Source organism: Nocardioides sp. P4_G4 (assembly GCF_056401085.1).
Genome location: NZ_JBFUKA010000066.1, coordinates 1 through 43609 on the forward strand (window position 1 = coordinate 1; position 43609 = coordinate 43609).

Genomic DNA, 43609 nt, shown 5'->3' on the forward strand with positions numbered 1-43609 from the left:
GTCCAACGGCACCACCGCGCTCATGAAGACGCTGCCCCACGCGCCGGCCGGCTTCTTCGAGGCCGAGGCGGCCGGGTTGCGCTGGTTGGCCGAGGTCGAGGGCGGCGTCCCGGTCCCGCCCGTCCTGGCCGTCGATGCCGAGTGCCTGATCCTCGCGTGGGTCGAGCCCTCGGCCAAGCAGGGGCTGGAGTCCGCCATCGCGTTCGGCCAGGCCCTGGCGACCACCCACGCCGCCGGCGGGGCGGCGTACGGCGCGGAGCGGGACGGCTTCATCGGCCGGCTGCCGATGCCCAACCGGACCAGCCCCACGTGGCCGGAGTTCTACGCCGTGCGCCGGATCCTGCCCTACCTCAAGCTCGCGCGGGACCGCGACGCCATCACCCCGGAGGACGCCCGGACGGTCGAGTCCGTCGTGGGCCGGCTGCCGGGGCTCGTCCCCGAGGAGCCGCCGTCGCGCCTGCACGGCGACCTGTGGAACGGCAACTGCCTGTGGAGCGCGGACGCCGTCCACGTCATCGACCCCGCGGCCTACGCCGGGCACCGGGAGGTCGACATCGCCATGCTGCACCTCTTCGGGCTGCCGCACCTGCAGCGCGTCGTGCAGTCGTACGACGAGGCCGCGCCGCTGGCCGACGGGTGGGAGGACCGGCTGTCGCTGCACCAGATCTTCCCGCTGCTGGCCCATGCGTGCATGTTCGGTGGCGGGTACGGCGCCCGCGCGGCCACCGCCGCCGCGCGCTACGCCTGACCCACCCGGTCGGGCATCCCCACGGACCCGCGACCGGAGTAGCCTCGGAGGTCCCCTCTCCGGAGGTTCCACGTGGACAAGACCCGACCGAGCCTGGCCGTCGCACTGGCCGAGGCTGCTCGCATGATCGACGGCTCCTCGTCGGTCGAGGACACCCTCGCCGCCATCGCGGCGGCGGCCGCCGTCTCGGTGCCCGACATCGACCAGGTCGGGATCAGCGTCATCCACCGCAACGGCGAGATCGAGACCCGGGCAGCCACCGGACGGCTCGTCTGGGACCTCGACGGCCTCCAGTACGAGCTGCGCGAGGGGCCCTGCGTGAGCGCGATGCGCGACCACCCGGTGGTGGTGGTCGACGACATCCGCCACGACCACCGGTGGCCCCGCTACACGCCACCCGCCGTCGCCGCCGGGCTGCGGGCCCAGATGGCCGTGCGGCTCTACCACGAGGACCACACGATCGGGGCGCTCAACATGTACGCCACCGAGTCGACATCCATCCACCCCGACGCCCTCGAGGCCGCCGAGCTCTTCGCCGCCCACGCCGCCCTGGCCCTCGGACGGGCCCGCCGGGAGGCCCAGCTGCACGAGGCGCTCGACTCGCGCAAGGTCATCGGCCAGGCCATCGGGCTGGTCATGGAGCGCTACGCCGTCGACGAGGACCGGGCCTTCGGATTCCTCGTGCGGGCCTCCTCGACCGGCAACGTCAAGCTGCGTGACGTGGCCCGCGAGGTGGTCGACCGGGCCAACGAGGTCCACGCCCGCGCCTGATCCTCGGCCGTGACGACGGGCGATCACCTCCCTAGGGGTGAGGTCCTGCGCGGGAGGCGGTGCCGATCCGTTGACGGGTCCGGGGCGACGTGACTAGCGTCCCGACAAGTCCTTGCTGGAGACCACGGCAAGTGCCCTTCCTCCCGGAACGAGGCGTGTCACCGTGGTCGCCATCTCGCTCGTCCCCGCCCCGCGCAGCCGCCGCACGCCGCCCGACGAGCTCATCGAGACCCACCTGGGTGTCGCCCGCTCGATCGCCGCCCGCTACCGCCACCGGGGCGTGAGCCGTGAGGACCTCGAGCAGGTGGCCTACCTCGGGCTGGTCAAGGCGGCCGGACGCTTCGATCCCGACGAGGGCCACGACTTCCTCGCCTTCGCGGTCCCGACCATCCGGGGAGAGGTACGCCGGCACTTCCGCGACGCGTGCTGGATGGTGCGGCCCCCGCGCCGCGTCCAGGAGCTGCAGGCGAGGATCGCCACGGCGGAGTCCGAGCTGGCCCTGGCCCTCGGCCGGCTCCCCACCCCGGCCCAGCTGGCCGCGCACCTCGACGAGCCCGAGCCCTCGGTGCTCGAGGCGCTGACCGCGGACGGGTGCTTCGTCGCTGCCTCCCTGGACGCAGCGGTACCGGACGGGACGTCGCCGCTGCTCGACCTGCTGGCGGTCGAGGACGGTTCGCAGGGCCTGGTGGAGGCCCGGCTGGTGCTCGGTCCCCTGCTGCGCTCGCTCGACGCACGCGATCGGCAGGTCCTGCGGATGCGCTTCTTCGAGGACCGCACGCAGGCCGAGATCGCCCAGGTCGTGGGCGTCACCCAGTCCCAGGTCTCGCGCACGCTGACGCGCATCCTGGACGATCTCCGCAGGCTCCTCGCCGATCGCGCACCGGCCGCCTGAGCGCTCAGCCCCTCCGGGCGGCCGCACGGGGCGGCGGTTCCAGAGCCCGGGCCGGGCCGTCGGCACCCCCGTGGTCGTCGACGGCCCGGACCAGGAGTCCGTGCTGCACGCCCCACAACACTGCCTGGGAGCGGGAGGCCACGTCGATCTTCGCGTAGGTGGCCCGGATGTAGGACTTGATGGAGTTGATGCTCAACCGCGTCTCATCGGCGATCTCGCGGTTGGACCGCCCGCTGGTGATGAGACCCAGCACCACGGTCTCCCGAGGGGTCAGGGGCCACTCGGGAGTGGCCGGCGCCTCCTCGAGATGTCCCTCCGCACCGCCGACGTCGATGACCACGCGCCCCGATCCGATGCGGACCAGGTCGCGGACCAACCGGTCGGCCGGCACCCGCTTGCCGACGTAGCCGGCGGCACCGCGGGCCAGCTCGGTGGAGACCGCCGCGCGCGAGCAGTCCCAGCTGTAGGCGACCATGCGCGACCGTCCCGGGGTCGCCGGCGCACTGGGGGTGCCCGTACGCACGCTGCGACGCAGGACGTACGCCGGGTCGTAGAGGGTCAGGTCGGGCGACGCCTCCGGAGTGCCTCCCGAGGAGAAGGGCACCAGCACCACGTCGGCGGAGTGCTCGGCGAGCATCGACGACAACCCGTGCACCACGAGCTCGCTGTCGTCCACGACCGCCACCCGCAGGGGCACCGACGTGCCGTTGGTGAGAGGGAGCATGACCTCGAGTACCCAGGCGGGCGCGTCCGCATGCGCGCGGCGTACCGGACCGAATCAGGTGCGGTGGACGTTGATCAGCACCAGGGCGGCCTGCAGCTCGGTGATGCCTGCTCGCACGGCCGCGTCACGGAGCCGGTCGCGAGCAGCCTCCACGGTGACCCCCTCCCGGGCAGCCAGGATCCCCACCCCGACCTCCACCGCCTGCTGCTCGCGCAGCTGCCGGGGGGCCTGCTCGGCCCGCAGCCGCGTCGCGAAGGGGAGGTCGGCATTGGTGACTGCGCCGGAGGCGGACGCGCCCAGCGCCGAGGCGAGGTCGCCGTGGTGCCCGGCGAAGGCGTCGGACGAGGACGCGTAGAGATTGATGCCTCCCACGACGCGACCGCGCTCTAGCACCGGCAGGGACAGGCTGCTCGCCACCCCGGCGGCCGCGCCCGCTCGCGCGAAGAAGGCCCACCGCTCCTCGTCGAGAAGCTCTCCCACCGTCCCGGCCGGTCCGGCGTCGTCGTGCACCACCGGCACCTGGGGGCCCTCGTCGACATCCTGTCGCGCCTCGAGCTCCGCGTCCGGGAGGTCGGGTGCGACCAGCGTGAAGGTCAGGTCCTCGTCGTAGAGGGTCAGGCTCAGGCCGACGCACTCCGGGACGATCCGAGCCGCCGAGTCACCCATCGTCATGAGGGACATCTCGAGCTCGGGGTCGGCGAGGCTGAGGTACTCGTCCAGCGCCTCCTGGGTGCGGGGCAGGAAATGCATCTGGCCTCCTCGCACTGGTCGGGTGCGTCCCTCCCCATCATCGGGGCCCGGGGCCCGGGAACGCCACACCCGTTGGGACGGGGACCGGACCATTTCCCTAGGCGCCCGGTTGTTCGTCGAGGCCCAGCTGGAACTCTCGGACCACCTCCGCTGCGACGTCGCGCAGCTTGACGTTCCCGTGCGAGGAGGCCCGGACCAGGAAGGCGAAGGCCCGCTCCTCCGACGTCTCGTAGCGGTGCATCAGCAGGCCCACGGCCACGCCGATCCGCTGGCGGCTGCGCATCCCCTCCTGGAGCTGGTCGATCGCGCGCGCCTTGCCCATGGCCAGCGCGGCCTGGGCGGCGAACAGGTCGGCGGCCTGCGCGCTGGCGTCGTCCAGACCGTCCTCCTGCTCGGAGTAGATGTTGAGCGAGGACTGCCCCTGGCGCTCGGCGTACAGGCGCACGCCGATCTGCGAGCGCAGGCCGCGTCGGTGCGCCTCGGCCATGTACGCCGGCCAGCGTCGCTCCGTCCGGACGACGGGCACGTGCACGACGGTGTCGGCCTCGCCGGCGAACACGCACGGCCCCTCGCGGAGGCGGTGCTGGAGGGCGTCGAACTCGCGCACCCGGTCGCTCGTCGCCGCCAGCGTCTCGAGCCTGCCGTCGGGGTGGGCCAGGGACACACCCACGTGGTCGGCGCCCGGCACCGACAGCCGGGCCGTGCGCACGATCTCGGTGAGGGTCTCCTCGAGGGAGGAGACACGGTTCAGGCTGCGGGCGGCGTGGGCAAGGGCTTCTGCCAGCACGTCATCAGGCATGGGAAGGGATCCTTCAGGTGACGGCGCCGAGCACGATCGACGCAGCATCAGAAGGCCGCTTCTGGACCGGGCGCAATCCTAGGTCACCCGCCGCCGATCCCTCAGCCGGTACCGCAGAACCACCGGAGCCCGGGGTCCCGAGGCCACCGCTCGAGGGTGGCGACCATCTCGTGAAGACAGTCCCTCTCGTCGCTCACGCGATGCCCTGGATGGCGTCCCTCAGGGCGGCGGTCTGCTCTCGCCATGCGGGTCCCTGCTCGTCCCACGTGTCGGCGAGCTCCGAGGCACCCAGCACGGAGTCCAGGGCCGCCACCGCGTCCGTCGCCAGGGCGACCACCGCAGCGGTCGGCTGCGCGGCCAGCCACTCCCGCATGGCGTCGGGGAGCACCACCGGCACGCCCCGGGCGGCGGCCACGAGCGCCGCCGCCGCCACGGCGGGCGCCGCTGTCAGCTCGTCGGGTGACGGCGCGACGGCTGCGGCGAGTGCGTCGCGCACGGCTTCGGGACCGGCGCCGTCCTCGAGGGCCCAGGCCCAGTCGCCGGCGTCGTCGTTGTCGAAGGGGTCCAGTCCCCAGCTACCCATGTCTCGTCCTCTCACAGGCGGAGGACGAGTCGGGCGTACTCGACCTGCCTGTCGTCGTCCTCGGCGATGTCGTGCATGTAGGGAAGGTCGTGGATGTCGCCCTTCCACCCGCCAGGCGGGCCGGTCACGAGCCGGAGTCGCGGAAGGTCGTGGAGCGGCCCGAGGTCCTTGTCGCGGACCCGTCCGAGGACCACGAACTCGAGGCTCGGATGCCCGGACAGTGGGTCAAGTGACTCGACGCCCTTGAGCTCGTCGACCTTCAGGAACCGGAGGGCAGGCGCCTGCGCGATCTCGTCCAGCGTCGTGACGTGCCGCGCCCCACCGATGCCGAGCACGGCGAGCCGCTGCATGACGGCCAAGGAGGCCAGGGAGGTCAACGACGGCGTCGAGTGCAGGTCCAGGACCTCCAGACGCTGTGCGTGCTGCTCGAGACCGGTGAGCGACTCCAGCGCGGCCGCCGGGCCGAGGTGCAGATCCACGAGGCGTGGCGCGGTGACGGAGGTGAGGTCGGTGTCTCGGAAGCGGCCCAGCCACAGGCTCCGGACGGCGTCGTGCCCCACCACGGTCTCGAGCCCGCCCCCGTCCTTCGACACCTCGCTGACGCCGAACCATGTCAGCTCCGGCCAGGCCGACGCGTCGATCCGGCCACGCCAGCTGACGGCCGAGAACGAGCGCAGGCGCGAGAGCCCCTGGGCCGGCGACACGTCGCGACAGTCCCCCACTCGGAGGAACTCGAGGTCAGGCAGATCCCGGACGACCCCGATGTCGGGCCCCATGACCGACAAGGCCCGGACGCCTCGCTCACGCACCTCGCGCACCACGTCGGCCGGGTCGGCACCCGGCTCGACGATCCACTCGCCGCCGGCCTCGAGCATCGCTGCCTGCAGCTCGATGTCGGGACGCAGGAAGGGGCGTGGGGTCAGGGCGCTCACGTGCGGCACGATCCCACAGCCCACCCACACGTCACAGGCCGAGCAACGTCTGCAGCGTGTCCTGGAGCGCGTCGCGGCGCGACTTGTTGATGGCGTTGATCTTGTTGGCCAGGACGTTGGCTCCGCCCTTGGCGACGTCACCGCCGTTGCACCCCCTGATCGCCAGCTGCTCGGCCTGGGGCAGCGCATCCTTCGCCAGTCCGGTGAGGACGTGGATGGTCGACTTGTCGGTGATCCGGCCCGCCCTGAGGTGCTCGTTGAGACGCCGCATCAGGTCGACGGAGCGGCCCACGTACGGCTTCTTCGCACCTTCGTCCCAGAAGGCGTACAGGCCCCCGGGGCCCCCACCGACCCCGGCCGCCGCGAGACCGATCTCGAGCGCGGTGTCCATCAGCATCGAGGACCAGAAGCTCCCCTGGGTGCAGATCGTCAGGGCGTTCCGGCTCGAGTTCTGGGTCGTCATGCCGTACTCGGCCATGGCGGTCTGTCCGGACGGATCGTTGACCCGCAGCGGGCTGTTGACGGCGTAGGGGTACAGGTTCTCCGCGGGGAGCGGGTCCTGGGAGAGGAACCGCCCCGTGCCCGGGTCGTAGGTGCGAGCGCGGGCGTCGTACATCCCGGTGGGGTCACGGTCGAAGCCGTGCCAGCCGCCGGCCGCCGAGGTCCCCGAGGCCGGGTTACCGAAGCTGTCGAACGCGTAGGTCTCCGCGACCGTGCCCGATGCGTCCGTCGTGGCGACCACGGAGCCGGACGGATCGGCGATCGGGTACGACGCCGTGCCGTCCGTCACCTGGGCGAGGACGCCGTCCGCGCCGAGTCCGTTGACCGTGCGGCTGACGAGCTCGCCCGCATCGTCGTACCGCAGGACCGGGTTGTCGTCTGCGAAGACCGAGCGGACGTCGTCGGAGCCGACCGAGGTCCGGATCCGGCGACCCAGGGCGTCGTAGGCGTAGGTGACCGGCTGCCCGGCGGCCGGCGTCACTCCGACCAGGTCGCCGACGGCGTTCCAGGTGTAGCGGGTGACGACGCCGGTCCCACGCTCGGTGCGCCGCACCATGCGGCCCTCGTCGTCGTACGTGTACGTGTAGCGCCCGTCCCCGAGAAGCCGGTTGGCCGCGTCGTAGGAGACCGCCGAGGAGGGGTTGCCCGCCCACGAGGTGCGGTTGCCCGCATCGTCGTAGGTGTACGACTCGTCCGGGATGCCGCTTCCGGTCGGGTGGTCGGCCGACGCGAGTCGGCCGAGGGCGTCGTGGTCGTAGGTGTGCACGCCGGTGGCGTCGGTGACCGACTCCGGGAAGCCCGCCGCATCGCGATCGGTGATGATGCTGTGCACGACCTGCTGGCCCGACGACGTGATCTGGGAGTCGATCGTCCCGTCCCCGTGGCCCCAGGTGGTGGTGAGACCGTTGGGCCGGGCGAGCGTGGTGAGCCGGTCGAGACCGTCGTACGCCAAGGTGCTCGTGCCGCCTTGGCTGTCCACGACGGACCGCAGACGTCCCTGGCCGTCGTAGCCGTAGGTCGTGGTGCCCGACGGATCCTGCAGTCGCGAGAGCTGCCCGCCATCGGTCCACCCCCGACTGAGGGTGACCGGAGCGACCCCGGCGGCCGCCAGGGTCTCGGTCAGCGGCCTCGACGCGTCGTCCCAGGTCCAGGAGAGGGTCGAGCCGTTGTTGCGGGCCGACTCCACCCGCCCGAGGGCGTCGTAGGTGAAGGCGGTGAACGTCCCGTCGGTGGCTTCGCGTCGCGCGACCTGGCCGTCTGCCGCGTAGGTGAGGGTGGTCAGGACCCCTGTGCGGTCCCGCGTCGTGCTGAGGCGGCCCGCCGCGTCGTAGGTGTGCCGGGTGACCTTGCCGAGCGCGTCCGTCTCGGTGTCCACCCGCCCGAACGCGTCGTAGGTGAAGCGGACGGTGTGCCCCAGCGGGTCGGTCAGCGAGGCGACACGGCCCCCGTCGTCGTAGGTGTACCGCGTGGTCGCGCCGGCAGGGTCGGTGACGGTCTCGAGCTTGCCGCCGTCGGTCCACGTGGCCCGGGTGGTCCCCATGGCGTCCGTGGTGGTGGCCGGAAGGCCGTCCGGCCCGTAGGTCACCGACTCCGTCCGGCCCCCGATGTCGCGCGACGAGGTCAACCGGCCGCGGGCGTCGTAGTCGAACTCGGCCCAGAGCCCGGAGGTGCCGTAGTCGATCCGGTCGACGTTGCCGGTCAGGGGGTCGTAGGTGAGCGTGTTCTTCAGGGCACCGTCGACGCGGTAGTCCGTCGGCTGCCCGTAGGCGTTGTACCCCATGGTCGTGACGACGCCGTCCCGGTCCTGGAGTCGAACCAGGTTGCCCTTCGCGTCGTAGTCCGCGACGGAGCTGTGCCCCAACGGGTCGGTGCTCTCCTCCACCAGCCCCAGGTCGTCGTAGGTGTACCTGCTGGTCAGCGTGCGGCCCCCGAAGATCTCGTCGATCCGGGTGGTGTTGCCCTGCGGGTCGAAGAACCGGCGCGTGGTCAGGCGAGGGTCGGGTCCCGACACGGTCTCGGTGCGAGCACCGAGGTCGGCCTCGACCGTGACCGTGTTTCCCTCGCCGTCCGTGATCGTCTCGAGGCGCCCGTCGGCGCCGTAGCCCATCGTCCGCAGGGGTGCCTGTCCCGAGGGGGACACCGACTCCAGGTAGTGGTTCCCGCGATACCTGAGCTCGATCGTGGTGCCGTCGCGGTCGATGATCTCGACCAGGTCCCCGGCCGCGTCGTACCGGTAGGTGATGACCTTGCCGTCGGGGTCCGTGACCGTCCTGATCCGGCCGGCGGCATCGCGATCGATGCTCACCACCGGCCCGGAGCTGGAGCTGATGCCGGTCTCGGAGACGGTCACCGAGGCGCCCGTCCGGTCCTCGACCTTGCGCAGCCCCTCGCCCACCACGAGGGAGTACTTCGTGCCGAACCGGTCGGTGAGCACGAAGCGCTGCGGGTCGTAGGTCCCGTCCGTGCCGAAGGCACCTCCGTTGAGGTTCCCGTTGCCGTAGAAGAGGGAGTTGTCGGGGGCCGACAGGGTCGACGTGGTCCCGGTCCCCGACCGGGCGGTGAACTCGGCCGTCGTGAGACCGCTGAAGAAGGTCGAGCCCTTGGCGGGCGTGAGGTCGAAGACCTCGTTGCGCCCGTCGGGCCAGGTCACCGTGACGAAGTGCGCCTTGGCGCTGGTGAAGCACAACGGCACGAAGATCAGTCCSCTGCCGCAGCTCGCCATGCTCCAGCCCCCCGCACCGAGGGGGCCGTTGGCGGCCACCCGGAAGTCGGCCAGGTCGAGGTCCCAGCCCACGCCGAAGTCGCCCGTGCGCTTGTCGAAGCTGTCGTAGGTGCGCTGCACGTCGACGGGCATGCCTGCCACGTCCACCGTCAGGTCGCTGTAGGTGGTCGTGAAGCGGCCCAGCTTGAGCTCGCCGTCGACGACGACGGTCACCCTCTCGGTCGTCACGCCGCCGTTCGACGTCACCACTCGGACGACCAGGTCATAGGCCCCGTTGGGCAGGACGGTCGGGTCGAGCAGCACGTCCACGGGCCCGCTCGTGCCGCTGCCGATCGTGGTGGGTGAGGACTCCCCGGTCGGGACCAGGTCGACCCTCCACGACGTGACCGTGGTGCCGTCGGGCGGAGTGACAGCAGACGTCACCCGCGTCGGGGCGGTGACCATGGCGCCGTCTGTCGGGGAGATCGCCCCGAGCGTGGCGCCCGGGACCTCCGGGTTCGCGCCCGGGTCCCCGATCGGGATGTCGGTGCCGTCGCCCACGGTGACCGTCTGCGGGTCGTCCGTCTGGATCGGGTCGAGCTGGTCGCTCGTCACYGCGCCCACGGTGCGGATCGATGTCGTGCCCGCCGGGAGGGGGGCCGCGACCTTGAGCCGGAAGTCGACGGTCGCCTGCTGGAAGGGTGCCAACGTGCCCAGGTCGACCCCTACCCCGGGACCCGCTGTGAGCGTTCCCTGGCTGGTCCGCACGGAGTCGGCGACCACGCTGGTTCCGGCGGGCGCCGGCACGGCGACGTGGATCCCCGTGACCTGCTGGGTGCCCACCGAGGAGACCGTCAGGTCGTAGGCGAGCGTGTCTCCCGCAGACACCCCGCCCGAGCCGTCGGCGTCGATGACGAGCCGGCCGGTGAGGGAGGCGGTCAGGGCCGGGGTGGGCCGCGTGACGGTGGTGCGTGTCGGGTCGGCCGACCCCGGGAGGGCGGGGTCGTCGGTGGGCACGGTGTCGACGCCGGTGGCGGACACGGTGCCCTGCGCCTCGAGCCGTGCGACTCCCGCCGGGAACGGCTGGGCGACGACGACGTCGAACACGAGCCGACGCGAGGCTGCACCGGCGATGTCGGGCAGCGAGAACGTGGCCTCGCCACCGGCGAGGGAGACCGAGCCGCCGTCCGGCACGGCTCCGGACCCGGCCACCACGGTGGCGTTGGCGGGGACGGGCACACGACCCGAGACCCCGCGGAGGGTGAGGCCGCCACGGTTGGCCACCGTGAGCGTGTAGCGGACGGTGTCGCCGGGCGAGACCGCGCCGTCGCCGGCGACGTCCCCCACGAGCGTGTCCAYCAGGCCGGCGGACAGCACGGCCGGGAGCTGGCGCRCCACGACGAGGTCGGAGCCGGACAGCCCGTAGACGTTGCCGCGGGCGTCCTTCCACGCGGCCGTGCCGCGCAGCACGACGCTGCCCGAGCTGGCGGCCGGAGCGGAGTACGACGTCCGGGCGGTCGCGAGCTCGCCGGCGTCCAGGGCGGTCGGGGCCCCGGTGACGGGGAGCGCCGCGGTGTCGGCGGTGGCCGCCACCGCGAGGGCGGAGGCGTCCGCGGACCCGATGTTGGCCAGCCTGAGGTCGTAGTCGCCGCTGGTGCCGGCGGGCATCGCCGCGGACCCCACGGTGCTGACCCCGACGACCGGCAGCTCGCGGGTCGTGGTGACCCGCATGAGGGGCGCCACCAGGCGACCGACCCCGCCGACGGCCTGGGCGTACGCCGCCCCGTTGAGCTGGGTGCCGTCGAGGGCGGCCAGCCGGCTCAGGTAGCCGGCGTCCGTCTCGGTCGCGACCCGCGCGGCGGGCACCGGGACCGTCCACTCACGGTGCCGCGTGACCGAGGCTCCCGGAGCGATCCTCCAGTCGGGATCGGACTCGGCGGCCGTGATCACGGCGGCGTCACCGTCGGGCAGGATCGCCGTCACGGCGACGCCCGTGGCGTCGGCGCCGAGGGCGCGGAGCTGGGCGGAGAAGTCGCTGCCGTACGTGTACAGGCGACGGGCCTGCACCGCGGACGGGTCGAGCGTGAAGTCGACCCGGGTCCGTACGCCGCTCGTGCGGTTCTCGTCGAGCAGCTCGGAGACCTGGGCCGGGGTGAGGCTCAGCTCGGCCTGCACACCCCACGTGGCCCAGCCGCCCGGCGCCACCGTGGTGCCGACGACGGCGCCCCCGGCGGCGTACTGGACGCCCTCGAAGGGGTTGGGACGCACGTGCACGGCCATCGACGGGTCGCCCAGCGTGGCCACCGGCACCCACTGGCCGGTCGTCGCGACCTGGCGCTCGACGGTGAAGTCGTGGCCGACGACCCGCGCGCCGGTCGTGTCGACGTTCTCCAGGCCGATGAGGGAGGGAACGACCAGGGTGGTGCCGCGGTTGGTGACCGTGACGTCGTAGCCCAGCCGGTCACCGGGCAGCGCCAGCTCGCGGTCCACGGTCATCTCGGCGGTGAGGTCGGGCACCACCACGGGTCCCGACACGGTGCGATCCGGCCGGCCGCAATCGGCACCGCGCACGGTGACGTCGGTCCCGCTGATGGACACGGTGTCCCCGAGGATGCCGCAGTAGAACCGGTTGGCGCCTCCGGAGATGCTGACCTGTCCCGAGCCGGCAAAGAGCACGCCGAGGAACTTCGACGACGACGTGGCGATGTCGATCGCCTTGCTGCCGGTCGCACCGGCGAGCAGCAGCAGCCCGTCGCGGTAGGGCTCGAAGGCCGGCCGCGAGCCCGCGATCTTGATGTGCCCCTCGCTCACCAGGGTGACCCGGCCACCGATCTGGGAGCCGTTGAGCTGGATGTCGCAGCTGGCGTAGTAGACGCCGGAGGGCAGGGTGGACTGCACGTCGTGCCAGCTGCCGCCCGAGCACAGGGCCGACATGTCGTGGTAGGCGCTGCCCACCTCGACGGCGACCGGTCCGCCGGGCCGGAAGTCGGCGACCCGGGGGCTGATCGGGAAGCCCGCCACGGCGGACTTCACCGGCAGCGGCAGGAAGCTGTTGCGGGTGGTGTCGGCGGCCAACGAGCCGGCGTACGTCGTGCCTCCCTTGACCGTCTTGGAGGCGCCGACGAAGCGGAGCTCACCGTTGGTGTGGACGCGGCCCGAAATCTCGCCGGAGCCACCGGCCCAGTCCAGGGACCGGCCGGCGGTCGAGTTGGCCCACACGGCCGTCGGCTCGGTGACCTCGAGGTGGTCGACGCGCCGCACCGCCGTGCCACCGTCGTCGTCGGAGAGCGTGACCACGACGTCGAAGGCCCCGGTCCGCCGGTAGACGTGGGAGGCGAAGAAGGTGCCCCACCCGGCCCCGGCGGTGGTCACGTCGACCTGGGCGGTCGTGCCGTCGCCCCAGTCCACGACCGCACCGTGGGTGTCGAGCCACCCCTCGTCGGTGAGCGTGGAGTTGACCTGGGTGACACCGCCGGCGAAGGAGTCGCCGTGGCTCAGCGTGAGCAGGGGCGCGAGGTTCTCGACCACCACGACCACCTCGTCGGTGGCGGTGCCGCCGGTGCCGTCGATGACGGTGAGCTCGAAGACGTAGGTGCCGTCGTCGGGAGCCACGAAGGTCGGCTTGGCGGCGGTGCGGGAGGACAGGAAGACGGGCGGGCCCTGGCGGGAGTCGAGGCGCCAGGAGTAGGCGACCGCACCCGTGACCGTCACCAGGTCGGAGCACGTCGTCTCCGACGACGAGCCGCCCGAGTCCTCAGCGGTGACGGTGAGGCAGATGCGGTGGCTGCCGGCGGCCAGGCCGGCCGGCAGGTCGAAGGCCACGTCGAGGTCGGCCGGTCCCGCGACCGGGAGGTCGAGCGTGGCGCCGAGGTCGACGGGGTCGCCGCCGTCGACGGTGTAGCTGACACCCGTGAGCTTGCTGCCGACGACCTGCGGGAGGATGTCGGGCAGGTCGGACACGGTGGGGACGTCGGTGCAGGTGCCGCCGCTGAGGGTGGCCATGTCGATGAGCCGGCTGCCGACCGCCGACCCGCTGTTGCAGCGGCTGCCGCTGCCGACGGCGAAGGCGTGGAAGGTGACGGGCGGGTTGCACGGCAGGACCGTCTTCAAGGACCCGGAGCCCTGGCCGTCGGACATGAAGGCGGTGACCAGGTTGGGTGATCCGGTGGTCGCGAGGAGCTGGCAGCTCACCTGGACCGGCGGGATGAAGTTGGTACCGCCGGCACCACCGACGCGCTTGATGGCCTGGACGACGTCGGTGACGCCGTTACCGTCCTTGTCGGCCGCCGGCGACACCAGCGTCGCGGTCGCCGACGTGGGGTCGAGGTCCAGGGCCGAGGCCCCGGAGCTGAAGGTGATGACGGCGACCTTGTCGACCGTGCCGGCCGCCTCGACCTCCTCCTGGAGCTTCAGCGCTGCCGCGAGCTCACAGTCGAGGATGGTGTTCGAGCGCCGGTCCGCGTTCACGTCGCCGCACGGCCCGCCCGCGCTGMCGGCGCTGCCCGAGACGTCGATGACGTAGGCGATGGAGGTGTTCTGGGCGGCCGGGCCCTGGCCGATGGAGACCGAGCCGTCGACGCGGATGCCGGTCGCGTCGTCGTCGAGCCCGTCGAGAGCGGCGCCGACCGAGGTGCCGCCGGGCAGCGTGCCCTGCTGCTCGGAGGCCTGCAGGGCGGGGCGGGTGCTGGCCCGGGAGCCACTGGCGTCGAGGGTGACGGTGGAGCCCTCGTCGACCTGCTGGTCGGTCCCGGCGTTGGCCACGGGAGGACCGACCGGGTCGGGCGTCGGCGGCTCCTCGGGATCTTCGGGGACCTCGGGGGCGATGCCCCCGCAGAACTTGAACTTGTTGTCGTCGTAGTCACGGTCGCCGCCACCGAAGAGGTCCTCGAAGCCCACGACGGCGCAGCCGTCGGCCCCGAAGTCGACGACGGCGTGCGGGATGCCGTCGGGGTTGCGGCCGCCGGGTCCGAGGCGGAACTCCTGCCCGCCGACCCGGATGCCGAAGACGAGCTCGGTGCCCACGCCGTACGGACCGACGGTCCTCGTCGTCCCGACGTCGCGGTTCGTCGCGATCTGCACCTCCTCGGGGTCGAGGAGGAAGAGCGTGGAGGTCAGGCCGGCCGACGCCGGGAGCACCTCGACGGTCACGGCCGTGCCCGTCGAGTAGAGCTGGCCGCCCAGCAGGGGCTCCGGATCGCTCGCCTCGGCGGCCTGCGCCAGGGTGGGTGCGGTGACCACCAGGACCCCCGCGAGCAGGGTGATGGCGGTGCGCCGGACGCGACGCATGAACTGACCGTGTGGACCCATGACTCCCCCGAGCGTTCGGTGATGACGGTGTGCTGGGAGCGAAGCAGCCAGGGTCGGCGGCGTACATAGCTGCGAGGCCGATCAGCCCGTTCGGCCTGGTCTGTACTGACCCGTTGGGACTACGCCGCATGGTCAGGACGACCCACCGTGTGACGGGAGTGGTTTTCCGCTCAACGAGCTGGGGTCACTGGTTCAGACAACCTGGTCGCCACCAGGGTCCGCATCCGCGCCGATCTCAGCGCAGCCTCAGGCTCGACTGGCAAGGTAGGACCGTGCCCGACACACCCAAGCCCCGCGTGCTCGTCGTCGACGACGACCGGGCCGTGCGCGACTCCCTGCGCCGCTCCCTGGAGTTCAACGGGTACGACGTCGCGCTCGCCGCCGACGGGGCCGAGGCCCTGGCCGTGCTCGGCTCCAGCCACCCCGACGTGGTGGTGATGGACGTGATGATGCCGCGCCTGGACGGGATCGAGACCACCCGCGCGCTCCGCGCCGCGGGCCACGACGTCCCTGTGCTGGTCCTGACCGCACGCGACGCGGTCGGCGACCGGGTCGAGGGCCTGGACGCCGGAGCCGACGACTACCTCACCAAGCCCTTCGCCCTGCAGGAGCTGCTGGCCCGGCTGCGTGCGCTGCTGCGCCGCGTCGTACCCGTCGACGACGCCGCGGAGGAGACGCTGTCCTTCGCCGACCTGTCCATGGAGGTCGGGTCGCGCGACGTACGCCGCGGGGACCGGTCCATCGAGCTGACCCGCACCGAGTTCACCCTGCTGGAGATGTTCCTGCGGCGGCCCCGGCGAGTCCTCGAGCGCTCCTTCATCCTCGAGGAGGTGTGGGGCTACGACTTCCCGACCAGCGCCAATTCGCTGGAGGTGTACGTCGGCTACCTGCGCCGCAAGACCGAGGCCGAGGGCGAGCCGCGCCTGATCCAGACCGTGCGCGGAGTGGGCTACGTGCTCAAGGAAGCATGAGCAGCCTCGACGGCTGGGACGACAAGCGCTGGCACTACCGCCGCTCGCTGGCCTCCCGGGTCGCCGTGCTCACCACCCTGGCGGTCGCGGTCTCGATCGCGGCGATGTCGCTGGGCGCCTTCATGGTGATGCGGATGCAGCTGCAGAGCAGCCTCGACGAGTCGCTCATCGACCGGGCCGAGAAGGCCGCCAAGTACACCGCGCTGTCGGAGATGACGCGCCGGGACGTGCCCTCGTGGATGCTCGGCGCCGCCGACGTCCGCATCATCTTCATCACCGCCGGCAAGGACGTGCTCACCGCCGACGACGGTCCGGAGATCACCCTGGGACGGCCCGAGCTCGACGTTGCCGCCGGCCGCGCGCCCGACTCGGTGCGCACCATCGTGGCCGCCGGCCAGGTCGAGTACCGCGTCGCCACCGTGCCGGCCGGCAGCGGCCAGGCCCTGGTGCTGGCGCAGCCGCTGTCGTCGCAGCACCGGACGCTGGCCAAGCTGGGCACCGTCATGCTGGTGGCCGGTGGGCTCGGCGTGCTCGCCGCCGCCCTCGCCGGGTGGGCGGTCGCCGCCAGCGGCCTGCGCCCCGTACGCCGCCTCACCCGCTCGGTGGAGCGGATCGCCGTCACCGAGGACCTCGCCCCGCTGGCTGTCGAGGGGGACGACGAGATCGCCCGGTTGGCCGGCGCCTTCAACCAGATGCTGACCTCGTTGGCCGCCTCGCGGGACCGGCAGCGACGCCTCGTCGCCGACGCCGGCCACGAGCTGCGGACGCCGCTCACCTCGCTGCGCACCAACCTCGACCTGCTCGCCCAGGCCGACGCGGACGGCGGACTCCCGGAGGATGCGCGCCGCGAGCTGCTGGACGACGTACGCGCCCAGATCGAGGAGCTGACCACCCTGGTCGGGGACCTCGTCGTCCTCGCCCGCGAGGACCAGCCCGCCGCGATCATCGAGCCCGTCGACCTCGCCGAGGTGACCGAGCGGGCCCTGGCTCGCGTGCGCCGCCGCGCTCCGGGCGTCGGCTTCGACGTGCACCTCGACCACTGGCGGGTCACCGGCGACGCCAACGGGCTCGAGCGGGCGATCCTCAACCTCCTCGACAACGCCGCCAAGTGGAGTCCCACCGGGGGCACCATCACGGTGCGGCTCGAGTCGGGCGTGCTCACCATCGACGACGAGGGCCCGGGCATCCCGGTCGACGACCAGCCGTATGTCTTCGAGCGCTTCTGGCGCGCCGAGGAGTCGCGGTCGATGCCCGGCTCCGGACTCGGGCTCGCCATCGTGCGGCAGGTCGTGGACCGTCACGGGGGCCGGGTGGCCGTGGCCGACGCCCCCGGAGGCGGCACCCGGCTGACACTGTCGCTGCCCGCCGAGCAGCCCTCGCTGACCACCTAGCTCGGGGCTCCCGGGGGTAGTCCGTGACGTTCGGACCCCGGATCGACGCCGCGAAGTCGAGGGCCCGCAGCAGCCGCTCGGCCTTCCAGCGCGACTCGAGCCACTCGTCGTCGACCTCGGAGCGCACGGTGATCCCGCCGCCGGTGCCCAGGGTCCAGCGGCCGTCGCCGGAGGTCGTCAGCGAGCGGATGACGACCCCCAGGTCCGCGGGCCCGTCGCCGCTGATCCACCCGAACGCACCGGCGTACACGCCCCGCGGCGTCTCCTCGACCTCCTCGATGACCTCCATCGTGCGGCGCTTGGGTGCCCCGGTCATGGAGCCGGGAGGGAAGAGCGCGCGCAGCGCCCCGACCGTGGAGACGTCGTCGCGGAGCCGGCCGCGGACGGTGGAGACGAGCTGGTGCACGGACTCGTAGGACTCGACGTCCATCAGCACCGGCACCTCGACCGAGCCCACCTCGCTGACCATGCCGATGTCGTTGCGGAGCAGGTCGACGATCATCAGGTTCTCGGCGCGGTTCTTGGGGTCGGCGGCGAGCCCGGCGCGCAGCGCCTCGTCCTCCTCGGCGGTGTCCCCGCGCGGTGCGGTGCCCTTGATCGGCTTGGTCTCGATGGTGCGGTCGGCCCCGACCAGGGCGTAGCGCTCCGGGCTCGAGCTCAGCAGCCAGGCGCGGTGGCCCTCGACGTCGTGCTGCAGGCACCCGGCGTACGGCGCGGGGTTGAGGTCGCGCAGGCGAAGGTAGGTGGCAACCGGGCCGAGGTCGGCCTCCGCGCTCACCCGGTAGGTCAGGTTGACCTCGTAGGAGTTGCCCGCCCGCAGGTGCTCCTGGACGCGCGCGAACGCGGCGACGTACGCCTCGGGGGGCCCACTTCGTCCGCGAGTCTCGCTCTTTGTGACGGTTGCAACCCCCTCCCAGCGCGGGAGTCCCCGGCCGGGCGGGGACTTCTCCACCGGGGTCGGGGCGTGCTCGAACGAGCGCACGCGCGACGGCCGCATCCACACCGCGTCGGGCAGGTCGGGGTCCGGCCGGGCGGGGAGGTCGGGGCGGCAGGCGGCGCCGAGGTAGCCGAACCACTGCTCCCCCGGGGCCATCGAGGCCTCGAGCACCGTCCAGATGTCGTCGCCGACCACCACCGACGCCCCGCCCGCGTGCCGGCGGACCTCGCGGCGCGCGGCGTCGTACGTCAGCGACACGTCGTCGGCCTCGAGCCAGCCGACGATCGAGCGCCGCCCCGACCACTCGCGCGCGCCCCCACCGTCGAGCCAGAAGCAGCGCGGGTGCTCGGCCGCGACCGTGCGGAAGGCGTCTGCCGGGTCGGTCACGACGTCCCCAGGAAGGTGGCGACGATGCTGTGGCCGTGCTCCGACAGGATCGACTCGGGGTGGAACTGCACGCCCTCGAGCGGCAGGGTCCGGTGCCGGACCCCCATCACCACGCCGTCCTCGCTCCAGGCCGTCGCCGTCAGCACGTCCGCCGGCAGCGCGGTCACGCCGAGCGAGTGGTAGCGCACCGCGGCGAATCCCTGACCGACGCCGCGGAACACGCCGCGCCCGTCGTGGGTGATCCGTGCGACGTCGCCGTGGGCCGGGTGGATGCGCTCCACCGTCCCGCCGTACGCCGTGACCAGTCCCTGCATCCCGAGGCAGACGCCCAGCACCGGGCGGGTGCCGGCGAGGAGCACCTCGCGGCCCACCGCGAAGTCGACCGGGTCGGCCGGGTGGCCCGGGCCGGGCGAGAGGACGACGTGGTCGTGGGAGAGCACCTCGGCCGCGCTCACCTCGTCGTGCTGCACCACGTGGGGCAGCACGCCGGTCACCGAGGCGACCAGGTGGACGAGGTTCCACGTGTAGGAGTCGTGGTGGTCGACCACGACGACGTCCGCGGGTGGGGGCACGGCAGCACGCTAGTGCGTGGCTACTGCGTGAGGGTCCGGCACTCGGGCGCGACCGGCTGTCCGCCGGTGGGGCCGGAGCACTGGTCCCACTGCGCCAGCTTGGCGAGCAGGCCCTGCACCTCGGCGGCGTGCCCGGGCTGGGCGAAGGCGTTCGTCTTCTCCCAGCGACGGTTCTTGTAGGTGTAGAACTCGTAGGCGAACGCGTCGCGGCGCACGTCGGTGTCCATGTCGTAGCGGATCAGCAGCCCGGTACGACTGCGCACGGCGACGTACGACGGGATCCGGTCGAGCTCGTCGCCGTTGAGCGCGGAGTCCGGGTCGAGCTTCGTCAGCGCCTGGGCCGTGTGCTCGATGAAGACGCGGTTGCGACGCACCAGCGCCGGGTCGGCGAAGGTCGGCACGAGCGACTGGCCGGAGCGGTACTCCGGGGACACGACGCCGGCGAGCTCCTCGAAGGTGGGCCCGAGATCGAGGTTGGACGTCAGCTCGGCGCGGGCGCCCGGCACGACGCCGGGGCCCACGACGTACAGCGGGACGTGCACGTCGGTGTCGTAGGCGGTCCCCTTGCCCCGGCCGAGGCCGTTCTGGCCGAGGTGGAATCCGTTGTCGGAGGTCAGCACGACGTAGGTGTTGTCGTCGACGAGGCGCAGGATCCGGCGCACGGTGCGGTCGACCGACTGGGCCATCATGGCGCGGTTGCGCAGGTCGGCAACGCTCTGCGCCGGGCGGAACGGGTTGGCCCGGGTGTTCCACGCCCGGGCCCGCTTGCCGTTGGCCTTCCGCGGCCGGTTGTCCGCGCGGTCGTCACCGAAGCCGGGGAGGTCGCGCGTGGTCAGCGACGTGCACGCCACCGGCCCGCAGTTGCCCTTGCGGCCGGGCCCCGGACGGTCGCGGAACGCCGGCGGGAAGACCGGGTCGCCGGGGTAGTACGGCTTGGGCTGCGTCCGGTTGTGCGGCGCGTAGGGCGCGACCTCGAGGAAGTACGGCGCGTCGTCGTCGCGGTGCGCCTTGATGAATTTCGTGGCGTAGGACTCGACCACGCTGCCGGCGTAGGCCCTGTCGCGCTCCTTCTCGGGTGCGGCCAGCGGCGGTGCCGCGTGGTGCCGGGCGCGCAGGCGGCCCTGCCGGACGTAGGTGCTGTCGAAGTCCCAGCCGTCGTAGGCCGAGCCGAAGACCACGTTGAACTGCGACCAGCCCGGCGGCATGGGCGGCAGGGCACGGCCCTTCACGTACTCGTACTCGTTGAGGTACTTGCCCACGAAGCCGGTCGTGTAGCCGGAGCCCTGGAGCGTGACGTTGAACGACCGCTCCGGGTTGCCGTAGCCCTCGAACGCGGCGTAGCCGCCCAGCGGCATCGCGTCGAGCTGGCCCGAGGTGTTGGTGCGCACGCCGGTCTGGTGGGGGTACTGGCCGGTGAAGAGGCTCGAGCGCGAGACGCAGCACAGCGAGTCGACGACGAACGCCTGGGAGTACGACGCCCCGGCGCGCTTCATCTTCCTGGCCGAGCGCATCGTCTGCACCAGGTCCAGGGAGAAGTCGTCCATCAGGACCATGACGATGTTGGGCCGCTGCGCGCGCTTGGCGGCGGGCAGGTCGGCCTGCCTGACCCCCGAGGCGGCCGCCGGGCGCGGGCTCCCGGACGCCGCGGTCCCCTGGGTGCCGCCGGTGGCACCGCAGGCGGTCAGGGTGGCGGCGGCGAGGCACACGGCCGCGGCCACCGAACGTCGTACGAACAGCAAGGACTCCCCCGTCCATGGTCATGGGTCACTGATGGTGACGCGCCCGGGGAGGGATTCGTTGCCTGCCACGCCCGAGAGAGCAAATGTCTACCAGACTTATCGACTATCGGCGAGCAACCCGCTCACGAGGTCGTGGATGAGGTCGTAGCCGTTCTCGGTGAGGATCGACTCGGCGTGGAACTGGATGCCCCGGAAGTGCGGCCCGGCGACCTGGTGCACGTCGCCGGTCGCCTCGTCGCGCTCGACCGTGACCCCCTCCGGCAGGACATCGGGGTCGGCGACCCGACCGACGAAGGTGTTGTAGAAGCCCACCCGCTCGGTGCGTCCCTCCAGCCGGATCGGCGACTGGGTTCCCTGGAAGACGATGTCCTTGAAGTCGAGCGGGATCCCGAGGCGCTCGCACAGCGTCTGGTGGCCCAGGCACACGGCGAGGAACGGCTGGCCGGCGGCGAGCACGTCGTCGACGGCCCGACGGAACGCCGCGATCTTGGGGTGGTCGCCGTCGCGCGGGTCGCCGGGCCCCGGACCGATCACGACGAGGTCGGCCCCCTCGAAGGCGCCGGTCGCGTAGTCCTCGTGGCGGACGACGGTCGAGGTCATCCCGAAGACACCGAGCACGTGGCGCAGCATGTTCACGAAATCGTCCTCGCCGTGCAGGATCACGGCGCACCGGCCGGCCAGCGACGGGTCGGGCGGCGCGCCCTCCTGGTCGGTGAGCCAGAAGCGGCTCAGCCGCTGGTTGCGGGTGCCCAGGGCGAGCAGGACGTCCTCGTCACGCGTCAGGGCGGCGATCTCCTCCGCCGGCGCGGTCGCCCGCGGCACCAGGCCGAAGGCGCCCAGGATGCCGCCCGCCTTGGCGTGCGTCTCCGCCACCTCGTAGGCGGCGTCGGAGTCGCGCACGAGGGTGGCGCCGGCGGTCACCTTGAGGCGCCCGTCGAGGTCGACGTCGGCGGTGCGGATCAGGATCGGGCTGTCCATCGTGTGGCGGCCCTCGGCGTCCCGGCCGAACAGGGCGAGCGCGGCGGCGTAGTAGCCGCGACCCTCCGACTCGTAGTCGGCGATCAGCCGGCAGGCGTTCTCGACGGGGGCACCGGTGACCGTGGCGGCGTACATCGTGTCGCGCAGGATCTCCCGCGGGTCGCGCTCGCTGCGGCCGGCGAGAAGGTACTCGGTGTGCACGAGGTGGGTCATCGGCTTGAGGAACGGGCCGAGCACCTGCCCGCCCTCGTGGCAGACCTCGCACATCATCTTGAGCTCCTCGTCGACCACCATGAAGAGCTCGAAGACCTCCTTCTCGTCGGCGAGGAAGTCCAGCAGCCGGGGCTTGAGGGTGTCGAGGTCGCCGCCGACCCGGAAGGTCCCGGAGATCGGGTTCATCCGCACGTCCTGGTCGCGCACGCTGACGTGCCGCTCCGGCGAGGCCCCGATGAGGAACCGGTCGCCGGTGAAGAAGCAGAAGGTCCAGTAGGCCCCGCGCTCGTGCTCGAGGAGGCGGCGCAGCACGCTCAGCGCGCGCTCGGCGCTCCAGTCGGCGACCACCGCGCGGTAGTGGCGGCCGATGACGAGGTTGGCGCCCTCGCCCTGCCCGATCTCGTCGCGGATGATCGACTCGACGACGGTCGCGTAGTCCTCGTCCGAGGTCTCGAACCCGCCCCGGTCGGCGATCTCGATGTCGGTGTCAGGCAGCGCGGCGACCAGGTCCGCGACGCCCACCTCGTGCTCGACGTCGATGTCGACCACCACCAGCGGGGTGCCGTCGTCGATGGCGTCGAAGCCGCGCTCGCGCACCTGGCGGAACGGCAGCGCGACCAGCCGGTCGGCGACCTTGCCGTGCTCTGGGACGCCGGTCTCCAGCGGGATGTCGAGGATCGACTCGACCTCCGTACGCCGTCCGGCCACGAGGCCCGCGGTGCGCTCGGCCTTGCGACGGATCACCGCCCACGCCTCGTGCCCCTGGATCTCGTCCAGAAGGGCACGGACAGCCACGGCGTCGGTCATGCCCGAAACCCTAGTTGCCGTCAGGCGGGCACCTTCGCCGCGTCCGCCTCCGGCGTCCCGGGCCGGACACGACGTCGCAGCAGGACGTCCTTGAGGGCCAGCGCCGGCCGCTCGACGAGGTGCCACGAGAGCACCGCCAGCGCCAGGGTGATCGCGAGGACGACCAGGTAGTTGGCCGCCGTCCCGTGCACGCCCCACACGTCGATCACCAGCTGCTGCACGGGGAAGGCGTAGAGGTAGAGGCCGTAGGAGAAGTCGCCGAAGCGGGCCGTCCGGGCGACGTACGGCGTCCGCGCGAGGCCGATCGTGAGCACGGCGTAGGGGATGGTGATCGCCGACAGCTCCAGGCCCCAGCCGGGCCACACGCTCGACACGACCGTCTGCAGGGCGATCATCGCCACGGCCACGTCGGTGCGCAGCCGGAACCACGACCACGTGGTGAGGGCCAGGCGCAGGAACGCGCCGCCGGCGAAGAACACCCACAGCAGGGAGGCGTCGCGCAGCCGGACCGCGTAGAAGACCGGTGACTGCTCCTGCGGCACCTCGGCCAGGTAGATCGTCACGCCGACCGCGACCAGCGCCGCGAAGGGCCGCAGCAGCCGCGGGAAGAAGAACAGCAGGGGCGCGGCGAGGTAGCACAGGAACTCGACGAACAGCGTCCACAGCGAGCCGTTGACGGCGCCCGGGAGCGGGAGGTCGTTCCACACGCCCGGCAGCTGGAACTGCACCCACAGCCGGATGTTGTTGGTGATGTAGTCCATCGTCCACGGGTGGGCGAAGTACTCCTCACGCGGCAGCGTGGTGACCAGCGGCCCCAGGACCAGCGCCGTCAGCAGCACGACGACCACCAGCGCCGGGAAGATCCGCAGGCACCGGGCCAGGAGGTAGGTGACCGGGTTGCGGGTGCGCTGGAAGCTGGCGGTGATCAGGTAGCCCGAGATCGCGAAGAACAGGATCACGCCGAGGGTCTGCAGCGGGTGGCCGAAGACGAGCGGGATCTGCTCGGGGCGTCCGCGCAGCGCGAACGAGTGCGCGAACATCACCGTCAGCGCGCCCACGACGCGCAGGAAGTCGAAGTTGTTCGACCGGTGGCCCTGGTCGGCGTGCGTGGGCCTCATGTCAGCCGATCGTGGTGAGCCGCTGGGTGGCCCGGGTCAGCACGACGTACAGCGTCGCGCGGCCGGTCGCCGACTCGTCCTCGATCTCCTGCGGGCGCACGACGACGATGCCGTCGAACTCCAGGCCCTTGGTGTCGAGACCGGTGAGCACCACGACGCGGTCCTCCCCGCTCGGTGCCACCGACGAGTCCACGGCGGCGCGGGCGCCGCGCGCGTCGTCGGCCAGCTCCGGCCAGGACGCCAGCCAGGCGTTGACCTCGGAGCGGCGGGCCACCGGCACGACGACGCCGACGGTGCCCTGCACGCCGGCGGCGATCTCGGTGACGGCGGCACGGGTGGCGGCCTCGAGGTCGGGGGTGTCCGGCAGCTCGCGCGGAGCCTCGCCCGTGCGGCGTACGGCGTCGGGGAGGTCGGCGTCGAGACCCACCCGCTGGGCGTACGCCGCGGCGTACTCGTAGATCTCGGCCGAGTTGCGGTAGTTGGTCGAGAGGTGGAACTCGTGGAGCTGCTTGCCCTCGAGCGCCTCGGCGCGGGCCTCGGCGCTCTCGGCCGGCACCGGCCACGAGGACTGCGCGGGGTCGCCGACGATCGTCCAGCTGGCGGTGCGACCACGCCGGCCGACCATCCGCCACTGCATCGGGGTGAGGTCCTGCGCCTCGTCGATGAGCACGTGCGCGAAGCCGTCGTCCTCGATGCGGTGGGTGGGCGGGGCCCAGGCCCGACCCGTCGGGGCGTACTCGCGCTCGGAGGCGGTGGTGAGCTCCTGGAGGTCGACACCACCCTCGGTCGCGGTCACGGTGTCGTCGCGGTCGTGGTCGGCGTCGGTGCGCAGCGGCACGTCCCCGAGCGCGTAGCGCAGCTCGTCGAGCAGGGCGACGTCCTCCACGGAGAGGCCGCCCCCGGTCCACGACTTGCTCAGCAGGCGCTGCTCCTCCGGCGTCACGACGCCCTCGCCGACGCGGGCGAGGACCTCGGGGTCGGCCAGCCAGCCCAGCACGGTGGGCGCGTCGAGCGGCGGCCACCACGCGGAGGCGAAGTCGACGAAGGCGGGCGTGGACAGCATGTCGTCGTTGAACGCCTCGCGGCCGCGCTCGCGACCGCGCTCGCCGCGCACCTGGCGCCACATGGCGTCGAGCAGGGCGTTGGCCACCCGCGGCAGCTGGCGGTTGCGTCGGCCCTGCGTCATGAGCTGGCGGCGGACCCGGCCCAGGACGCCCCGGTCCAGCACCAGCCGGTCGTCGCGCCAGAACACGCTGTACTCGGTCGGGCTGCCGGGCGCCTGCTGGCGCGCGGTGCGCCGCATCAGCTCGGCCATCCGGGCGGCGCCCTTGACGTCGGCCACCGCCGGCTCGTCGTGGCGGGTCGCGCGGACGCCGTCGATGACCTCGCCGAGGCTGCGCAGGGCGACGGCGGTCTCGCCGAGGCTGGGCAGCACCCGCTCGATGTAGCGCATGAAGACGCCGCTGGGCCCGACGACGAGCACGCCGCCGGACTCGTAGCGGCGCCGGTCGGAGTAGAGGAGGAACGCCGCGCGGTGCAGCGCGACGACCGTCTTGCCGGTGCCCGGTCCGCCGGAGATCGACACGACGCCCTTGCCGGGGGCGCGGATCGCCTTGTCCTGCTCGGCCTGGATGGTGGCGACGATGGAGTGCATGCTCCGGTCGCGGGCCCTGCTGAGCTGCGCCATCAGCGCGCCCTCGCCGATGATCGGGAGGTCGGTCTCGGCCTCGGCGTCGAGGAGCTCGTCCTCGACCCCGACGACCGTGCGGTGGTCCGCGCGGAGCACGCGGCGGCGGATCACGCCCTGGGGCTCGGCGGAGGTGGCCTGGTAGAACACGGCGGCCGCGGGGGCGCGCCAGTCGATGAGCAGCGAGTCGCGCTGGGCGTCGCGCAGGCCGATCCGGCCGATGTAGCGGGGCTCGGTGTCGATGGCGGCGTCGAGGTCGAGGCGTCCGAAGACCAGCCCCTCGTGGGCGGCGTCGAGCTGGGCGATCCGCTTGGCCGCCTGGAACACCATCGCGTCGCGCTCGACGAGACCACCCTCGTGGCCGAGCCGACCGCGGCCGTGGCCCTCGGCGGCGAGCTGCTGGGCACTGCGGGCGCTCGCCTCGAGCTGGACGTAGACGCGGTCGACGTACTCCTGCTCGGCCGCGATCTCGCGTCCCTCGAGCTCTTCGCTCACTCCGGCTTCCCCCTGTGCACGTGCATCTTCGCGGGCTCCCACACCCGAGACGGCAGAAGATCCAGCCTACTAGGCCGCGGGCCTCGACGAAGAAGTGACGAGACGGCCGGGACGACGCGCCTACTTCCGGCGGTTGAGGAAGGCGGTCATCGCCTCGCGGGCCTCGTCGCTGGCGAAGAGGCTCGCACTGAGGGCCGCCATCTCGGCGCCGCCCTCGTCGATGCGGCGGACGAGGTCGGCGTTGAGGATCCGCTTGGACTCGCGCAGCCCCTGCGGCGCGCCCGTGGCCAGGCTGGCGCACACCTCCGCGACGCGGGCGTCGAGGTCGACGGCAGGGACGCTCTGCGTCACCAGTCCGTACGACGCCGCCTCGACGCCGCTGAAGACCTCGCCGCCCAGGGTGGTGAGCGCCGCGGCCCGCGGGTTCATCCGGTGGTGCACGGTGAGGCTGATGATCGCCGCGGCCAGCCCGAGCTTGACCTCGGTCAGCGCGAAGGTCGCCTCGTCGGCGCTGATCGCGATGTCCGCGGCGGCGACGATGCCGATGCCGCCGGCCCGGACGGCGCCGAGGTTCTTGGTGACGACGGGCTTGTCCAGCGTCACCACCAGGCGCTGGAGGTCGACGATGCGTCGCGCCCCGACCTCCATGCCCTCGGTGGTGGCCTCGCCCAGGTCCGCCCCCGAGCAGAAGACCTTGCCGGAGCTCCCGATCAGCACGACCCGGACGTCGTCGTCGGCCCCGGCGCGCTCGAGGTGCGCGAACAGCTCGGTCACCAGCTGCCTGCTCAGGGCGTTGCGGTTGTGGGGCGAGTCGAGGGTGAGGGTCGCGACGGCGTCGGCGACGGCGTAGTGCACGAGCTCCCCGGGTGACGTGGTCATGGCCGTCATCCTGCCGCAGACCCATCCGAGCGGCTCGCGGCGCCGAACACCCGACGTGCTCACACGACTGCTCCAGGCCCTGTACGGCGTCCTCGCGACCCTCCTCGGGATGGCCGCCGCCCACCTCGTGGCGGCCCTCACGGTGCCGGCCGCCTCCCCCGTGCTGGCGGTGGGCTCCACCGTCATCGACCTCACCCCCACCCCGATGAAGGAGTGGGCGATCCGCACCTTCGGCACGGCCGACAAGGCGATCCTCGTGGGGTCGGTCCTCGTCGTCGTGCTGATCCTGGCCGGCGTGGCCGGGATCGTGGCGGCCCGCCACCTGGTCGTCGGCATCTGCATGCTGGTCGGCCTCGCCGCCGTCGCGGGCGTCCTCGCCCTGCTGCGGCCCAGCGCCGGAGCGCTCGACCTGCTGCCCAGCGCCGTGGCGGCCCTCGTGAGCGCCCTCACCCTGACGGGTCTCTACCGCGTGACGGGCGACGCAGCCGCACCCGCGACGGCCCCCAGGACGCCGGCGGTGACACCCGCCGGGCGCGACACCGGCGGTACCGACCACGCCGAGGCGACCCCGTCGTCCGCGTCGCGTCGTACGGTCCTGATCGCCACCGGCGGCGCCGCCCTCGCCGCGGCCGCCATTGCGGGCGCGGGCCGCTGGGTCTCGCAGATCCGCCTCAGCGGCACCGACATCACCCTGCCGACCGCGGCCCAGAAGGCCACCGCGCTGCCGGCCGGGCTGGAGGAGCGGGTCCCCGGGATCTCGGCGTTCCGCACCCCCAACGACGACTTCTACCGAGTCGACACCGCCCTCACCGTCCCGGCCATCGACGTCGACTCGTGGTCGCTGACCATCGACGGCGACGTCGACCAGGACGTCGAGCTGTCCTTCGACGACCTCGCCGCGATGCGGGTCGTGGAGCGCGACATCACCCTCACCTGCGTCTCCAACGACGTGGGCGGGCCCTACATCGGCGCCGCACGCTGGCTCGGCGTACCCCTCCAGGACGTGCTCGGCAAGGCCGGGATCGACTCCACCGGGGCCGACCAGATCCTGTGCACCGACGTCGACGGCATGACCATCTCGGTGCCGCTCAAGGTCGCCCTCGACGGCCGGGACGCCCTCCTCGCCCTCGGCATGAACGGCGAGGCGCTGCCCCGCGAGCACGGCTTCCCGGTGCGGATGGTCATCCCCGGCCTCTACGGCTTCGTGAGCGCCTGCAAGTGGATCACCCGGATGACCCTCACGACGTACGACGACCAGCAGGCCTACTGGACCGAGCGCGACTGGGCGATCGACGCCCCGATCAAGCTCTCCAGCCGTATCGACACCCCCAAGCCGCTGTCGGACAGCAAGCCCGGCAAGACCTTCATCGGCGGCGTGGCCTGGGCCCAGGGCGTCGGCATCGAGGGCGTGGAGGTCCGCATCGACGGGGGCGCCTGGCAGAAGGCCGAGCTCGGTCCCGACGCCGGCGACGACTACTGGCGCCAGTGGTTCTACGAGTGGGACGCCGAGCCCGGCCAGCACTTCGTGGCCAGCCGCGCCACCAACAAGGACGGGGACGTCCAGACAGCCGTCCGCGCGGCGCCCTTCCCGGAGGGCTCGAGCGGCATCCAGGAGATCGCGGTCAACGTCGGCTGACCGTCGTTCAGCACGGTCGTCGACGACGACAGCAGCGGTCCCGTCCGGGGCCCGGGCCTCAGGGGAGCCCGGGTCCCGGACGTCATTTCGGCGGCACCTCCCTCGCGTCCCACATTTGTTCGGGGATTTCGCGACCGGGACCAATCCACCCCGAGCGCGGTGCCGAACCACACCCGTAAACCTGCCGGGGACCCCCACGGCCCCGGAGCCACTCACGAAAGGCAGTTCCCTCATGAACCGCATTGCTCGCACGTCCGGTCTGGCCGCTCTCGCCCTGACGATGTCCCTCGGAATGGCTGCCTGCGGTGGTTCTGACGAGGCCGACTCCGCCTCCGACGAGACCACCAGCAGCGCCTCGGAGACCCCCATGGAGTCCGAGTCCCCGATGGAGTCGGAGTCCACCGACGCCATGGGTGCCGCTGACGGCACCTTCGGCGAGGGCTGCGCGGCCATCCCGGCCGACGGCGCCGGCTCCTTCGACGGCATGGCCACCGAGCCGGTCGCCACCGCCGCCTCCGCCAACCCGCTGCTCAAGACCCTGGTCGCCGCGGTGACCAAGGCCGGCCTGGTCGACACCCTGAACTCGGCCGAGGGCATCACCGTCTTCGCGCCGACCGACGACGCCTTCGCCAAGATCCCGAAGAAGACCCTCAACGCGGTCCTCAAGGACAAGAAGACCCTGACGGCGATCCTCACGCACCACGTCGTCCCGGAGACGCTCACCACCGACAACCTGGCGGGCACCCACCAGACCCTCAACAAGGACGAGCTCGTCGTCGAGGGCTCGGACGAGATGTTCACGGCCGACGCCGAGGAGCAGGCCAACATCATCTGCGGCGGCATCCAGACGGCCAACGCGACGGTCTACGTCGTCGACACCGTCATGATGCCCTGATCAGTTCGCCTGATCTCAGCTGATTGTCCGATCAACGACGGCTAGGCAAGGATCACACACGTGGACCACATCAGAGCCGTACCTGACGGGGCGCCCGCACCGGGCGCCCCGTCGGGGGCCTCCCCGGGCTCCTCGGCCGGAACCAGTGCCGCCGAGCTCGCCTCGCTCCTGCAGCGGTGCAGCCGGGGGGACGAGGGCGCCTTCGCGCAGGTGTACGACGCCACGTCGTCGCGTGCCTACGGGCTGGCGCTCCGCGTCGTACGCAATCCCGCCCATGCCGAGGAAGTCCTCCAGGAGGCCTACCTCGACGCATGGCGCAGCAGCAGCCGCTACGACCCCACCCGGGGCAGCGCACTGGGCTGGCTGCTGACGATCGTGCACCGCAAGGCCGTCGACCGGGTCCGCTCGGCCGAGGCCGCCACCCAGCGGGACGCGACCTACCACCGCGAGACCCGCCAGGTCGACCACGACCAGACGGCGGAGGCCGCCCACTCCTCGCTGGAGGCCCAGCGGGTGCGCGGCGCTGTCTCCACCCTCACCGCCGTGCAACGCGAGGCGGTCGAGCTCGCCTTCTTCGGCGGGTACACGCACACAGAAGTGGCCACGATGCTCGACGTACCCGTCGGCACCGCCAAGACCCGCATCCGGGACGGACTCATCCGGCTGCGTGACGCTATGGGAGTTGGGTCATGAGCGACATCCACCAGTTGACCGGCGCCTATGCGCTGGACGCGGTCGACGACATCGAGCGCGCCCGTTTCGAGCAGCACCTCACCGAGTGCGAGGACTGCCGGACCGAGGTCGCCTCGCTCCGTGAGGCCGCCGTGCTGCTCTCCGAGACGACGCTCGCCACCCCGCCGCCCGCCCTGCGCGAGTCGGTACTGGCCGGCATCTCCCAGGTCCGCCCCCTGCCCCCCGTGGTCCAGCGCACCCCGGTGGTGCAACGCCGGTGGTTTCCCCTCCTCGTCGCCGCTGCGGTGGTGGCGATCCTCGGGGTCGGTGCGGCCATCTGGCAGCCCTGGACCCCCTCGCAGGACGCGTCGCTGAGCGCCGCCGACCAGATCCTCACCGCCCCCGACGCCCACTCCGTGGCCGTCGACCTGGGCAAGGCAGGCAAGGCCACCGTGACGCTCTCGGAGTCCGTCGGCAAGGCCGTCATCACCACCGACGGCATGGCCCCCGCCCCCGAGGGCAAGGTCTTCGAGCTGTGGTTGCAGTCACCTGAGGGCGAGATGGTCCCCGCCGGCCTGATGCCGCCCGGTGAGGACACCCAGATGGTCCTGGAGGGCGACGCCGCCACCGCCACCGCGGTCGGTCTCACGGTCGAGCCCGAGGGCGGTTCCGAGGAGCCCACCCTGCCGCCGGTCGCGCTGTTCGACTTCTCGCAGGCCACGTGAGCACGACCGCCCCGCGACGCATCGCCGTCGTCGGCTCCGGCGTGGCCGGACTGACCGCCGCGTACGTCGCGTCCCGGACCGCGCACGTCACCCTCTTCGAGGCGGACGAGCGACTCGGCGGTCACGCCGACACCCACGTGGTGCCCACCGACGACGGCGACCTGCGCATCGACACGGGCTTCATCGTCCACAACCGGCGCACCTACCCGACGCTGCTGCGCCTCTTCGCCGAGCTGGACATCGCCACCCAGCCGTCCGAGATGTCGCTGTCGGTCTCCGACCGCGAGACCGGCGTCGAGTACGCCGGCGCCCTCGGTGCCCGCGGCCTCTTCCCGACGCGCGCCGCGATGACGTCGCCCGCCCACTGGCGGATGCTGGCCGAGATCCCGCGGTTCCACCGCCGGGCCCGGGCCCTGCTCGCGGCCGGCGCGAAGACGTCGTACGCCGGCGGACCCCTGGGTGCGAGCACGTATGACGTCGGCCAGGACCAGACCCTGCGGGCCTTCCTCGACGAGGGCGGCTTCAGCGCCCACTTCGTGCGGCACTTCATGGAACCGCTGGTGGCGGCCGTCTGGTCGTGCGACCCGGCGACGTCGCTGGACTACCCGGCGCGCTACCTCTTCACGTTCCTCGAGCACCACGGGATGCTGGGCATCTTCGGCTCGCCCGAGTGGCGCACCGTCACGGGCGGCTCGGGCACCTACGTGGCCGCCGTCGCCGAGCACCTGCACGAGATCCGCCTCGGGACCAAGGTGACCTCGGTGCGCGAGACCACCGACGGCGTCGAGGTCACCGACGGCAACGGCGAGACCTCGTCGTACGACGCCGTGGTGGTCGCCACGCACCCCTCGCACGCGCTGAGCATGCTGGAGGCGCCCACGGCGCTCCAGCGCGCCCTGCTGACCGCGATGCCCTACTCGCCCAACACCGCCCTGCTGCACACCGACACCTCCCTGCTGCCCGGTGCGGAGGGTGCACGCTCGTCCTGGAACTTCCAGCGACCCCTCGACACCGCCGGGGCGGTCACCGTGACCTACGACCTCACCCGTCTCCAGCGGCTGCCCACCGAGACCCACTACCTGGTGACCCTCGGCGGCGAGCACCTCGTCGACCCGGCCACCGTGATCGACCGGATGGAGTACGAGCACCCGCTCTACACCCCCGCGTCGGTCGCCGCCCAGGGCCGGCTCCCGGAGATCGACACCGACCGGCTGGCGTTCGCGGGGGCCTACCACGGCTGGGGGTTCCACGAGGACGGCGCCCGCTCCGGGCTGGCCGCCGCCACCCGGCTCGGTCTGGAGTGGGTGCGCCCCGAGAAGGCCGCCCCGGTCCGCCCGGGTCGCTTCGAGACCACCATCCGGCACACGCGTCGTACGCCGATGCAGCGCAGCTTCGAGCACCGCTCGACGTTCTGGCTCGTCGACCTCGACGACCTGCCCGACCACGGCCGGCTGGCCCGCGTCGAGGCGCGCGACCACCTCGGCGACCCCGGTGCCACCCTGCGCGCCAACGTCGAGGGCTTCCTCGGCGACAACGGCGTCTCGCTGGGCGCCGGCCCCGGGTCCGGCCGGATCCTGATGGCGGCGCACCCGCGGTCCCTGGGCCACTGCTTCAACCCGATCAGCGTGTTCTGGTGCTTCGACCACACGGGCGCCCAGGCGGCCGTCGTGGTCGAGGTCCACAACACGTACGGCGACCGTCACGCGTACCTCGTCCACCCCGACGCTCAGGGTCGCGCCCGCACCGACAAGGCGATGTACGTCTCGCCCTTCCACGGCGTCGACGGCTGGTACGACATCGCCGTGCCGGTCCCGACCGACCGGCTCGACATCGCCGTCACCCTGCGCGGCCACGGCGCCGCCGACGGCGACTCCGCACCGTTCAGCGCCTCGCTCACCGGCACCCGCAGCGACGTACCGCTCCGCCGCACCCTGGGCGCGGCCCTGCGCGGGAGCCTGCTCATCCGCGTCCACGGCATCTGGCTGTGGGCGCGCCGCCTGCCCGTCCGTCCCCGCCCGACCCACCACCAGGAAGGTGTCCGATGACGCTCGACAACGCGCCCGCCACCGACGCCGATCAGGCCCGCGCAGCCGCCGACAGCCTCCCCTCGCTCGAGCCGCTCCGCCCGGGACCGCGCACCGCGATCTCGGCCGCGGTCGCCCGCAAGCTCTTCCGTGCCGCCGTACGCCGCCTCGCGGTGCGCGTCGTCGAGGAGCCGACCGGGCTGACCTTCGGCCAGGGCGGTCCGGTCATGACCATCCACCGCCCGGACGAGTTCTACGCGCGGCTCGGCCGCGACGGCCTGATCGGGTTCGGCGAGTCCTACCTCACCGGGGCCTGGGACGCCGACGACGTGGCCGGATTCCTCACCGTGCCGTCGGCCCGCATCGCCACCCTGGTCCCCGGGTCGCTGCAGAAGCTGCGCGCGCTGGTCACGCACCGCACGCCCAGCCACCACGTCAGCACCGAGGACAACAGCCAGGCCAACATCTCGCACCACTACGACCTGTCGAACGACCTGTTCGCGCTCTTCCTCGACGAGACGCTGAGCTACTCCTCGGCGCTCTTCGACACCTCGCTGGTCGAGACCCGCGACCCGGCCGCCGACACCGACCGCTTCCTCGTGGCGGCACCGCCCGAGGGCGCTGAGAGCGGCCACCCGAGCACCCACTCCCCTGACTTCGCGGCAGCGCAGGGCCGCAAGATCGAGCGCCTCCTCGACCAGGCCGGCGTCACCGAGGGCTCCCGGGTCCTCGAGATCGGCACCGGCTGGGGGGAGCTGGCCATCCGCGCCGCCCGCCGCGGCGCCGAGGTCCACTCGATCACCCTCTCGGTGGAGCAGCTCGAGCTCGCAGAGCGGCGGGTCGCCGAGGCCGGATTCGCCGACCGGGTGCGGATCGAGCTGCTGGACTACCGCGCCCTCGGTGCGGACGGCGCGACGTACGACGCGGTGGTCTCGGTCGAGATGATCGAGGCCGTGGGCCACGAGTTCTGGGGCACCTACTTCCAGACCATCGACCGGGTGCTCGCCCCGGGCGGCAAGGTGGCCATCCAAGCCATCACGATGCCGCACGACCGGATGCTGGCCACCCGCGGCACCCACACCTGGATCAACAAGTACATCTTCCCCGGCGGCTTCCTGCCGAGCACCGAGGTGATCGACCAGGTCACCCGCGACGAGACCGGCCTGCGCCTCACCGAGCGGCTCTCCATGGGCAGCCACTACGCCGAGACCCTGCGCCGCTGGGACGAGACGTTCCTGGCCTGCCGCGACGACGTGCTGTCCCTGGGCTTCGACGACCTCTTCATGCGAATCTGGCACTTCTACCTCGCCTACTCGCAGGCCGGCTTCGCCAGCGGCTACATCGACGTGCAGCAGATGACCTTCGGCCGGGAGGCCTGATGACGACCACGGCCACACCGACCCGGACGACGACGGGGATCGCGCAGCGTCTCGCCGAGGCGGCCCGACCGTTCCTCGCCGGCGATCTGCCCGTGCGACTGCAGGTGTGGGACGGCTCGGTCGCCGGGCCCGAGGACGCGCCGCTGGTCGTGCTGCGCTCCCCCGACGCGCTGCGCCGCCTGCTGTGGCACCCGGGCGAGCTGGGCGCCGCGCAGGCCTACGTCACCGGTGAGCTCGACGTCCCCGAGCAGGACGGGTGGGACCTCGACTCCGCCCTCACCCACGCCTTCGCCGTCGGTGCCGAGCGCGGCCTGTCCGGCCCCCGGCTCTCGCCGCGCGCCCTCGTGGACGCGCTGCGCACCGCGGCCGGCCTCGGCGTGCTGAGCCGCCCGCCGGCGCCGCCCGCCTCGCAGGCACAGATCAGGGGCCGGCTGCACACACTCGGTCGCGACCGGTCGGCCATCAGCCACCACTACGACCTCTCCAACGAGTTCTACTCCCTGATCCTCGAGCCGCAGATGGCCTACAGCTGCGGCTACCACGCCACCCCCGACACCCCGCTCGAGGAGGCGCAGCGCGCCAAGCTCGACCTGGTCTGCACCAAGCTCGGCCTCGAGCCCGGCATGCGGATGCTCGACGTGGGCTGCGGCTGGGGATCGCTGTCCCTGCACGCCGCCGAGCACTTCGGCGCGCAGGTCACCGGCGTGACCATCGCCGCGGAGCAGAAGAAGTTCATCGATGCCCGGATCGCCGAGCGGGGCCTGCAGGACCGGATCGAGATCCGCCTCCAGGACTACCGCGAGGTGCCCGAGCGCGACCACTTCGACGCGGTCGGCTCGCTCGAGATGGGTGAGCACGTCGGCCAGGCCAACTACCCGACGTACGTCTCGGTGCTGCACCGGTCCGTGCGGCCCGGCGGCCGGGTGCTGGTCCAGCAGATGTCGCGCCAGGGTCAGGGCGGCGGCAAGCACCCCGGCGGCGGCCCGTTCATCGAGTCGTTCATCGCCCCGGACATGCACATGCGCCCGGTGGGCGAGACCGTCGGCCTGATCGAGGCCGGCGGGCTCGAGGTCCGCGACGTGCACGCCATGCGCGAGCACTACGTCCTCACCGTCGCCGGCTGGATCGAGCGCTTCGAGGCCAACCTGCCGCGGCTCACCGAGCTGGTCGGCGAGGAGGTCGTGCGCGTCTGGCGGCTCTACCTCGTGGGCGGCGCGATGGCCTTCCGCGACGGCCGCATGGGCGTGGACCAGATCCTCGCGGTGCGCCCCGGCGCCCCGCACACCCTGCCGGCCGTGCGCTCGTGGTGACCGCCACCCTCATCGGGCTCGCCGCCGTCGCGGTGGTGATGGGGGTGACGGTCGTCGTCAGCCGCACGGTCGGGCGGGTCGCGGTCGTCGACGTCGCGTGGGGGCTCATGTTCGTGGCCGTCGCGATCGCCGTCGCCGTCTGGTCCGCCGACTGGCACTCCTGGCTGCTCGCCGGCCTGGTGACCGTCTGGGGCGGGCGCCTGGCCTGGCACATCGGCAAGCGCTCGCGCGGACACGGCGAGGACCCGCGCTACGCCGCGCTCCTCGGCGACGGCGGCTTCGCGCTCGCGGTCCGCAAGGTCTTCCTGGTCCAGGCGTTCGCGGCCCTGGTCATCTCGCTGCCGCTGATGGTGGCCGGCGCGTACGACGTCCGCTGGACGTGGCTCGTCGCCGTCGGGGCGGTCGTGTGGCTGGTCGGGCTGGTCTTCGAGTCGGTCGGCGACGCCCAGCTCGCGGCGTACAAGGCGCAGCCGAAGGAGACCAGGCCCCCGGTCATGGAGCGCGGCCTGTGGCGCTACACGCGTCATCCCAACTACTTCGGCGACGCGTGCGTCTGGTGGGGCATCTGGCTCGCCGGCGCCCTCGCCACCGGCTGGTGGCAGGGTCTGCTCACCGTCATCGCCCCGATCGCGATGACCTGGTTCCTCGCCTTCGCGACCGGGGCGAGGCTGCTCGAGCGGACGATGATGAAGCGTCCCGGCTACCCGGAGTACGCCGCGCGCACCTCGATGTTCGTGCCGTTGCCGCCGCGCACGCGGGTCTGATCTCAAGAACCTGTCAACCGCACCCCGCAGCACCCGGGCATGGGGTAGAACCGTTCCTCGTGCCCTTGTTCGACCCTGCCACCGGTCCGCAGGTGCCCGACCCCCTCGACGAGTGCGTGGCGTCGATGCTCGCCGGTGACGGGGCGTCACTGCGGACGGTCTACCGGCAGGTCCACCCGCCGCTGCTGCGCTACCTGACGGTCGTCGTCGGTCCGGACGACGCCGAGGACGTGGCCAGCGAGGCATGGGCCCAGGCGTTCCGGGACCTCGACCGGTTCAGTGGCGGGGCCGACGGCTTCCGGGGCTGGCTCACCACCATCGGACGCAACCGGGCACTCGACCACCTGCGCCGGCGTCAGCGCCAGCCCCGCGCCGACGTCGAGCTGGACTACCTCCTGGACCGGCCCGCCGAGGCGGACGTGGAGGCCACCGTCGTCGCCGCCCTCGGCACCGAGGCCGCGCTGTCCCGGGTCGCCGGGCTGCCCGTCGACCAGGCCGAGGCGATCATGCTGCGGACCGTCCTGGGCTTCGACGCCCCCACCGCCGCCCGCATCCTGGGGAAGCGGCCGGGTGCGGTGCGCAGCGCCACCCACCGTGGCCTGCGGGCCCTCGCCCGGCAGCTCGAGCCGGAGCCGTCGAAGAACTTCTCGTCAGGCCGTGACACTTCGCCGGTCCTTGACGCTGAGGGTCCGAGATGAGCACCCCAGACCTGTCCCGCCGCGACGCCGACCGCATCATCGATGCGCCGGCCGAGTCCGACCACCCGGTCGGTCACGCGCTGCAGGCCCTGTGCGCTCCGGGCACCACGGCTGAGCTGCTCCGCGAGGACGCGACGATCGCGCAGCTCCGTGCCGCCCGTCTCGCCCCTGCGCCCCGCGCGGGCTCGCGCCCCGGGTCCCGGTCGGCCGCGCTGGGGGCCGTCATGGCCACCGGGCTCGTGGTGGCCCTGACCTCGGGCGGCTTCGCGCTGGCCGCGACCGGGCGACTCCCCGACCTGCCGGACCTGCCGGGCCAGGCGGGCCAGGCGTCGGAACAGCCGTCGCGGCACCCGTCGGAGCGGGTCACCCAGACGGTCACCCAGCCCCCGGCGTCGCCGACGGGGCCGGTTGGTGGATCACTCACGGTCGGTGCTTCACCCACGTCGCAAGCGGCCACCGGGAAGCCGAGCGCCAAGCCCACCCAGGCCGCCACCGGCAAGCCCGCCACCAAGCCCACTCAGGCTGCCACCGGGAAGCCCGCCACCAAGCCCACCCAGGCTGCCACCGGCAAACCCACGGCTGTCCCCTCCGCGACGGGCCAGGGCCAGGCCCCCGAGGCCAGCACTCCCCAGACCCCGGGCAAGCCTTCGCACACGGGCAAGCCTTCCGAGCCCGGCAAGCCGGAGAGCACCGGCCGGCACTAGAGACCTTTCTCCTCCCCCCGGGCCGAGACGGCCACCCCCTCCCCCCAGGGGTGGCCGTCTCGTGCCGTCCGGGCCAGACTCGGAGACATGGACGCCGTCGAGGCAGCCTTCGCCGCCCACCCCCGGGCGGGATTCTTGCCGGCATCCGTACGCCGGCGGGCCGCCCACGACGGCCCCCTGGCGATCGCCGCAGGCCAGACGAATTCGCAACCGCGCACGGTCGACGCCATGCTGCGGCTGCTCGACGTACGACCCGGCGACCGCGTCCTCGACGTCGGGTCCGGGTCGGGCTGGACCACGGCCCTGCTCGCCCACCTGGTCGGTCCCACCGGCGAGGTCATCGGTGTCGAGCTCGAGCCCGAGCTGGTCGCCTTCGGCTCGACCCGCCTGGCGCCCACCCACCAGCCCTGGGCGCGGATCGAGCAGGCCACGCCGGGCGTCCTCGGCGACCCGGACCACGCGCCGTACGACCGGATCCTGGTCTCGGCGGAGCCCCGCTCCCTGCCGGACGAGCTGGTGCGGCAGCTCGGACCCACCGGTCGGATGGTGGTCCCGGTGGCCGGATGGATGACGCTCGTCGTCATGCCCGGACCGGCGGTCACCGAGCACGGTGCCTACCGTTTCGTGCCGCTGCGCTGAGGCCTCGCCGTCCGGCGTGCACGACGAAGGCAGTTCGCCGGCGTGCGTCGCCCTTCCCGCCTGCGCGCCCGCCGACCCGCGACGAACTGCCTCGGCTGTGTCTCGTTTCCGCAGCAGTAGGTTCGTCCCGTGCAGCTGAGCCCCCGCGAGGACGTCAACCGGCGGATGCTGCGCGCCCGGGACGAGATGGACCGGCGCTACGCCGAGCCCCTCGACGTACCGACCCTCGCGGCGATCGCGCACCTCTCGGGGTCGCAGTTCGGACGGGTCTTCAAGGAGGTGTACGGCGAGACGCCGCACCGCTACCTCCAGCGCCGTCGGGTCGAGCGGGCGATGACGCTGCTGCGCCAGACCGACCGGCCGGTGACGGAGGTGGCGTGGGACGTCGGGTTCGCCAGCCTGGGCACCTTCAGCCGGACCTTCTCCACGGTCGTGGGGTGCTCACCGTCGGAGTTCCGCGCGAAGCACGAGCCGGTGCACGTGCCGTCGTGCTTCATCGCGGCGTGGACCCGCCCGCGCGAGAGCGCATCAGGGACAGCGGTTTCGGAGAAGCGGACCTGCCCCGACGCTGACTAACGTCGTCGTCATGACCACCAACCACATCACCTCTGTCCGCATCAAGTCCCTCCCCGTCCTCGACCAGGACGAGGCGCTGGACTTCTACTCCACCCACCTCGGCTTCGAGGTCAGGGACGACATCGACCTCGGCTTCATGCGCTGGCTGACCGTCGCGCTGCCGGGTGGCGAGCAGCTCCTCCTCGAGCTCGTCGGCGGACCCCAGCACGACGAGGACACCGCCGGCCAGGTCCGCGAGCTCGTCACCAAGGGCGCGCTCGGCGGCCTGTTCCTCGTCAGCGACGACGTCCACGCGACGTACGCCGCCCTCCGCGACGCCGGTGTCGAGATCGCCCAGGAGCCGGTCGAGCAGCCGTACGGCGTCGACTTCGGCATCCGCGACCCCTTCGGCAACCACATCCGCATCAGCCAGCCCAACGAGGCCCCTCAGGAGGTCATCCAGGAGCGGTACGACGCGGCGAAGGCCTGACGGTCGGCGCGCCGGCCGTCGGACGCGGGCGCCGCTCAGCCGCCGGTCGAACGGGCCCGCCGGCGGTCCCTGGCCCGGGCGAGCTGGCGCATCGCCAGGCGGCGACGCCACACGTGCAGGCCGGCGGCCAGCAGGCCCAGGGCGGGCACGCCCACCAGCGCCCACGCCCACAGCTCGCGCGGACCCTCCTCCCACGCCTTGTCCCGATCGGGCGAGACCCACATCCGGACGTGGTCGCCGACCTCGTGGCGCACCGGACCGCACCGCCGGAACGTGCTGAGGTGACCGACTCCCGTGTCGTCCAGCCAGCCGAGCCGGTAGACCGCCCGCTGGCCGGAGTCGCAGCCGCTCTCCAACCGGGCGTCGACCACGGTGGTGTCGGTCCGCGTCGTGCCTCCCAGCATGTGGGCACGATCGTCCGCGGGCCCGAGGAAGATCATCAGGCCCATCACCAGGCCGACCGCGAGCGCCCAGCCCCAGCCGGCCAGCCAGCTGCCTCGTGGAGACACCTCCTCGAACCCGGGCCGGGGGTCGCTCACTGCGGCCTCGCGACCTGGTCGGCCAGGCGGGCCGGAGCCTGGAGGCAGTAGGAGTCGGTCAGCAGCTCGGCCAGCTCCTCCCAGTCGGTGCCCTCGTCGAGCAGCAACCCGATCGTGTTGTTGCCCCAACCCGAGCGGAAGTACGGGTCGCCGAGGTGCTCGAACGCCGCCACCTCGTCGGGCTCGCCCCGGAAGACGATCCGGAAGAGCTGGTCCTCACCCCCGAACACGTGGGCGACCGTCGCGCTCCCGACCCGCCACCGGGTGCCCGTCCACGCGGCCTCCTGCCGGCACTGCGGCAGTCGCCCGAGGACGGCGTCGATGCGCAGCACCCACTCCTCGGGCACGAGGGGACGGTCGGCGAGAGCCACGGGGACAGGCTAGGACCCGCCACCGACGGCGCGACGCCCCCACCGACCCGGGGCACCCTCCTCAACGCGCCGGACGCACGCGCAGCCTCACTGTCCGGTCGACCGGCAGGGCCACGGCGGTCCCCGAGTACCGCAGCACCAGTGGGCGGCGTCCGGTCGAGATCCGCTTGGTCGACACCCTGATCACGACAGATCCGGCAGCGACCGTGGCGGTGCCGCGCCGCTTGCCCGCCAGCACGGCCGTGACCTTGCCTCCGTCGGCCCAGGGTCCGACGTCGAACGTCAGCACGATCGACCGTCCCTGACGGACACCCTTGGCCCGCTTCTTCGTGGTGGCCGCAGGCTCGCGGAGGGTGGGAGCCGCCTTCGCCACCACACGGGCGGGAGTCGTCGCGGTACCGGGCGTGAGTCCCGGCCCGCTCCCCGACACGGTCACGGTGAGGAGGTGGCCGACGTCGGCCGCGACCGGTGTGTACCCGGCCGTGGTCGCCCCCGGGATCGGGGTGCCGCTCCGGTTCCACGCATAGCTCAGGGAGGTGACGCCCGGCCAGGTTCCGGGGGCCACCGCGAGCGGGTTTCCGAACCTCGGCTCGCCCGCGATGACCGGCCCGAGCGTCGGGGCCGCCGTCGGACTCGGGGGGGTCGCCGGGCCCACCGGGACCACAGCACCACTGGGCGCCGAGGCGGGGCCCTCGCCGTACGTCGTGAGGGCGGTGACGATGAAGGTGTACGGCTGTCCGTTGGTGAGGCCGGCCACGACACAGGACGTGGCGCCGCTCGTGGTGCAGCCGCTGACGCCGTCCGAGGCCACCACCCGATAACCGGTGACGTCGACACCTGCCACCGGGGCAGGGGCGGCCCACGAGACCGCCGCCGACCGGTCACCTGCCACCGCCGACACGCCGGTCGCCCCGCGCAGGATCGGCTGGTGCCACCGCAGCGTGAACGGTCCGCCGCGCTCGGCGCCCTCGGCCACGTGGCCCACGGCGATCCGGTACTCGGTCCCGGCGACCGCCTGGAACTGGATCCGACTCCGCAGGGTGGCACCCGGCACCACGTCGTTGTTGCTCGCGACGTGCGTCAGCGCGGAGACACCGGTCCCGGTGTACGCCGCGAGCACCGTGTCCCCGCCCTGGTCCAGGGTGTCGAAGGAGACCTGGCCCGAGGCGGGGGCCGACCAGCGGTACCAGACCGACCCGGTGAAGATCCTGCCCACGTGCCTCGGCTCGCCGCCCTCCTGCGTCGAGTACTCGTCGTTGCCGGCGACCGTCCCCTCGGCACCGGTCAGCTGGACGGCGTCGGGGAAGTAGTCGTTCAACGGCCACGTGTCGACGGTGAACGACAGCTCGCCCGCCGACACGTTCGTGCCGTCGTAGTACCCGCCCACCTGGAAGTAGTAGGTCTGGCCACCCTGCACGAGCCGGTCGACCAGGTAGGAGTAGCGGTTCGTGCCGTAGTCGTCGTTGCACCCCATCGGGGCCAGGCCGCCGAGCGTCGTGCCGCGCCACATGTTGAGCACCGTGTCGGCGGTGCTGCCGTAGGTGTGAGCGGAGATCATCATGTCGCGCGGCGGCGTGAACCGGTACCAGACGGTCCGCCCCAGTGGGCAGCCCGGCTGGGCCGTCTCCGCCGCCTCGACGGTCGCCAGCGTGAGGTCCGTCCGGTGTCCCCACCGACCCGGGCCGGCCACCGCGGCTGCGGCGAACTGGTCGTTGCGCGGGGCCGCGTCGGCCGGGCCGGTGAAGGTGGCGGTCATCGACGCTCCCGGGTCGCCGATGGCGCTGATCGCCGCGCCACTGGCCGACCCGTCGTTGTACGCCGTGCTGGGCACGGTCGCCGGGCCGAGCTGGCGCTTGCCGGCGCTGCCCGGGAAGAGGTCGCCGGCGTCACCCTCGTTGCCGATGCCGTCCAGCTGGTCGAGCCCGTCGGCCTCCACGACGTCCACGAGCCGGGACCCGGTCGTGTGGTTGGTGTCGTTGCTCTCGTCGACGTGCAGGACGAGCAACCCGTCGCCGGGCAGTGCCTCGTCGTACGAGCCCGGGGTCCGCTGGCGGTTCTCGACGAGGAAGTACTCGCCCCCTCCGGGATCCGAGCCGGACCAGTCGAACCCGAAGGGGTTCTGCCCGAGCTGCACGGCCGTCGTGGTGGCGGTCCCACTCGCCGCCGCGCTGATCGTGCGGGTCGAGGAGCCGGTGATGCGCGTGGGCGTGATCCAGCCCAGGGTCGCCCGCGACCACGCGTCGAGGAGCACGGGGGTCTCCCCGAACCAGGTGTCGGAGGGGACCCGGGTCCACTCCCCGGCAGCCATCAGGCTCCAGTCCCCGACCGCCTCGGAGTCGTAGTCGTAGTCGTAGAGGTCGGGCAGCTCCAGGTCGTGGCTCAGCTCGTGCACGATGATGCCGACCGTCGCCTGGTGGGTCTGGTGCGTCGGGTCGGCGGGGCGAGCATGCATCTCGCCGAACTGGGTGTAGCCCCACCCGCCGACCCAGGTCCCGTCCACCCGGGGGATGTCCTCGCCGATGAGGTAGCTGCGATGCGCCCACACGTTGTGCTCCGGGTCGGTGCTGCCGTAGCTCGCATCGAAGCCGGCCGCCACCACCGTGATGTGGAGCTCGTCGTTGCGGATCACCCCGTTGCCGTCGGTGTCGTAGGCCGCGTAGTCGACGAAGGGGTCCGCGGCGATGATCGCCTTGCGGGTCGCCACGTCGTTGCCGTACTTGTCGCCGACCCACCCCGGGTTGGGCATGTCCAGGCTCACCCACCCGACCACCCCGTCGTTCGGGGCGCCGCTGGTCTCGCCGGCCGGGGTGAGGGTGAAGTCGCCGTACGACGCCTTCTCGAAGTAGTCGCGCACGCTCCTGCCCGCCCCGAAGAACCGGTTGCTCCACTGCGCCGGCGTCGTGCCCAGGGAGGGCCGGTCGGTGAACTGCGCCAGGATGACGAGGGAGGGCGCGGAGCCGACGACGGGCGCGGGCGAGGGGGTGGGGGCCGCATCCTCCGGGTCACCGGACGACGCGAGCGACGCTCGGCTGCGCAGGCGCGCGACCCCCTCCTCGACACGGGTGCCCCGGTCGGGACCGGTGCGGCCGACGGAGCGCTGCTCCAGCGCCCGACCGGCCACCACCTCGTCGCGGAGGTGCCGTGGCCCGGTCGGGTCGTCGCGTCCGGCCACGAGCGGGCTCGCGGTGAGGGTGCCGTCGGCGCGCTGGCGGGCGTAGACCCAGAACCCGTCGGCGCGCCGCACGAGCGTGTGGCCGGAGGCGCTCTCGAGGCCGCTGTACCACTCGTCGCCCCACTGCCGGACCACGATGCGGTCCCCGTCGGGC

At 72.7% G+C, this 43609-nt stretch carries 33 protein-coding genes and 1 pseudogene; 18 read left to right on the forward strand and 16 right to left on the reverse strand.

The window, feature by feature from the left end:
- The 3 genes from AC1DQF_RS15425 to AC1DQF_RS15435 form a co-directional block, all read left to right on the forward strand.
- On the forward strand, window positions 1-748 hold a 748-nt coding region (locus tag AC1DQF_RS15425), incomplete at its 5' end, for a fructosamine kinase family protein (RefSeq protein WP_477526102.1).
- Between the two features lie 72 nt (window positions 749-820).
- Complete coding sequence (locus AC1DQF_RS15430) at window positions 821-1519, forward strand: ANTAR domain-containing protein (RefSeq protein ID WP_477526103.1); 699 nt, start codon at window positions 821-823, stop codon at window positions 1517-1519.
- Window positions 1520-1682: 163 nt separating this feature from the next.
- A complete protein-coding gene (locus AC1DQF_RS15435) occupies window positions 1683-2411 on the forward strand; it encodes a sigma-70 family RNA polymerase sigma factor (protein WP_477526104.1) in 729 nt (242 codons plus the stop codon).
- 4 nt (window positions 2412-2415) lie between these two features.
- Here AC1DQF_RS15435 and AC1DQF_RS15440 read toward each other — a convergent pair whose 3' ends face one another.
- From AC1DQF_RS15440 to AC1DQF_RS15465, 6 genes are all read right to left on the reverse strand, one after another.
- Complete coding sequence (locus tag AC1DQF_RS15440) at window positions 2416-3135, reverse strand: response regulator transcription factor (protein WP_477526105.1); 720 nt, start codon at window positions 3133-3135, stop codon at window positions 2416-2418.
- 54 nt (window positions 3136-3189) lie between these two features.
- Complete coding sequence (locus tag AC1DQF_RS15445; protein WP_477526106.1) at window positions 3190-3885, reverse strand: ANTAR domain-containing protein; 696 nt, start codon at window positions 3883-3885, stop codon at window positions 3190-3192.
- 97 nt (window positions 3886-3982) lie between these two features.
- A complete protein-coding gene (locus AC1DQF_RS15450; RefSeq protein WP_477526107.1) occupies window positions 3983-4684 on the reverse strand; it encodes a GAF and ANTAR domain-containing protein in 702 nt (233 codons plus the stop codon).
- A 193-nt stretch (window positions 4685-4877) separates the two neighbouring features.
- Entirely contained in the window at window positions 4878-5267 is a 390-nt protein-coding gene (locus AC1DQF_RS15455) for a DUF4259 domain-containing protein (protein WP_477526108.1), read from the reverse strand.
- Between the two features lie 11 nt (window positions 5268-5278).
- Entirely contained in the window at window positions 5279-6199 is a 921-nt protein-coding gene (locus tag AC1DQF_RS15460) for a hypothetical protein (RefSeq protein WP_477526109.1), read from the reverse strand.
- Between the two features lie 31 nt (window positions 6200-6230).
- Window positions 6231-14687 carry an RHS repeat-associated core domain-containing protein gene (locus AC1DQF_RS15465; RefSeq protein WP_477526110.1) on the reverse strand — a complete coding sequence of 2819 codons (8457 nt, stop codon included), beginning with the start codon at window positions 14685-14687 and terminating at the stop codon, window positions 6231-6233.
- Between the two features lie 293 nt (window positions 14688-14980).
- Here AC1DQF_RS15465 and AC1DQF_RS15470 point away from each other — a divergent pair, with 293 nt between their 5' ends.
- Window positions 14981-15679 (forward strand): response regulator transcription factor, encoded by a 699-nt coding sequence (locus AC1DQF_RS15470; protein WP_477526111.1) that lies wholly within the window; start codon window positions 14981-14983, stop codon window positions 15677-15679.
- Window positions 15676-17070: a sensor histidine kinase gene (locus AC1DQF_RS15475; protein WP_477526112.1), complete on the forward strand. Its 1395-nt coding sequence runs from the start codon at window positions 15676-15678 to the stop codon at window positions 17068-17070. Before AC1DQF_RS15470 ends, AC1DQF_RS15475 begins: the two co-directional genes overlap by 4 nt.
- Before the next feature lie 94 nt (window positions 17071-17164).
- Here AC1DQF_RS15475 and AC1DQF_RS15480 read toward each other — a convergent pair.
- The 7 genes and pseudogenes from AC1DQF_RS15480 to AC1DQF_RS15510 all read right to left on the reverse strand — a co-directional run.
- Window positions 17165-18163: pseudogene (locus tag AC1DQF_RS15480) on the reverse strand (anthranilate synthase component I family protein); the annotation flags it as partial.
- Between the two features lie 227 nt (window positions 18164-18390).
- Window positions 18391-18966: an anthranilate synthase component II gene (locus tag AC1DQF_RS15485; protein WP_477526113.1), complete on the reverse strand. Its 576-nt coding sequence runs from the start codon at window positions 18964-18966 to the stop codon at window positions 18391-18393.
- Window positions 18967-18986: 20 nt separating this feature from the next.
- Window positions 18987-20705, reverse strand: a complete 1719-nt coding sequence (locus AC1DQF_RS15490; RefSeq protein WP_477526114.1) for a sulfatase-like hydrolase/transferase — start codon at window positions 20703-20705, stop codon at window positions 18987-18989.
- Window positions 20706-20801: 96 nt separating this feature from the next.
- Entirely contained in the window at window positions 20802-22703 is a 1902-nt protein-coding gene (locus AC1DQF_RS15495) for an anthranilate synthase family protein (RefSeq protein ID WP_477526115.1), read from the reverse strand.
- Window positions 22704-22723: 20 nt separating this feature from the next.
- Window positions 22724-23821: an acyltransferase family protein gene (locus tag AC1DQF_RS15500; protein WP_477526116.1), complete on the reverse strand. Its 1098-nt coding sequence runs from the start codon at window positions 23819-23821 to the stop codon at window positions 22724-22726.
- A 1-nt stretch (window position 23822) separates the two neighbouring features.
- Window positions 23823-26003 carry a HelD family protein gene (locus AC1DQF_RS15505; protein WP_477526117.1) on the reverse strand — a complete coding sequence of 727 codons (2181 nt, stop codon included), beginning with the start codon at window positions 26001-26003 and terminating at the stop codon, window positions 23823-23825.
- A 120-nt stretch (window positions 26004-26123) separates the two neighbouring features.
- Window positions 26124-26882 carry an enoyl-CoA hydratase-related protein gene (locus tag AC1DQF_RS15510; protein WP_477526118.1) on the reverse strand — a complete coding sequence of 253 codons (759 nt, stop codon included), beginning with the start codon at window positions 26880-26882 and terminating at the stop codon, window positions 26124-26126.
- Between AC1DQF_RS15510 and AC1DQF_RS15515 the strand changes: the two genes are divergently transcribed.
- The 13 genes from AC1DQF_RS15515 (at window position 26881) to AC1DQF_RS15575 (ending at window position 39373) form a co-directional block, all read left to right on the forward strand.
- A complete protein-coding gene (locus tag AC1DQF_RS15515; protein ID WP_477526119.1) occupies window positions 26881-28518 on the forward strand; it encodes a molybdopterin-dependent oxidoreductase in 1638 nt (545 codons plus the stop codon). The two genes, AC1DQF_RS15510 and AC1DQF_RS15515, sit on opposite strands and share 2 nt — an antisense overlap.
- Window positions 28519-28750: 232 nt before the next feature.
- Window positions 28751-29413 carry a fasciclin domain-containing protein gene (locus tag AC1DQF_RS15520; RefSeq protein ID WP_477526120.1) on the forward strand — a complete coding sequence of 221 codons (663 nt, stop codon included), beginning with the start codon at window positions 28751-28753 and terminating at the stop codon, window positions 29411-29413.
- Window positions 29414-29473: 60 nt separating this feature from the next.
- Entirely contained in the window at window positions 29474-30106 is a 633-nt protein-coding gene (gene sigK / locus AC1DQF_RS15525) for an ECF RNA polymerase sigma factor SigK (protein ID WP_477526121.1), read from the forward strand.
- On the forward strand, window positions 30103-30810 hold the full coding sequence (locus tag AC1DQF_RS15530; RefSeq protein WP_477526122.1) for an anti-sigma factor: 708 nt from the start codon (window positions 30103-30105) through the stop codon (window positions 30808-30810). The genes sigK and AC1DQF_RS15530 overlap by 4 nt, the downstream gene beginning before the upstream one ends.
- Window positions 30807-32855 (forward strand): DUF1365 family protein, encoded by a 2049-nt coding sequence (locus AC1DQF_RS15535; protein ID WP_477526123.1) that lies wholly within the window; start codon window positions 30807-30809, stop codon window positions 32853-32855. The genes AC1DQF_RS15530 and AC1DQF_RS15535 overlap by 4 nt, the downstream gene beginning before the upstream one ends.
- Entirely contained in the window at window positions 32852-34213 is a 1362-nt protein-coding gene (locus tag AC1DQF_RS15540) for a class I SAM-dependent methyltransferase (RefSeq protein WP_477526124.1), read from the forward strand. Before AC1DQF_RS15535 ends, AC1DQF_RS15540 begins: the two co-directional genes overlap by 4 nt.
- Window positions 34213-35523 (forward strand): class I SAM-dependent methyltransferase, encoded by a 1311-nt coding sequence (locus AC1DQF_RS15545; protein WP_477526125.1) that lies wholly within the window; start codon window positions 34213-34215, stop codon window positions 35521-35523. Before AC1DQF_RS15540 ends, AC1DQF_RS15545 begins: the two co-directional genes overlap by 1 nt.
- Entirely contained in the window at window positions 35517-36287 is a 771-nt protein-coding gene (locus tag AC1DQF_RS15550; protein WP_477526126.1) for a DUF1295 domain-containing protein, read from the forward strand. The genes AC1DQF_RS15545 and AC1DQF_RS15550 overlap by 7 nt, the downstream gene beginning before the upstream one ends.
- A 59-nt stretch (window positions 36288-36346) precedes the next feature.
- Window positions 36347-36985 (forward strand): RNA polymerase sigma factor, encoded by a 639-nt coding sequence (locus tag AC1DQF_RS15555; protein WP_477526127.1) that lies wholly within the window; start codon window positions 36347-36349, stop codon window positions 36983-36985.
- Complete coding sequence (locus tag AC1DQF_RS15560; RefSeq protein ID WP_477526128.1) at window positions 36982-37689, forward strand: hypothetical protein; 708 nt, start codon at window positions 36982-36984, stop codon at window positions 37687-37689. Before AC1DQF_RS15555 ends, AC1DQF_RS15560 begins: the two co-directional genes overlap by 4 nt.
- An 87-nt stretch (window positions 37690-37776) precedes the next feature.
- Window positions 37777-38328 (forward strand): protein-L-isoaspartate O-methyltransferase family protein, encoded by a 552-nt coding sequence (locus tag AC1DQF_RS15565; RefSeq protein ID WP_477526129.1) that lies wholly within the window; start codon window positions 37777-37779, stop codon window positions 38326-38328.
- A gap of 129 nt (window positions 38329-38457) precedes the next feature.
- Window positions 38458-38904, forward strand: coding sequence for a helix-turn-helix domain-containing protein (locus tag AC1DQF_RS15570; protein ID WP_477526130.1), 447 nt, complete (start codon window positions 38458-38460; stop codon window positions 38902-38904).
- Between the two features lie 10 nt (window positions 38905-38914).
- A complete protein-coding gene (locus AC1DQF_RS15575) occupies window positions 38915-39373 on the forward strand; it encodes a VOC family protein (RefSeq protein ID WP_477526131.1) in 459 nt (152 codons plus the stop codon).
- Window positions 39374-39408: 35 nt separating this feature from the next.
- Here the strand turns inward: AC1DQF_RS15575 and AC1DQF_RS15580 are convergent, their stop codons facing one another.
- The 3 genes from AC1DQF_RS15580 to AC1DQF_RS15590 form a co-directional block, all read right to left on the reverse strand.
- A complete protein-coding gene (locus AC1DQF_RS15580) occupies window positions 39409-39912 on the reverse strand; it encodes a hypothetical protein (RefSeq protein ID WP_477526132.1) in 504 nt (167 codons plus the stop codon).
- On the reverse strand, window positions 39909-40283 hold the full coding sequence (locus AC1DQF_RS15585; protein ID WP_477526133.1) for an MmcQ/YjbR family DNA-binding protein: 375 nt from the start codon (window positions 40281-40283) through the stop codon (window positions 39909-39911). Before AC1DQF_RS15585 ends, AC1DQF_RS15580 begins: the two co-directional genes overlap by 4 nt.
- 61 nt (window positions 40284-40344) lie before the next feature.
- The coding region (locus tag AC1DQF_RS15590) for a M6 family metalloprotease domain-containing protein (RefSeq protein WP_477526134.1) at window positions 40345-43609 on the reverse strand (3265 nt) is incomplete at its 5' end.

Bases quoted from the DNA above. Each gene is read 5' to 3' on its own strand.
- AC1DQF_RS15475 (WP_477526112.1), top strand. From the start codon at position 15,676: ATGAGCAGCCTCGACGGCTGGGACGACAAGCGCTGGCACTACCGCCGC.
- AC1DQF_RS15510 (WP_477526118.1), bottom strand. From the start codon at position 26,882: ATGACCACGTCACCCGGGGAGCTCGTGCACTACGCCGTCGCCGACGCC.
- AC1DQF_RS15540 (WP_477526124.1), top strand. From the start codon at position 32,852: ATGACGCTCGACAACGCGCCCGCCACCGACGCCGATCAGGCCCGCGCA.
- AC1DQF_RS15445 (WP_477526106.1), bottom strand. From the start codon at position 3,885: ATGCATTTCCTGCCCCGCACCCAGGAGGCGCTGGACGAGTACCTCAGC.
- AC1DQF_RS15440 (WP_477526105.1), bottom strand. From the start codon at position 3,135: ATGCTCCCTCTCACCAACGGCACGTCGGTGCCCCTGCGGGTGGCGGTC.
- AC1DQF_RS15565 (WP_477526129.1), top strand. From the start codon at position 37,777: ATGGACGCCGTCGAGGCAGCCTTCGCCGCCCACCCCCGGGCGGGATTC.
- AC1DQF_RS15455 (WP_477526108.1), bottom strand. From the start codon at position 5,267: ATGGGTAGCTGGGGACTGGACCCCTTCGACAACGACGACGCCGGCGAC.
- AC1DQF_RS15560 (WP_477526128.1), top strand. From the start codon at position 36,982: ATGAGCACCCCAGACCTGTCCCGCCGCGACGCCGACCGCATCATCGAT.
- AC1DQF_RS15450 (WP_477526107.1), bottom strand. From the start codon at position 4,684: ATGCCTGATGACGTGCTGGCAGAAGCCCTTGCCCACGCCGCCCGCAGC.
- AC1DQF_RS15545 (WP_477526125.1), top strand. From the start codon at position 34,213: ATGACGACCACGGCCACACCGACCCGGACGACGACGGGGATCGCGCAG.
- AC1DQF_RS15520 (WP_477526120.1), top strand. From the start codon at position 28,751: ATGAACCGCATTGCTCGCACGTCCGGTCTGGCCGCTCTCGCCCTGACG.
- AC1DQF_RS15575 (WP_477526131.1), top strand. From the start codon at position 38,915: ATGACCACCAACCACATCACCTCTGTCCGCATCAAGTCCCTCCCCGTC.
- AC1DQF_RS15495 (WP_477526115.1), bottom strand. From the start codon at position 22,703: ATGACCGACGCCGTGGCTGTCCGTGCCCTTCTGGACGAGATCCAGGGG.
- AC1DQF_RS15515 (WP_477526119.1), top strand. From the start codon at position 26,881: ATGGCCGTCATCCTGCCGCAGACCCATCCGAGCGGCTCGCGGCGCCGA.
- AC1DQF_RS15500 (WP_477526116.1), bottom strand. From the start codon at position 23,821: ATGAGGCCCACGCACGCCGACCAGGGCCACCGGTCGAACAACTTCGAC.
- AC1DQF_RS15530 (WP_477526122.1), top strand. From the start codon at position 30,103: ATGAGCGACATCCACCAGTTGACCGGCGCCTATGCGCTGGACGCGGTC.